We start from the raw sequence: 57,671 nt of genomic DNA on the forward strand, positions 1-57,671 counted from the left end.
GTGCTTGACGCTTTGAAGTCAGCTATGGCAAAGGTAGGGCCTGACGTTCAGGTGATCTTTCACTCTGATAGAGGGTCGCAATACGCTAGCGAAGCCTATCGCTCCTTCTGTTCCTCTAACAGCGTCTTACCAAGTATGTCTCGTCGCGGGAACTGCTATGACAACTCGTATGTAGAATCTTGGTTCGGTGGGTTTAAGAAAGAATGGCTCTATCGTCGTAAATATAGGAATGAAAGTGAGTTGAAAGCGATCGTTTTTGATTATATTGAAGTGTGGTATAACCGGAAGAGAAAACATTCAGCATTAGGCTATCTTAGCCCCATGCAATTTGAAATAAACTGCGCTGTTCAGTAAACATTTGTCCGCATTTTTTGGGGAATTCCACCGTCGATCTCAATACCTAGTGACTTTGAAGCAAAGAAGGGAAGTCCGTACATTGTAGGCATCATCACAGCGAATAGATCGAAAGCTAGCGCGTACACTCTATCTGCAACTGTTGCATGAATTCTATTTTGCATTCATCCTCCACCTGAAAAGTATAATGACATGATATTAAAAAAGAGTAGCTCTCTTTTTGCAATTTTGTTCAACTACATCTTTTAGAATCGAGTATTCTGTACCTTGACTAACTTCTATTGCAGAATATGAAAACTCTCCTCTCAGACCAATCTTGATAACGAGATTTTTTTTGATAACTTTCTCAGATGTTAACTTAGATCTCGGGGAAACCGACTGTTTAGTATATAATTTCGTTTTCTCTATTACATCTGCAGTTGCCTTACTTTGAATCGAGTACCGGTTGGGGTATCCAGGATCATATCTAATTGAGACTATATAGGGCCCAGACAATGAGCAAGTGGTGTCACTGTAGGAATCGTATATCAACTTTGTTCTACCGTTGTGCTTAAGAACTGTCACTTCCATTCCTATAATTTTCTTCACTTCATCAACGATAGTACAACTAGATAAAAATAGTAGAGCAAGAATAGTTCCTAACCTTTCCATTTCGTTTCCTCACATTTGAGATTTGATGGAAGGCCGAAGCCTTCCTTAAACTATTCACTTAGAATCATTCTTGGTAACTGACTTTCAAGTGTATTGTTAAGAAAGCCACTTCCTATTGGGGGTGGCAAGTCTCCTGGACCTGAATTACACTGACCTGGCATGTAGATTATGTATGGGTCATTACAGAAGTCGTACTCAGTAACTACATCACTCAGCTGGCCATCATGATAGCAACTATCAGATGGGGTATAAGAATATGGGTCACAAAGGTCATCAGGCTTTACCGTGATAATTGGTCTTCCTGAGTATGTCTCGCTAGCGAGTGCAGGGTCAACGCATAGACCAACCTCTCCTCCCGGGCATTCGGTAATTACAGATTCGAAGTACTTGCCATTACCACCAAAGTAGTACTGCATAGTGGAGTCATGTTGTTGCATAATGTCCCACATTTCTTCAGAAGTACATCCTTCACCCCCACTACCACCATAGGGGTCACCATATGTGAACCTAGCTATAGGATCTGTCGCCCCACCAGGACCAGATCCGCAGTGTAAGTCAAATGAAACGTTATCCGACTGGTCAGGAACTGAACCACCACAGTGTTCTGGTTGTGGATTCTGGTCACAGCCGTCTGAACTATCTGCATCTTCTTTCTCTTCAGCTTTCCTCCTCTCCTCTTCTTCTTTCCGTTTAGCCTCTTTCTCGGCTTCAGACTTTCTAGCTTCTTCTTTTGCCTTTTCGTATGCAGCATCGCGTCTAGCTTTGTCATTCTCTTCTCGCTTATCACGCTCATTTTCGGCTTCTTCCAACTCTTGCCGCGCCTCATCGCGATCATCAAACCAAGAGCCACCGGTGGGGTGGGGTTTGCCATCATGAATTGCTCTATCAATTTTATCTAACTTGTCCCATGCTCTGTCTACTTCGCTATTGTAGAAATCCCTCGGCTCAGCTTCAGTATTCATACCTTCAGATTCAAATGCAGACTCAAGAATGTCTAAAAATGGAACAGCATTTTTAAACTTCTTCGCAGCATCTCCCAAATAGAAGTCCTTTTCAATGGCATCTGTAGCTTGCTTTTTTGCTTCATCAACCAATGGCTTCCAAGTATCCTTAGACTTATTAAAGTCTCCCTTGAATTCTTCCCAGGTGTTATCGCTGGCAGACTGACAAACTCCTCCGCAAGGTGTTGTGCCACCACTTGAGAAAGGGTCGGTAGGACCTTGTTTAAACATCCAATTATCTAAACTCCAAGTGGCAAACTCGGAAGGACTAATGCCAAACTCAATAGCTAGTGAAGTACCAATATTGCTGTCTACTCTATTTAGGATGGATAAAGAAGCAGTCATAGCACCACGATTGCCATCTTCAAAAGATCTTGCTGTCATGTAGTATAGATTCTTGGCAATAGACCCTAAGCCGTATTCTTGATACATCTTGTTAATTGAAGCAAATGCGTCGAAGTAGTCGTGTCCTAGGTATTCAGCTAGTTTAGCATATTCTGAGAACACTTCGGAAAGTTGAGCTTCAGTAAGTTCTTGATAGCCGTTAGAATCCCGTATCTTCAAGCTCTGATCCCAAAGCTTGTAGTAGTTTTTCTTTAGTACAAGCTTGAGTTTTCCATATAGAACCCCACCTTCTTGTTTTGCAGCGACTCTCACGCTTCTATTGACGAAAACTATGTCTTTATCTCCGTCACCATCGCTATCGGCGATGACCGGATGAAATGATCGCCAATCGCCGGACTGCTCGCTCCATAACCTAACACTATATCCTAAGCCTTCTCGTCGATAAATATAAGTCGAGTTAAGCTTGTCCGAGAGAATAGAAATTGAAACATCAGCTTGACCATCAACATCAAAATCAATACCGGAGAAACGACAGCATCTCTTACCGGGCTCCACGATATCACGGCAGTAAGGTGGCTCTTCTACGAAAGCGATAGGAGGGTTGATGAAGTCTACACTATTCGAAAATCTCATTCCATCTTGCTGGTAAAAGACATTCATGATTCCAGATTTTTCTAGAACTAGATCCATCCTACCGTCTGAATCTACATCAGAAATGGATTGATTCCATAGATTCCATTTTGCACCCACTTCGATGGAATCAAAAAAGACTGGATTACTAGTCAGTGATTTTGCTATCGCTATCTGAAACTTAGTATCAGATGCACAAGTGAAGAGAAACTCGTTAGATCCATCTCCATCTAGGTCCACACTATCTCGATTAACTATACTGTTTGCTTCGCATTGATATCTTTTTTCACAGCTTGCATAGAACTGACCTGAAGGCTCGTAACTCGTTCGTGTTTGATTAATGCACCTTGTACTAATATCAGTTTGCTGGCACTGGGTACCTATCGTTTCTGTGATTCCCGTCGTATAAACCCTAGTGTAAGATAGCTCGCCATGAAGTTCCGTAGAAGAGCAGTTTGCGCCGAACCCATAGACAATATGGTCATTAGTGCCATAAAGGTAGAAGGGATTCGGTTGTGGCGGAGTTGTTGGAAACAAAGTCGGAGATGTCATATAAATATTCTGCGGTGTGCTATCACATGAATCAAATGAGAATTGAGATTCTTTTTCAACTTCAAATTCTCCATCATAACAGTACCTTACTTCAGTATCCGACTCACATATTTCAGCTGAACTGGCTGACGAATCTTTATACTTTAATTCTACTACTTTTCTTCCATGACCGATATGCCCACAGGACTTGGGAGGCAGGTTTTCACAGGAGCTAATATAGTCGGAGCTTGGATCTACCTCAATAGTCCCGTTATTACAGTAACCTATGGTAACCTTTCTGGTGCAGATATCTTTATGAGCAACTACCTTGCTCTCGAATCCATAAAGCTCCACTTCGTCTCCGTGAGGTGTGTCGCCGCAGCTAAGATAGCCAGCTTTGCAGCTGCTTGGTTTAGATGAGCTCCATTCAATGTTTCCACTTTCACATGTACCCACCTCGGTAACTTCAACACATTCACTTCCATAAGGAACCAGCTCACTCTCGAATGCAGTTCGTGTTATCGTTGACTCATGAGGAACTTCTCCACCTCTACAAGCAATCTTCAAAGCTGGTTCTTCAATTAAGTATGGAAAGAAGTCAGTAGAAGCTACCTGTCCCGTCGAGTTTTGTGCCGTCAGGCGAACCATGAAACCTTCTGGAATAGGAAACATGTAAGGCTCACCCACAAAATATCCATTTTCGTTTTTAGAAAGAGGAAACGTCTCTCCAAACTGATTTTCCCCTGTCAAAATTTGGGCTTCGGCACTGATTTCGAATTCGTTTTCGGTAGATGAGATGAAAGATATTTTAGGGTTGTATACGTTGCACTCTTCGGAAAATGATCCTTGGTCCCATAGTATTGTTCCGTTTTCGCAAACTCCGTTCTGTACAACCCTTTCACAGGTATCTCCTTGAGACACAAGCTGAGATGTGAAACCCTCTCGCGACGTAGATTCACCATGACTCAACTCGTCTGAGCAGGATAACATTTCTGGCTCTGTAAAAGGCTCTAAGTCGGGTTTTCTTCCAGATACCGAAAAAATTCTGTTCTTCTTACAATCCCAGTTTCACTGGTTGCGGTAAGTCTCACTAGAAACCCGCTTGGAATAGGGAATATGGGGAGATGATCGCCGGTAAAGTATCCGTCAGGATGTTTGGCTAGCATGAAGCTTTCACCGTATGTGTTCTCCCCAACAAGAGTGCTAGCATCAGCTAGTATCCGAAAAGAGCTTTCAGATGTATGCTCATCAATAAACGTAATATTGGGATCATAAGCTTCGCTTTGCGCAACTAAAGCTGTAGTTGCAACTGTCTGTAGAAAAACAAAGCAGACAACAAATGATAAATCGATATATTTTGCAAAATGGCTTACAAAGCCCATGAAGTATCGTTGCACCTTCATTGGAGTTTTCCCCTTAGATGGTTTGGCTTTATTGATAATGCGATTTTCTTGTTAGGTACAAAGCATATCGGTGAGACTTTTGACGATTCGTGGAGGGTTGATGAGACTTACGTGAAAATTAAAGGTCGATGGAACTATTTATACAGAGCTGTCGACAAGGAAGGCTGCACCATCGACTTTAACCTCTCAGTGCATCGGGATCAGTTGGCGACAGCTAGATTCTTCAAAAAAGCCTTAAGAGCTGATCACAGTGAGGTCCCAAGGGTGATAAACGTTGACAAGAATGCTTCTTACCCACCAGCTATCGAGTCTGCGAAGGAAGCCGGCTACCTGCCTGAGGGAACGGAACTCAGGCAAGTGAAATACTTAAATAATGGCGTCGAATCGGATCACAGGAGGATCAAAAGACTCATTAACCATGGTCTTGGCTTCAAAGGCTTTTGGACAGCCCACAAAACGATTCGTGGGTACGAAACAATGCATATGATTCGCAAGGGGCAGGTAACGGGGCCCCACGGATCTTATATGGAGCAAGTTAGATTTATCGAAGAAGTATTCGGAGTCGCTGCCTAAGCCCACGTTTGACCCAAGCATACTCTCAGCTCATTCGAATTGTTGCACCAGAACCATGTTAAGAACTGCTTATCTTTAAACCAGAGGTTGGGAAGGCGTCTCGCATGGGATTCGCTGAATTGGCCGAATAGCAAAAATCTTTTCCCGGCTGTTGAAGAGCCTCTAAAAATCCATTATCGTATTAGGAATCAATCTTAAAAAATGAATGAGGAGGCATTATGATGAAAACGTCATATCAGTGTCTGTTTCTATTGTCTTCGTCTCTTGGTATCGGGGGACTTGCAGAGGCTGCCACCCGCATTCCCACTGATGGTACCATCACTACGATCAACGCTGAAAAACCTGAATCACCATACCAGGAAGACGATTACTACGTTTATAGTAAAAGCCCTTCATTCACCCGTTGGGTCTATAGTCCTTGGGCTAAGCCAGAATTTAAGGACGACGGTCTTTCTATTCAAAATAGCCCTGAAAATAAGAAGCGAGCCATATTAATTTCTGAACTAACCATTCCTACAGACCAATTCAACACCCGAAAGGACTATGCTCTTTCCCTTCAGCAAGCTTATGAATGTCGCAATCAAATGGAAAGCAGTGAAGCCTGCAAGCTAAAAGTGATACTCCGCTGCTACGGAAAAACCTCGGACGCCCCCTGGGGGATCACCTTCGAGAAAACCCATAGTCAGGCTGCTTCGCCAAGCTCTTTACTGAAAAAAGAAGAAGTTCTTGAGGCAGAACGTTGCCAAAACGGTATTCATTTGTCTCTTGAGGCATCTGTCTTACCTGAATTGGCCAGCTACACATTCAAGTCGGTCAAAATTTCCTTAAAAGAAATCTAGGGGTTTACCCCTTAGGCCCTCCTTCTTGGAGTCTCTCAGTTGCTATTCTTTGCCATGGCTACAAAAAATGCCGTTCTCCTAATTAAGGGAGAACGGCTATTTTAGGAGTCGTAAGGGTTATTCAACCGTTAGCGTAAAGGCTCCTTCCCCGGATGCGGAGTAAACCACCCAGCGGTAATCACCGCTGCTACCACTATATTCGATCGTCTCATCAGAGCTAGCACCTTCGGAACGAGCCACTGTGCGCCATCCCCAGAACCAGCTATACTTTTGAAGCGATAGATCGAAGTCGGCTGATGCTGGGCCTTTTAGCTTCGCTACAAAGCTAGGGCTGCTGTAGTATTCCTCACCAGCGTACATGTAATCATCTGTGCCTGAAAGGCTATCGCTATAAATGTCACATCCTGAGCAGGGATCTGGATCAGGGTTCGGCTCTGGATCTGGGTCAGGCTCTGGATCTGGGGTGTCGCCACCAGAAGGTGATGTGAACAAGAATAGGTTTGGCGAACCTGAGCCAACGCTTGAGATGGCTCCCGACGTTGCCTGTGCAATCATAGTGCGGGTCACCTGTGCTGCAGATGCCTTTGGGTCCGCTTCTAGAATCAAAGCCGCAGCCCCGGCTACGTGAGGTGAAGCCATGGAAGTACCACTTAAAGTGGCTGTAGCATTAGATGATCGCGTCCCTGCGGATGTGATGCTCGATCCTGGAGCAAAAATATCAACACACGATCCATAGTTCGAAAATGATGATCGCCGATCGGAGCTATCTGTTGAACCCACAGTAATCGCATCGGCAACTCTTGCTGGCGAACTACCACAAGCATTTGCTGAGCTATTTCCAGCGGCAACAACGAATGTGATGCCGGCATCGATAGCTTTCTCTACCGCACGATCTAGGGCTGATGATGCGCCACCACCTAGGCTCATATTTGCCACGGCTGGCTTGATTGCATTCTCTGCAACCCACTCAACACCAGCAATCACACCTGAGTTCGAACCACTTCCGTTGCAACCTAAGACACGAACTCCGTGAATGGTAACTTCTTTTGCAACTCCATATGTGGAGCCACCAACGGTACCAGCAACATGGGTGCCATGACCGTTGCAGTCTTCGCTTCCGCGACCATCACTGATCGACGAGTAGCCTTGCCCCATACGGCCTGAAAACTCGTTATGGGATGATAGAACACCCGTGTCGATGATATAGGCGTGAACTCCTCTCCCAGTGTAGTTATAGTTATAAGCACCATCGCGACCTTCCCTAGAGTCGATACGATCGATTCCCCAGGTAGCGCTTTTCTGAGTCGCATTGATAGAAACAATGCGATCCGCTTCCACAAACGCAACTTCGTCATCTGCTGCGATCTCTTCAACATCCCATCGCGAGGCTTTTACAACAAACCCCCCTAGAAGTTTTTGGAACCGTTTTTGAATTCGAACACCAAACATGCCTTGCATCCGCTCTTGCATCGCTTCAAGGCGCTGCATGCGTATTTCCATCCGATCGCGAAGAGAAAATGTGCTCATGGCTTGCTGATCATCCTTCATCACAACGATGTACTGGTCTGGGATACGATCTTTATGATCCAAACCTAGGATTTTCTGACCAACATCGCCAAAGGCTAGGCTGGACAGTAGGCTACTCGCCAAAAGAATTGCCAGCATCCGTGCGGCACCGTTGCAGACCCCTCTATGAAATCTCATAAGGATCTCCTTTCCTTTAAAAATGAAATGTGTTTCTGAACCTGAGGAGAGAGAAGCAACTTCGATGCCATGACTGGCCAGTCAGTCAAATAACTATTGGCCCAGTGACAGAAGCAAACTATGTAGCCGAAGTATCAGGGTTAGCTGCGGTTTCTTATGATTTTCTTAAATACGTTGGTTTAGCATATACCTAAATTTCCTTTAAGATATCGAACATTTCTGTAGCTCAGGTAGGAACATCTTAGAAAATCTCAGCGAAATTCAGCGTCTCTACCCCTAAATTATCATAGCTTATTTTCACTAGGATTGGGCTATTCAACTGGACTTAAAACACCTATCCGGTAGTCTAGAAATCCTGTAATTTAAACCGCTTCTTTTATGTCAGCATGATGATGGGATGGCTGCTTGAAAACTTTAAAGGATATCAACTGGAATCAAGTCTATTGCTTTTACGAAGTGGCTCGCAAGCTCTCCATGAAAGAAGCTAGTCAGATATTGGGCGTCTCAAAACCCACTGTCAGTGAACAAATCAAAAAGCTTGAAGAGCTACTCGATGTCACTCTGTTTGTGAGATATCCCCGCAAAATCAAGCTTACCAACGAAGGGACCTCTCTATTTGCTTGTGCGAAAGAGATGTTTGAAGTTGGTGGGCGATTTTTAGATACCGTCTCACCTGATGCCATTGGTGGCTATTGCGTTCGAGTTGGAATTTTGGAGTCACAGACCGCTTCTGTTGGCCTCGACTTTGTGAGTCAGTACTGGGATATATTCGCCCCATTCGGAACCGTGACTACAATCCGCGAAGTCATGCAAGAATCGTTGATGGAGAAGCTTATCCGTGGTCACTTCGATTGGGGAGTAGCCTTTCGAGATCCGGTATCCCCTAGGCTGGAGTGTCGCGAGATCGCCAAAACACGTCTGGTCTTCTGCTGCTCACCAAGAATTTATGCCAAGTTTAAGCACAAAGAAGACATCCTAAGAAGCATCCCTGTAGCTAAAAGCAGCTGGGATTCTCGACTCAATGAAGTGATCGATGATGCATTCCGTAAAGCGTCCATCTTTCCTGATGAGGTCATTGAAAGCGACCACCCACAGTTCATTATCAACCTCGCCCAGCGCGGTCGCTGCGTGGCCATCTTTCCCAGTGAAACCATCGATACGGCATCCTGGGGTAAGGAGCTTAAGGTTTTCGAGCTTGAACAGCCGGTGGAGATGACACTTTATGCCCTATGGCCTAAGGGCAATGAGCGAAGGGTATCCATCAGAAAACTCATTGAGCTACTCGACATGAACAAGCGCCCCGAACAGATGCAAGACCCTGATCTTCAAATTAAAGTTGGTGATGTCAAAGACTCCATGCTCGAATAGGCGATTGGGCCCCCATCAGGCCGGATTCACAGTACACTAACGAATCACGACCTTTAGTGATTGCCCTGGATGGAGTGTGGTCGACGAAAGATGATTCAAATCAACAATCTCGTGAAGCTGATTACCAAATCGCCGGGCAATCATCGTGAGGTTCTCGCCACTTTTGACACGATATCGTTTGGTACGCTCTCCATCACGGACCCTGCGTACCACATTCCGAACAGCAATCAGGCTGGGGTAGTAGTTCTTTGCAGCAAAGCGAAAAACTCTAGTCTTATGATAGCGGCGAATCTTAGAGTAGTCATAACCATACTTTCGAATCGCACGCCGCATGCCGTTAGTGCCATAGTTGTAGGCCGTGATTGCTAGAGACCACTTTCTGTGCTGACGTTTGAGGTCTTTCAAAAGCCTTAGAGCTGCAATCGTTGATCGATAGGGGTGAGTTCGTTCGTCTCGCCACCGGCTTACTCTGAGTCCCAGGTTGCGCGCGACTTCGGGGATTAATTGCCAAAGACCACGGGCATTGGCTTTCGACCGAATACGGTTATGAAAACCACTTTCTAGGTAAGGCAGATACTTGAGATCCAAAGGCAGACGGTGTCGCTCAAGAGCTTTAATGATCATAGGCAAATACTTTCCAGAGCGCTCCAAGGGCTTTTGAAGGTCCACTCCTAGCTGACACCTCACTCGTCGACTCGCCTTTCGCCAGTATGAAGGCTTCTTTAAGTGACTAGGGGTTGCATCAAAGACCTTCTTTTCAATCCTGGTAGATGGTTTTCCGGTTCTTCCTAAGTTCACCAAGGCACGACTGATCAATCGTCTCTGTCGCCTGATCTTAGCTCGGCGATGGCGACCGCGATGAGGAATATTCCACACAGCAAACACCGCATCGAGATTTTGGGTATCGTGGTAAACACATTGGCTTGGTGAATAAACACTAAAAATCTTCTCCCAAAACCTAATATCTTTAGCAATATCCCGAGGCACATCCAATGGAGATGCGTCACTCGTTGCTGGGGTTAGGACGAAAGCAATACAAAATAGATTCTTAAGAGTTTTGAGACATGCAGATGACACGGGGCTCGAAGCTCACTTGTGATTTGACATGTCTCTATTGTCTCTATACGTCATTTAGGCGTCAAACCCACTAGTAAAAATAGCCAGCCACGCCTAATAGAAACACATTTTGCAGCAAATAAGTTAGGTTTCCCCGTACCTAACTCCGCACTAGATCACTCATGCACCAAGATGATAAGCGAGCAATATGCCTTAAAGAGTGTGCAAAATTATCCATCAACTAAAATGTAAGGGTGTTCCCCTCCCAAATGTAAGGTTTAGTAATTTTTAGTTAGGGTAAACCTAATCGTATTCAAGCAGCTGCCGCAAACAGTATACCCATAGAAGCTCCTTATTGAGCGCCAAAGCAGCCTGTGCTAATAGAGATCAGGCCGAGATCGTCAACTACTGTAAGGAATTCCTGTGGCTCTTCTGCAAATGAATCGAGCGAAGCTGAGGAAAAATTATGAGGTACTGGAATCAAAGTTTGATAAAGCAGGGATAAGTTGGGGTGTCGTCAGCAAGCTACTGTGTGGTGATAAGTTATTTCTCAAAGAAGTACTGTCACTCAAACCCAAGCAAGTATGTGACTCACGGGTAAAAAACCTGAGAGCCATTAAGCAACTTGACCCTGAAATCGAAACGGTTTACATCAAACCTCCTGCCAAGAAAAGCATCCGCAACATCGTACAGTTCGCCGACATCAGTTTCAATACAGAGCTTCGAACCATTCGAATGCTATCTGAAGAGGCGCAACTACAGTGCAAAACCCATAAAGTTGTCATCATGATTGAGTTGGGTGATTTACGAGAAGGGATATTAGGGGAAGACTTAATTGAGTTCTATCAGGAGGTCTTTCGCCTCAAAGGCATTCGAGTCATCGGCATCGGAGCCAACTTAAATTGCTTAAATGGTGTGATGCCGTCTCAGGATAAGTTGATCCAACTTGCTCTCTATAAGAACCTGATCGATGCGAAGTTTGGCCAACAGCTGCAATTGGTATCAGGGGGCTCCACCGTAACGCTACCTTTGCTATCGAAGCATAAGTTTCCAAAGAGCATCAATCACTTTCGCATTGGTGAAGCACTGTACTTTGGCATTAACTTATTTACCGGCAAAACTTTCAAGGGCATGCACGGTGATGTATTTCAGCTCAGAGCAGAAATCATCGAACTAACCGAAAAGCCTTTCGCACCGGTAGGGGTCCTGGGAGCCAACCCCAGTGGCGAAACCCCTGAAATTGAACCAGGAGACTTTCAAAAAACTGGGCTCCGCTGCATTATCGATGTGGGTCTTCTTGATATCGATCCCAAGTTCATGACTCCCTGTGACAAGGGCGTTGAGATTTTGGGAGCAAGCTCTGATATGATCGTTATCGAACTGACGGACGATGCGAAACCTTATCGCGTCGGTGAAACCATTAACTTCAATCTTTCTTATATGGGAGTCCTAGGCCTAATGGCTTCCAAGTATATCGAGAAAGAAGTGATTGAATAGAGCCTTGTTGCCAAGCAAGGTACTCTAACTCTTCACAATCACAAGCTGAGATTTGAACCATTATTAAAGGATTACACATGAATATCTCCACGATCACGACGAAAGATGAATTAGAAAAGCATATTCCCCTGTCTCAATTTATAGAAGAACTTCATGAAATGCTTAAGCCATATGAAGATAGTGTTGAAGAGATCACTGGCGGTATAGGCAAGTGCTTTAGCAGCGGTGGGAAAGTCGTTGTTGCAATGGAAGAAGAAAAGCTCCTTGGAACTGTTGTCATCCTAAAAACTGGAATGTCGGGTTATATCCCAGACAACCTCTTACTCTACGTTGCTGTAAAGCCAGAAACTCGTGGCAAGGGCCTTGGCCGCAAGATTATTGAAACTGCCCTTGATGGACTAGAAGGTAGCGTCAAGCTTCATGTTGAACATGACAACCCTGCCTCAAGGCTCTACGAACGCTTAGGCTTCACAAGTAAATACCGCGAAATGCGCATATCCCTTCCGCTTAAGTCCTAAGTTTCGAGATGGTTGAGCCGATTCTATCGATATCGGCTCAACTTGATCTACAAGTTCAACGATACATGTAAAACGTTATGAGTCTAGATCAAACTAAAATGCCCAACCTAGATGAAACCTCAATGCACTGAGTTGAACATTATCAGAGTTGTCCATAAACTTTTCAATGCTATTGATACTATTCTTGACTGCCTCCGCCTCAGTAGTGAAATCTTGAGTTCCTGCAATCGGCACCAATATACCAACCCAGCTTGTTCCCAGTGTAAAGGCTTCCCACTGCCACTGGTTGCCGATTTGAAACATTGCAGAAAGCTTAGAGTAAGAGCCTAAGTCTGTTTCTGAACGTTCAGAGAGAACTGTTTCATCGATGATAAAGCTACCTTCTACCATTGCATAATCGAGACCACCTTCGATATAGAAGCTATTACCGTAAAACTTCCGCAAGCTCACGCTCAAAGCCGAGCCCTTAACTTCCGTACTAACACCAACATAGACTAAGGTTTCCCCATCCTCATCCTCGCCCGCTTCCTCTTTAATAGTACTATCCATACTACTGTAATTCACAAGAATCTGAGAATTCGGGTCTAGGTAATGCTGATAGGCAATCGTACCTTCGGTAAGACCTTCTGTCCGGCCACCCACACCAAATAGAATGGCTCCTTGCTTTCCAAGCCTGAGTGCCTGGGAGCTATCAGATTCTAAGGGGCTATCGTCGGTGTTACCAGATTCAGTAGACTGAGTTTCTTCTTCGCTATCTATTTCCTGAGCATAGAGTGGCTGAATTACAAGCAAGTTTGTGAGCAAGAGTTTAGAAAGTAGCTTCAACATCGTCTCCGTTTAAGTTTTGATTGGATTTTAGTCCTCAAATATTCGGTATCCAGTTCCAAAAACTTGACTAAGAATCTCATCCTGAAAGTAAGAATTCCAACGACTCTATGGCTACTCCGATATCGAGAATCTGCTCTCATTAATGCGATAGGTTCTACTCTTCTAAAACCTTTTTAAGGATAAGACTTAGAAGCTCTGGATAGATCTCCAATGCCTTGTCGTCAAAATCATAGTGAGGGTCGTGAAGGGAAGGTTTATCTTTGCCTATCCCAAGGCCGAAGTAACTACCCTTAATCTTCTTTGTATAGTGACCAAAGTCTTCTGACCAGTAATACGGATAAGATCGTCGCTGTAGGGTGAGACTGCGCAACTCTTCTGTCGCTTCAGCGACTACCTGGGTCATGACTTCGTCAATTCCCGTGCTAGGAAATGGCTCGATCAATTCGTGTTTATAACTAAGACCATACTCACGACAAAGCTCTTCGCAGGATTCTAGGAGCTGCTCCATATTTTTGTTAAGAAGCTCTTCATCAAAGGCACGTAGTGTAAATGAAAGGCGACCATCACCTGGTGTGATTCCAAAGTTCTCCTCGCCTATACGAACCTGTACTGGGGTTGCCAGGAAAAACGATTCACTGGGGTAGCTCTGCTCTAAGGTTTCAGCAAGACTAAGAAGTTTCGGAATCACCTTCAATGCAGTCTTTGCCATCTCAGGGTGTGCCGCGTGGGAAGTCTGTCCTTCGATCGAAATCCTCAGCCCTGTAGATGCTGATGCAAAGACTTTATCACCCACCACAACTGTACCTAAGTCTTCTCCAGGGATATTGTGAAAGCCAAAAATATGATCTGGCTTCCAGTCAAGGAAAGCCTCGTCAGCCATCACTTCAATCGCCCCCTCTCCCAACTCTTCCGCATGCTGGAAAAGCAATCCAAGCTTACCGTGGGTTAAAACATCCTGCCATCCACCGGCCAAGGAGGAAACGATAGTCATATGCCCATCGTGACCACACATGTGGGACACACCCTCGTTCTTTGAGCCATAGTCTTTGCCTGGCTTTTCCAGAATTGGCAGAGCATCTAAGTCTGCACGGAACACCACATGGGGTCCAGGTTTACCGCTATCAAAAATAGCCATAAATGCCTTACCGTCGCAGAGATCAATGATTGACTCGCAGCTCCTGTTCTTCAAAAAGTCTTTCAGCAATGTCTGAGTTGTAGACTCATGATGGGACAGTTCAGCGTTTTCGTGCAGCTGACGCCTCAATGTGATGAGTTCAGAACTAGGTACTGGCATGGGTCCTCCCTGCAAACGTTGTCGTAGTCACAAAAACAATGACAGCGCAGAGTATACCAAAGAAGTTGCCGTCAAGACCAAAGGGAATCCCTACCTGCAGCAAGCTAAGGCTTACTGTAACCACGCCACCTATGATCATACTCAAACCAGCCGCCAGAGGGTTCGTTTTCTTGAAAAACAATGCCCCCATGAGAGGCACAAGCAGCCCAGAAACCATAAAACTGTATGAGTATAGCATCAGCGAGAGAACATTCTCGAACATACCCGCCAAGAACAGGGCCACGATACCTAAAATCAGGGTTGCCACTTGAGAAAACTTAAGGTGTCCCTTCGTTGAGCTAGGTTTGACGATATCAGAAACAAAACTACCAGATGCAGCCATCAAGCAGCTATCCGCTGTAGATAGGATGGCTGAGAAGTAGGCAGCCAAAACCAAACCAATCAAGCCAGTGGGCAGCACAGTTTTAAGAAGGAGAGGCATTCCCAGCTCGCTATCCAAAGCTGAGCCTGCGGCATAGCCCAGTTCGGCGAAGACTCCCGACTCTAATGCAACTCTTGAGTACATGCCCAAGAGAACCCCCATCAATGCCATGATCGGGAACTCAAGCAGGCCTGCAAAAAACCAAGCTCTCTTAGCTGTTTTGACATCAGCGCAGGCATAGATACGCTGATAAAGAGTCATACCAATAAACCAGATTGGAATAATGGTTATGGCCCAGTTAAAAAACTGCTGCCACGATAGGTTGGTCCAGGAAAGATGTCCCGAGGGTAGATAAGTTTTTAAAGCTTCAAAACCACCTAGGCTAATATGAGCACAAGGGATAGCCACTAGGATCAAGCCAGCCATGAGGATGATCCACTGCACCGTATCTGTATAAATTACAGCCTTGATACCACCGATGGCAGTATAAACCACTGCGATCACTCCCATGGCGATTAAGGCTGCATTGAGAGATAAGCCATCAAACGTTGCCGATGCAAGCTTGGCACCTGCTAGCAACTGTGACGAGGTGAAGCCAATATATCCCAGTGTTGTAATAATGGCTGCAATCAAAGCGACTTTTGGGCCGAAAAAATGGTCGAAGATCTGGGGAAAGGTAAGAAGTTTTTTTTGATTTTCGAGGACCTTGATTTTAGGAATCAGAATGACCGCTGAAATCCAGGCACCCAATAAGCCGGTGAACAGCATCCAGGAGCCAGAGATCCCCATGGCGAAGCCAAGCCCGCCCAGCCCAATAGAAAAGCCGCCTCCCACGTCTGTCGCAACTACTGAGAGGCCGATATGCAAACTGCCCATGGAGCGACCACCGACATAGTAGTCGTCAAGCTCGTCGTTTTTCGTTAAAAAGTAAACTCCAACTGCCAGCATGATCAGCAGATAGATAACCAGAATACCAATGTCTAGTGAACTCATAAGTCTCCAGAATGTGATTCGTTAAACAAACTACACAATGATGCGCGGAATATCTTTGGGGAGGCGGGTCAGTAATTCATAATTGAGCTGACTACTATAGTCACTGAATGAAGACACAGAAATCGCCTGATCTTCTTGAGTTCCAATCAATACCACCTCGTCGCCTATTTCAACTCCGGGGATATCAGTGATATCAACGCTGATGGCATTCATGTTGACGATTCCCGCCACGGGAGCAAGCTTCCCTCGAACAAGAACTCGCCCTTGATTGCTCAAGGATCGGGAGAAACCATCAGCATAGCCCACAGGAACAGTGGCTAGCACCTTGTCCGCCTCAGCCAAAAACGAGGTTCCGTACCCCACATACTGACCCATCGGAACCGCCTTGAGAGACATCACCCGACTCTTCCAGGTGATAATCCGCTGCAATGGACTGACTTTATTCTGACGGTCCATAATGTATTCGATGAAGGTTTCCTGGCTTGGCCAGAAACCATATTGTAGAATGCCGATACGAACCATGTCGTAGCGAGTTTTCTTCAAGCGAATAGCCCCAGCAGAGCATGCAGCGTGAATCTGTTGCGACTCAATACCAAGATTTCGAAGACCTTGCACAGCTCGATCAAACTCTTTCAGCTGTTTCTTCACTCGAACGAAGTTTGTGATACTTTCGGCACCTGCTAGATGGGTACATACACCCATGACCTCGATCTTGTGTTGAAACTCATTGAGCAAATTCGCTAGAAAGTGGAAGTCCCGTGGGTCGATTCCTAAACGGTTCATACCCGTTTCCACTTCTAGATGCACCTTGGCTTTAAAGGGGCTTTTTGGGGCAGTTTCAAGGACTTTTTGCAGAAGTGTTAGGTTATGAACAAAGAATTCGACATTGTTTTCCATTGCCCACTCTAACTGCGGAAAATCTATCTCACCCATTATAATGAGTCGCGAGTCTTTGTTTAGCACACTTAGCACATCGAGCGCTTCGGCTGCATTAAACACCGCAAATGTTGACTCGCCCAGATCCTGAGCGACCTCCATAATCTGACGTGCGCCATGACCGTAGCCATTGCCTTTAATGACGAGGCAAAGTTCGGACTTTGATGCCACAGTTTTTCGTAGAAATTTAAGGTTGCTAGCGTACTTTTTCCGGTCAATCTCAATAGTAGAGGTCTCGAACATGGTGCCCCTTTAATAGACTTAAGCCGAACACAGACGTTCGGTGAACTGAGGGTAATTCCCTCTAGGCGCTCTCTGCCTAGCGACCTTAATGCTTGTTATAAGATAGCAGCGGTCACAGAAATTTCCAGACCCCCACCGACCAGTTAGGCAAAACCTATCCTTAATACGAAAGCTCTTGTAAATCAAAACTAATGTCTTAGACTTTGTTAATGAGTATTTTTACCAGTGCTTTACTCAATTTTTCTCTTAGAGTTCCGATGGAACGATACAGTGTTTATAACCGTTTTTCCAAGGTAAAGCCGACATCATTACGAGGGCCAATTCATGTCCAGAATTTTATTTTTGGTCGCCATCCTAGGGTTGGCAGGCGTTGCAAGAGGGCAGGATAAGGCTGACAAGCAAGAACCTCTGGACATTGACAAACCAATCTTTAAGCCATTCATCGAACGCTACATACTCGACGAATTGAAAAACATCCGAGCTGATCAACAGCACCTCAAAGCTGAAACCTATCAGCTTCTATCGTCTACGGAGCTTAAAGCTTCCGATCGAGCGATTCGATACACTACCGACACAGTGAACAACGTATTTTTTATCATCACCGCAGCTGCATCCCTGGTTGTTCTTCTAGGTTGGCGCTCTATCAAAGATATTCGCGAAAATGTAGCAGATACCGTAGAAAATCGTGTTCTAAAACTCACTCAGGAGTACGAGCAGAGGCTGGACAAACTAGAGCAGAAACTTAAGACGCGCTCAGAGCAGATCATAGCCACTCAACAGGAAGTGGCTAACGCCAATCAGATTCACGCTCTTTGGATGCGGTCTGGCTTAGAAGAAAACCCGCAGCGAAAGATTGATATTTACGATAAAATTTTAGCAATTCACCCAGAAGATGTGGAAGCACTTACCTATAAAGCCGACACACTGCTCGACTTAGGCGAAGTTCGGTGGGCATACTCCCTAACCAATCGTGCTGTGGACCTCGATGACAAATACCCGCTAGCCTACTGGCAACGAGCCTGTGCACATACTGGTTTAAATCGCTACGACGCGGCAATCGATGACATCGATCGAGCCATAGCCCTTTCCCCTGGACTCAAAAAGGATCTCGCGGATGAACAGGCTTTTGAAAAGCTAGCGACTCATCATCGCTTTAAGGAAATCATTGCCTCAATTCCACCTGAAACTACTGAATCCCCAAGGCAAGCTATGACTACATCGTGAGCCTTAGCATGCCTCCTAGGCCCTTACTTCCCAGCTGCTGTAACCGCATCTCTTGAAAGGTTCTCAATTACTTCCCAATTTTCGTTGGCAATAGCGTCTTTTGGGGCAACCCAAGACCCACCAACACAGAGGGTGTTCGGCAGGCTGAGATAGTTTTGATAGTTTTCCCGGTTGATGCCACCAGTTGGGCAGAACCGCACCTGAGAAAACGGCCCAGAGAACGACTTAAGAGCCTTAACTCCACCAGATGCCGCAGCAGGGAAGAACTTGAAGACTTCATAGCCTTCATTCAAACCTGTCATCAATTCTGAAACACTAGTGATTCCAGGCAGATAAGGCATTCCCAGATCACGAGCTTTCTTTAAAAGCTCTGGAGTAATCCCCGGACTCACTGCGAAATGAGCCCCTACAGCTGTCAGCTTCTCAAGGTGTTCGACAGTTGTCACAGTACCACCACCGACAACGGCTTCGGGAACCTCTTCACGAATTTTTTCTATGGCATCATAAGCACAGTCTGTTCGCAGCGTAACCTCAAGAATACTGAGACCACCACGAACCAAAGCTCGCGCTAGAGGGACAGCTTCGTGAATGCTGTTGATGGTTAGTACAGGAATCACAGGACTCTTCTTAAGTAATTCTTCCATTTCCTGAGAGTTCCTCGCGCTAGGGTTCTTCGTCACCTTGCTTCTCCTTCGTTCTCAAAAACCGCCGCAGCCCCAATCAGGCCTGGCTGATCTGCTGACACCACAAATGTCGCTATACCTTCCAGATAACTTCTGTAATCACCCTTAGCTTCAAAGCGTGATCGGAAGTCGCTGTCGTTCAATGCGGACATGTACCTTGGGGCGATCCCCCCGGAAATATAAACGCCACCTAAGGCTCCCGTTTGCATGGCATAATCCCCAGCAACAGAACCTAAGACGGCCCAAAAGATCTGAAATGCTTCGACGGAAACATCTTCTGTTTTATGAATCGCTGCCTCACAGATCTGCGCTGCTGAAACTGGCGACACACCTTTGCCATCCAACTGCGAAAGAGCCCACCGAATATTGATCAAGCCTTGACCGGATAGAAGAGATTCGTTGGACACAAATCCATCCCGTTTTTCAAGCACCTTGGATAGAGCCCACTCACGCTCATTGCTTGCCGCAAACCTTGCGTGACCACCCTCTGTGGCAAGAGGATGATAAACACCATTCTGATCCTCAAGCAAGGCTGCCATCCCTAAGCCTGTTCCAGGCCCTAAGATAGCCTTCGTTTGGCTCGCTTTCACTTGGCCGCCTCCGACTTTCGTCACATCAGCTGCTTTCAAATGGGGTAAGCATCGCGCCATCGCTTCGAAATCATTGATGACCCGAATATCCTGAATATTCAACTGCAAGCGCAGCTCAGCGACCGAAAAACTCCACGGATTATTCGTGAAGGACACTCGCTCATCGTTGATGGGGGCCGCAACGGCAAAACATGCCTTGCTTGGTTTTACATCGAGACGCTGCAAATAAGTGAGGACTGCCTCGTCAAAGGACGCAAAAGATTGAGTAGGCAGGGTTTGCATATGCTCAAGCTTCAGAGAAGCATCTTTGACGAGGGCTAAGCGTGCGTTTGTCCCTCCGATATCACCTACGAGTATCGTCATGACTCTACCTTAAAAAAAACTGAAGCTCCCTGCTCCGCTGAAGACACTTGATCGCGAAATACAGAAAACAGCTCTCGCCCCATACCAAAGTCAGATCTGAACTGACGCTCCGCCTGAGTGCGACGAGCCCATTCGCTTGGCTCAACGAGCACATTCAATTCCCCTGATTTAGCATCAAAGCGAATCATGTCTCCGTTCTGAATTTTACCTATGGGCCCCTGATCAAGGGCTTCTGGCCAAAGGTGGATGGCTGCTGGTACTTTACCGGAAGCTCCAGACATTCGTCCATCGGTGATCAAAGCAACTTTATGACCAAGCGTCTGAAGAACACCAAGTGGTGGGGTCAGTTTATGGAGTTCCGGCATACCATTGGCCTTTGGCCCTTGGAATCTCACCACCACGATACAATCCTTGTGAAGCTCACCGGCTTTAAATGCGTCTTGCATAGCAGCCTGACTTTCGAAGACCACAGCCGGAGCTTCGATCACCAAATGCTCTTCCGCTACTGCAGACGTCTTCACCACAGAGCGCCCTAAATTGCCTTCCATCAGCATGATACCACCATGTTGAGAGAATGGCTCTGCAAGAGGGCTAACAATCTCACGATCTAAGGAAGCCTTCGTTCCTTGGCTCCATTGAACTTTGTTTCCTTCCACCAGCTGAGGCTCCTTTGCATAGTCTTCTAAGCCAGAGCCAAAAACAGTCTCAACATCATTGCAAAGGAGGCCACCATCCAGCAGCTGCCCTATAATGTAGCCTAAGCCACCTGCTGCGTGAAAGTGGTTCACATCAGCGGCACCATTGGGGTAAACCCTCGCCAAAAGGGGGATAATTTCTGATAATTCAGCCATATCATCCCAGTTAACTTCAATGCCAGCAGCTTTCGCAATGGCGATAATATGAAGAGTGTGGTTTGTAGAACCACCAGTTGCTAATAAACCGATAATACCATTGATGATAGCTTCTGCTGTAATAACCTTGTAAAGAGGCTTGTAGTCCTTTCCTAGCTGGGTTTGGCTCGCAATCAGCTGCGCTCCATGATAAGTCAGCGCGTGACGCATCTCGGTGCCCGGATTCACAAACGAGGTTCCAGGAAGATGAAGTCCCATAAACTCCATCAACATTTGATTGCTGTTGGCTGTGCCATAGAAGGTGCACGTGCCCGGACTATGATAAGATTTCGACTCGCATTCAAGTAGCTCATCGCGACCTATTTCACCCTTCGCATAAAGCTCTCGGATACGGGCTTTTTCTTTGTTAGGGAGACCAGACTCCATTGGTCCCGCCGGCAAAAATATCACGGGCAGGTGACCAAAACTCAGTGCTCCCATCAACATCCCAGGAACGATCTTGTCGCAAACCCCTAGACAAACAGCAGCATCGAACATGTTGTGGGAAAGTGCAACTCCCGTCGCCATAGCAATGTTATCACGGCTAAATAAGCTCAACTCCATTCCCGGTTGGCCTTGGGTCACACCATCACACATAGCTGGCACACCACCTGCAAATTGAGCGACACCGCCCGCATCTTGCAAGGCTTCTTTGATCACCTCTGGAAAGCTCTGAAACGGTTGATGGGCAGATAGCATATCATTGTACGCTGACACGATCGCAACATTGACCTTACTCCCTGCCAAGGCAGCCTTGTCTTCCTTACCGCAGGCAGCAAAACCATGGGCTAAGTTCCCACAAGAAAGCACCTTCCGATTTGGTCCGTCTTGGCTTGCAGCTACCATGCGCGCTTCGTATGCTTCACGGGTGGCAGCGCTCCGCTGCTTCACTCGATCTAAAATTTTCTTCAGTGTAGCATTCATCATTAGTCCTTTGGCGCCCAATAAACTTGAAGTGGCACTCGTTTCTGGCGAATAAAATATCGAATTGGCATCTGAGCCTCGTCCCCAGGTTCACATGCAGTCTTATAAACCTCTTTCTTATCGTCACCCGCGATCTGTAGGAATAAGGCCCGACTATTGAGGAGCACAGGCAGGGTCAGCGTCATTCGCTGATAGGGTGCAGTCTTAGGAACAACACCCTGGCAAACCAGATTCGAGCCTTCCACAGCTTTCCCTAACTCTTCTGCGCAAGGAAATAGTGAAGCTGTATGACCGTCCGCCCCCATCCCTAGAAGGGTCACATCGAATGGCTGGCTTGCGATGTCTTGTAACTTTTGATGACAGGCGTTTGCACCATCGAAGGGGTTGTCCGCTGGTGTTTTAAGGCCAATAAAAGTGGCAAAACGCGCCTTGTTTAGGAGAAGGTTGTCATTAACCAAATGCTCGTTGCTATCCTTATGGTCCGGATCAACCCAGCGATCATCAGCCAAGGTAATCCAAACCTTGGCCCAATCTAAGTCGCAATCGGCAAGAATTTGAAACAAACGCTTTGGCGTGCTACCGCCGGAAAGCACTAAGCTAGCTCGCCCTCTGTCACGGATAGCAGACGACAGGTGCTTGGTAATCTCTTTTGCTAGTGCCTGCTGCATCTCTTCATTGGTTTGGAAAAGCTGCTCTGTCATAAATCATCTCCCTAATCATGCCAATTCTGACCATCCCGAACAATCAGCGCAACTGCCGCAGCCGGTCCCCAGCTTCCTGCTGTATACGACTTTGGTCGATCCATAGTCACCCGCCAACCGTGATGAATCTGGTCGATCCATCGCCAAGCGGCTTCAATTTCATCCCGTCGCATAAATAAGGTTTGATTATCGCGGATCACATCCAAGAGCAAGCGTTCGTATGCCGCTGGAGTTCTTGGATTATCAAATGCCTCTGTCAGGCTAAGGTTGAGCGGCACAGCCCTCAGCTTCATTGACTCTTCCAAACCCGGCACCTTGTTCATCATGACAAGCTGGATACTTTCTTCCGGCTGTAATCGAATAATGAGCTTATTCTGTGCGATTGCATTGCCGTCGTCATTAAAAATCGAATGAGGTACAGATTTGAATTGGATAACAATCTCTGAGTAACGAACCGGCATACGCTTGCCGGTTCTGAGGTAAAACGGCACCCCGGCCCACCGCCAATTATCAATCTCTGCCCTGAGTGCAACAAAGGTTTCGGTATTGGAATCCGCTCCATCACCACCTTCATCGATATAGCCCGGCACGGGCTTGCCATTGACTGCTCCAGGTCGGTATTGGCCGCGGACGGTTTTCTGATTGACTTCATCGGATGTGATGGTTCTCAGCGACTTTAGGACCTTCAGTTTCTCATCGCGGACAGCATCGGCGTCCATAGAGCTCGGAGGCTCCATTGCGACAAGACATAGTAGTTGAAGCAGGTGGTTTTGCACCATGTCTCGGAGCGCTCCTGCTCGATCGTAGTAAGACCAACGACCTTCCACTCCAACTGTTTCAGCGACTGTGATCTGAACGTGATCGATGGCATTGGAGTTCCATAGTGGCTCGAACAAAGCGTTAGCAAAGCGAACTGAGAGCAGGTTTTGCACCGTTTCCTTGCCAAGGTAATGGTCGATTCGATAGATCTGACACTCTTCAAAATACTTCGCGACCTCGTCATTGATCACCTGAGAACTAGCAAGATCTTCACCGATCGGCTTTTCTAGCACGACCCGCGAGTGACGATCCACCAAACCAGAGGTGTTGAGGTTCGAACAAATACTGCCGAATAAACTCGGAGACGTTGAAAAGTAGTACATATTTCGCTGAACAGCGCTGTCCTGGGTCATCGCTTTAAGCACGTCGAAGCTACTTCGATCATTTGCATCGACTCTGGCATAGCGTAGCTTTTGCCGAAAACCCTCCCATTTGACAGGATCAAGTTCATCGGTATCCAGATGGATCTGAAGATTCCTATGAACCAGGTCCTCATATTCAGTACGACTCAGTTCAGTTCTTGAAGCGCCAATAATACACCCTTCAAGGGTTAGGTTGTTATAAGAATAAAGGCGATACAACGCGGGAAGTAGCTTCCGCATGGCTAAATCGCCATTGCCGCCGAAAAGAACGATATTGTAGGAGCCTACGTAGCCTTCTGTAAGCATGTCCATCACCTAGCAATTGATGAAACTGTCCCTTAAGCAATTATCCGATTCATCCCTCGGGGTCAATGTAATATTACTAGATAGTTAAGGAGTATTCCCGAGAATGGCGGCATCAATCGGTGAATTTGTAGTTATATTACTTCCTTATTCCCTTTTCTGCTTGAATCAAAGCTAGCTCTATTGAAAGTTCCGAAATCACCCCTTCCATGAGGTCTAGAACTTTCTAGTAAGATTACATCATTGTCGTGAATTAATCCCTTGTGCTAGGGTACGTTTGTTTTATATATAACGGCAAAACGTACAATCGCCAGCCACATGGAGTAGAGCCATTAACATCTTACAGAAAATCAGTAAGGCCAGGACATCCCTAAGCAAGTCTGAACTTAAGGTTGCTGACGTCGTTTTGGCTGATCCAAACACCACGATTAGGTCAAGTATTGCTAGCTTGGCACGCTCTGCCGAGGTTAGCGAACCCACAGTCAACCGCTTTTGCCGTAGCCTTGATTGCACAGGCTTCCCAGACTTCAAACTGAGGGTGGCCCAGAGCCTGGCAAATGGAACACCTTACGTCAATAGCAACGTAGAACCCAATGACACCGTGGAAGACTACGCCAACAAGATTTTCGAGATGACCATGGCGAGCCTAGAAGACGCTCGTAGCAATCTAGACTACCATTTGATTGGTCGCGCGGTGGACGCACTGGCCCAAGCGAAGAAAATTGAATTCTACGGCCTTGGTGCTTCAGCATCAGTAGCCATAGATGCTCAGCATAAATTTTTCCGCCTCAATACTCCTGTCGTAGCCTACACAGACATCATGATGCAACGGATGTCAGCAGCAGCGATAGGCCGTGGCGATGTGGTTGTCGTCGTCAGCTATACTGGCAGAACGATCGCGACAGTCGAAGCCGCAAGGCTTGCTAAAGAAGCAGGCGCAACGGTGATTGGCATCACCACCCCTGGCTCACCGCTAGCGCAACACTGCAGTATTACACTCGGGGTTGAAACAGCCGAAGATACTGACGTATATACTCCAGCGATATCGCGGCTTGTCCACCTTACCATCGTCGATGTACTTGCGACTGGCGTGACACTTCGTCGAGGGCCGGACTTTTTGGATCACCTCAAAAGGGTGAAAGATTCACTGGTCGAAACGCGTTTTTCTCGGGACATACCGCCATCGCTACCTAATTGACATCAGTTGCAGCAGAAGGGTTTTCATGGAAGCACAGCTAAAGATTGACGGACTACAAAAGATTTATGACAACAAGGTTCAAGTCCTTAACGACATTAACCTTGAAATCGAGAAGAATGAGTTTCTGGTGCTGGTAGGCCCTTCGGGCTGCGGAAAGTCTACCCTTCTTCGTACCATTGCAGGCCTAGAGACTGTAACGCAAGGAAAGATCTCTATTGCGGGACGGGAAGTTACCAAGCTAGCCCCAGCGGATCGCAATATTGCAATGGTATTTCAGGACTACGCTCTTTACCCTCATATGTCGGTTCGCGACAACCTCGCGTTTGGCCTGAAGATGCGCAAACGCCCCAAAGATGAAATTGAATCCGAGATCATGAGAGCTGCTAAGATTCTTGATATCGAACACCTTCTGGATCGTAAGCCTTCCCAGCTTTCTGGGGGCCAACGGCAGAGGGTTGCTATCGGTCGGGCCATCGTCCGTCGTGCAAGTTTATTTTTATTTGATGAGCCCCTCTCAAACCTTGATGCTAAACTACGAACCCAGACAAGGATCGAGCTCGCCGATCTTCACCAAAAAATTGGCGCAACATCCGTTTATGTCACCCATGATCAAGTGGAAGCGATGACTCTTGCAGATCGGATCGTAGTCTTAGATGGCGGCGACATTCAGCAAATTGGCTCGCCTATGGAGCTTTACGATCGTCCCGCCAATAAGTTTGTTGCATCCTTTATTGGTAGCCCCAACATGAACTTCTTCGACGGCACCTTGAAAATTAGCGGTAGCCAGAAGGTCTTTGAATTCGAAGGTGGACACTTCGATTTCAGTGATGCTGAAACTCCAATGGAAGAAGGCCGCTTCTGCTTAGGTTTACGACCTGAAGCCATGAAGGTTCTGACTCAAGAAGGCCGTGAGGCTCAAGGCGCAGAAGATTTTAAAATGATTGTGACTCTTCAAGAGCCCCACGGTCATGAAACTCATATGGTCGGACTGATTGGTGAGAAGCAAGTTATTATTCGGAGTGCGAACCCTAAGCGACTGGCTGTCATGAATCGAGCAAAAAAGGGAGATACGCTGACCCTTTCTGTCGATCGCAAAGCCCTCCACTGGTTTGAGGATACGGATTTCGGACGCCGCATCGACGTATAGATTTTTTTTATCTGGCAAGCTCGGATTATTACTAGCTTTACCAGAACAGGCTCCCTGCTCCACCGTTATCGATCGTGGCAATCAACCAAGATTTGCGAAGGAAAGCTAAACCAAGCGTTCCAGGGAGCTGTTCGAGCCCGCCTTACCCAGAAATGTCAGGGTAGGCTATATAGAAACCCTAATCCAAGGAGAGTAGCACCATGCTACAATCATTGTTAGCGAGAGGACGTTTGATGGTTGGCTTCGGTACCAACCTTGATCCTAGCGAAGATCTTTTACATTCTGGAAAACGCGGACATGGATGCCGACCAACGATTTTCTTCGGCCCCAAGCGTGATGCCCTCAGTTTGATTACTCGTCAAGTTCATACAAGCATCATTTTAAAACCAAGACGTCATAAGGACTTCGAAACTAAGGTCTTTGTTCTCGACTTTCCTGCCGGTGACCCAGAGACATCGAAGCAGTGGCGCGAGGCGACCGATGACTTCGGTGGCCAAATTTTCCCTAAAGCTGAATACCTGCCTCTCAAAGAAGCGTCCAGCCAATTGATGCCTGACGCTGACGTCTATCGACAGGCATTTGAAATTCTAGACGCCCACAGCTCATGGCAGAATAAGCTGAAGATCCATATTGAAACCTTCGTTTGGAATGATCAACTTCGTGAACGCCTATCTATCGAAGGTGCACAAGATTTCCAAGCTTGGCTTATTCATTGGCATAAGCCTGAAATCGGCGCTGCAAACCTGCTGCAAAGTACTCATGTCGACGAAGATCAGGGAGCGCTCACATCGTTTCGCCATCAAGTATTTTTCAGCGTGAAAGGCTACCATGGCTCGCAAGCCGCAGATCTAGCTTTTGCAGAATGCGGCTGGAATCAGCAGGGTCACTTTGCAAGAGATCGTTTCAAGGACATCTTAAGCAGTATTTCTCATCGAGACGATGTCCTGGGCTACTACTACGCATCCGAAAGCAAGACTGGAAATAGCAAACTTTCCCTGGAACCGAAGTCCCTAGATGCGATCGGACAAACTGACGGCCTTGCAGTTTGGAGTTGGAACACTAATGAAAGCTTTGAACTGGCATACTCCCTAGACAATAGCCTCGACTCCTTCGCAGAGCGCAGCGCCAAACCATTTGCCAAAGACCTTGAGCTTGCTCTAGATACCGACAGAAAGTGGCTAGCCAGTAAAACAGCTGCTCCTGAATACTTAGACAGCCGGGCGAAGGAAATTTACCAGCGCACCCTCTTAACGTTAAAGCAAATGCAAGACCCCGAAGGTGGGATCATAGCCGCTCCAGAGTTTCACTACCCATTTACCCATTGTGGTGGATATGGCTACTGCTGGGGCCGTGACGCTGGATTTATATCCTACGCGATGGATGTTTGCGGGATGCACGAAGAATCCGCTGAATTCTATCGCTATATGGCAAAGTGCCAAAGCGCGGATGGTAGCTTCCTCCACCGTCACGACATGGATGGCAACCTCGGTGCCAGTTGGGGTCATTTGCAACCTGACGAAACCGGTAGCGTGGTATTTGGGATTTGGCAGCATGTAAAGCTAGCCAACAATAAAGACCTCGCTGAAGAGTTGCGAAGCATGGTGGAAAGAGCAACTAACTGGCTCGTTGAAAGCAAGCATAGCACCGATCCAGAACTACCGATCGAAGGTCACGACCTTTGGGAAGAGCGCATTGGTGTTCACTACTACGCAGTCGGAGCCATGGCCGCGGGAATCAAAGCAGGTATTGACCTTTACAACTTCATGTCGTGGGATGCTCCTCAAACTTGGCAACAAGCCTTTGATAACCTGAAAGCCTTGGCACACTCAGATCGCTTTATTGAGCGGAGAGACCAGCAAGCGTTCTTCGCGCGTACCCTGCTTCGCAAGCTGGACCGCGCTACCAAATCAAATATGGATCAGGTCGGGGCCAAAACTCTTACCCAAACAAACAAGGCAGGGCGAGATGAATACCTTCTAGAGCGAGATTTCGTCACTGATATCTCGCAGCTTGGCGCGGGTTACCCATATGGGGTTTTCGATTACGAAAACAATGGCAGCGAATGGGATCAACTCATCGATGTTACCTTCGAGCAGCTGTGGCGACCAGGTGTTGGAGGCATCGGACGATACGAGGCTGATCATTACCGAGACGGTAATCCTTGGGTTCTCGCCACATTGTGGCTAGCCCTCGCTGCAGACGAGCGTGGCAAAACTGATATGGCCCGTCAATGCTGGCAGTGGGTCTACGAACATGCAAGCCCGGAAGGCTTGCTGGCCGAACAAATCGATCCCAAGACAGGCAAACCCGCATGGGTGATGCCTTTAACTTGGTCCCATGCAATGTATGGATTAGCAGTTCACCAATTGAGGGAAGAGGTGGTCAAATGAAGATTATGAACCGAATGACAGTTCTCTGTTCGCTTTGGCTTGCAGGTAGCAGCGCCATGGCGGAAACCATCAAAATCGACTTATGGGAGCAGGATTCTCCCGAAGCAGCAAAGGAAATGGACAAGTGGATCAGCGTTTTTGCAAAGCGAAATCCCAATATCAAGGTCGTTCGTCAACACTATGAAAATGAGGAGCTTCGAGCAAAGTTCTTGCGCTCATCTGTGACTGGTGATGGCGCTGATCTCGTTTATGGCCCTAATGATCTTGCTGGAGTCTTCAAAACAGCATCGGTCATTCAACCAGTGGATGAGTGGCTGAAAAAAGACCAGTTCAATCCCACAGCACTTGGGGTGATGAGTCTCGAAGGTAAAACATGGGGTGTGCCAGTCAGTGAAGGCAACCACCTCATGCTTTTCTACAACAAAGCAATGGTTAGCCAAGCTCCCGACTCATTTGATGCCTTGATCAAAGAGGGCAAAAAGCACACCAATCCCAAGGAAAATAAGTATGGCCTCGCCATGTTCCAATCGGAACCTTTTTGGTTTATGCCTATCCTAGGTGGGCACGGTGGCTGGCCACTTTCTGAGTCTGGCAACAAGACCAATGTTACAATCAACAATGACAAGACGAAGGCAGCTCTTCAGTTTCTAGTCGACCTTAAAAACAAGCACCAGATCCTCCCCAAAGACTGCGACTACGATTGCGCTAAATCAATGTTCCTCGCAGGAAAGGCTCCTTATCACATCAATGGAGACTGGGAAGTCAAGACTCTACGGGAAAAGCTTGGCAAAAACTTAGGAATCGCTCCGATCCCTAAAATTGCTAGCACCGGCAAGTGGTCAACGCCATTGCTCGGTGGACGCTTTGTCTTCATTAACAAGGCTGCCACTGGCAAGCGTCTGGAAGCAGCGAAGGCCTTCATCAAGTTTATCACCGAAGAGCAAGTTCAGCTCCGTATGGCAACCAAGCTGGATAGAATTCCAGCTACCATTAAAGTTCGAAGCTCTAAGAAAGTTCAATCCCTCGATAGCTTGCAGCCGTTGATCGATGCTGCAGCACACGCGAAGCCGTCTCCTAGCCAAGTCGAAATGCGTGCCGCTTGGGATGGCATGCGCATCATGGTGCAACGAGCCCTTTCTGGCAAGGAAACTGTCGCACAGGCCGTAGCTACGGGTCAGAAAGCTGCTGATGAAGCCTTGGGCGCGATTCGTGAAAAAGGTGAGAAGTCCCACTAAATTGATGACCAGCAGCGGCATCAGGGAGAAGCCGCTGCTTAGATCTAAACTGTGGTTACGCACACTGACTGATTTGTGCTCAGCCTAAGCTGGGCACAAACCCACCGGAACATAGAGGATTGAATGAGCGTCTCCGTATTACCAGCCTTAAGTGAACTGCTATTCCTGCTAGCTATTCTTTTTGGAATTGTAGCCCTGGGTATTAGCTACCTGTGGCTCAATTTTAGAGTTTGGCACTACCCCATGTACCTGCCGTTTAAAATTCTTATTGGCTTAAGCCTAGGAGGTTTTATCTATGCAAGCGGTGGATCTGGGCTAACGAGTAGCTTTTTCGCATCGATACCGATGTTTATCGGGTTGTATTATAAGATGGGTCTTAAGGGTGAGTATCGTTCGCCTCTTTATTTCATGGCCCCCGCCCTATTCGGCATCATATTCTTGTTTCTTTACCCCCTTGTCTATGAGTTCTATCTCTCATTTACAGATCTCAGTTTGAAGACTTTCGCCGACTGGATTCAAACAGGGAGTGTGCCATTCGCTGGCATTCAAAACTATATCGATGTATTCAAAGATAGAGCTACTGGACAATCCTTTGTTTTTGTCCTTTGGCGAACCATGGTGTGGACCTTCGTCAACCTATTCTTCCATCTCAGTATCGGTCTCGCTCTAGCACTGCTCCTCAATGCAAAAGGGCTCAAGGGTGTGGGCGTATACCGCACGATTCTGACATTACCATGGGTGATTCCTCAGGTCATTGCTGTTCTCGTATGGCGCGCTGACTTCAACGAGAGCGTGGGATTCATCAATCAATTTATTAAGGTTATGAATCAACTCGTTTCATTTGAGTGGAATGGTTCTATCATAGCTCCATTGACTTGGTTTGGATTCGAGCCTCAGGCCTGGTTCCTTGATGAAGATGCGCTCTTCGCCGCAGCTTGCATCGTTAACATCTGGCTCGGTATTCCATTCATGATGATCAATTGCTTAGGCGCTTTACAGTCCATTCCAGGCAGCGTGTATGAAGCATCATCGATCGATGGTGCAAGCTGGCTACAAAAATTCAGGCATATCACTTTACCTCTACTTAAACCAGTCATGGTACCTGCAGCGATGCTAGGCGCTATATGGACTTTCAACAACCTCAATGTCATTTATCTGATGACCGACCAAGGGCGATACGAGGGCGCTGATATCCTAGTCACGGATCTTTTCAAACAGAGCTTCACATACTATCGTTATGGTTTCGCAGCAGCCTACTCCTTCGTTATTTTTGCGATTCTATGCGTTTTAACGGTAATCCAAGTGAAGGTTTCTCGAAGCAACGAAGCAAAGGCGGCATGATCAATGTTAGGAATAGGAAACCGAATAAGCAGTATGATTAAAATCGGAAAGACCGGCCCAGCGAGGGTTTTACTAGTCCATCTTGCCTTAAGTTTTGCATGTATCATTGCAACGTTTCCGGTATTTCGCGTGGTAGCAATATCGTTTCGCAACACTGATACTGTAGCAAGCACCGAGACGCTCAAATTCCCTCCTCGTGGAGAGGCTAGCTTTGGAGACTACGTGCAGTTCTTCGGGGATGCAGTCATTCCTTATGAGCTATTTCGATCTCCAGATATTCCAGAGGGAATGGATACTGTCGATGAGGGTGACGCTGCACCGACGGACGAAGACCTCGATGATTTCGAAGATGAGTTTGCCTCCTTGGACGCCGAGGACGAAAAGCCAAAGATCCGCTACTGGTATTCGAACTACGTGGATCTTTTTACGGAATACCTTTTCCTCCAGTGGATCTATAACTCTTTGATCATCGCCTTCTCCGCATCCTTTATCGGGGTATTTTTAGCTGCTACAACAGCCTATGCCTTCGCTCGTTTTAACTTTCCAGGCAAGCAGTTTGCCAACGGCTTTCTCTTCACCACACAGATGATTCCCGCACCGATGATGATCATTCCAGTGTATCTCGTAGTGAAAAGCTTGAACTTAGGCAACACCTATGCCGGCCTTGTGCTCGCAATGTCCGTCACAACGCTACCATTCTCCATCATGGTCCTTCGAGGATATTTTGAAACGATCCCTAAAAGCCTAGAAGATGCCGCTCGGGTCGATGGCTGCAACCCCATATCAACCTTCTTCCGCATCTTACTACCGCTTTCAACTCCGGCCCTCGCGATCGCATTCCTATTCAGCTTCACATCAGCCTGGACCGAATTCCTGCTCGCCTCGACTCTTATCGATGACGTTGAGCTACGACCTTGGACTTTAGGCTTAATGGAATTCAGTGGAAGTTTCGACTCCCGATGGGGTCTTTTTGCGGCAGGTAGTGTTGTGATCGCTATCCCAAGCATGATGCTCTTCCTGTACTCCTCTAAATATGTCGTCAGTGGTCTCACTGTTGGCAGCGTTAAAGGCTAGTGTTTTAACGCCAGCCTTTGCTCTCAGATCTCGGGAGCCTCCCTTCCCTATTTTAGGGAAGGGGATTCACTTTGCACAAAATAATGAAATAAATGGGGGAATTATTTGTTGTCCTGACTAGGGGTTGAGCATGGTTAGGGGGGCAAAAAGCTAGATATGCTGCAAAGTGAAAGCTCCATTAGATCTTTTTAATTGGAACATCCAGATCCCTCTTCGTAGACATAGTTTGCCCAATCAACCTACAAAGTCAACACGAGCAACTCAAATTACTTTCCATGGTGACAGTTGATTTTTCACAGTGGAAAAACCGAGCTCAAACCCCTTTTGTCATCACTAGTTTTAAGAATCCTTAACTTCACTCTTCTAAATTAATTAACCGTACTTGAGTAGTCGTTCTTAAAATTGAGAACGTAACCTGGCTTTCATTATGATTTCTTAACTCCTAAACTAGTTTTTATTGCGTGACAATTCTGCACAATACTGCGTAGAATTTAGGAAACGCTGAAAACAGGAGACACTTGCGATGGCTAATAAGGCCCTCTTAGCGGATCTGCAATCTGCGCTTTCCGAGTATCTGGAAACCCATCGGAATCTAAGCATTCAGTCTGTTTCCAACAAAGCGAATGTCAGTTACTCAACGATTCGACGCATTCTACAAAACGAAGCCAATGATGTGCGGGATGAAACCATTCTCTCATTGATCCAAGTCATCATGTCTAGGCCGCGACGGATTGCGTTTCTTAATAAATTCTATCCAGCGTTAGGGTCGTTAATTATCGATAGTCGCCCCGATGAACCAGATTTCGATCAAGAGAAGCTTAGGCTGTATCGATACAAAGACCCCCACAACTACATTCTGAAAATGGCGCTGACTAACCACGGAACCTGCCGGGCGACCATTCAGAGAATCTTAGGGGACCGCGGAACTGCTGCACTCGATGAGATGATTGAAGATCACTTCTTAGTTGAGGATAGTTCCGGTAGCGTTCAGCACACAGCATCAAGTTCATCTCTGATGAATGCAAGCGATATTCTCCATCAGATAAAGAAAGACTCCGATTACTTCGACAAATCCTTAGTCGGCACCAATCTATCTCGGCTAGCCCATCTATCAGCATCGCTCAACCCAGAAGCCTATATGCGCCTCATTAAATTAGTTAACGATTTTATCAAAGAGGCCGATAGTCTGAAAGAAGCACCAGAGAGCACTGGTCAGATTCCCATGTATATCGACCTTATGGTCAGTACCTATGATCGAGAATCCTTAGAGGGAGTGATCTAACATGCGTCTTTTTTCCATTTTACTTTGGACCCTAGCGTCTGGAACATGCCTTGCCAATGGCGAGACTGGAGTGCTGATCAGTGCTCAATCGGTTCCATCGAACGTACCAGTCCCTTTTCAAGTAGAGGATCATTCTTCTTTTGAAGTCTGTGAGGACGACTATGATCTCGCCTTGGATCTTCTGATCTACAAGGAAAGCAAAGTCTTTCTAGCCCTAGACGAGAAGATCCACCTACCTGTCGATTTGGATGAAGTAGAGCTAACAGCTCACGGTATCGCTATCAGACCCATCACATGCGAACTTCCTTAACCACTTCCTCGCATCGAGGGTAGGCTACCCACGATGCGAGGGTTTTCTGGACGAATCCAAAATCCTCACGCATAATACACCCTAAGTTTCGCAACTTAGTAGGTGTTATCAATGATATCAATCATGCTTTCCGAGCCGTTTGAACTCAGCGGCGATGATACGTTTGCTTACCTACAAGAGGTCTCCCGGTACTCAGAATGGGATGATCATGTACTGGAAAGCCATCAGGTAGATCGCGGCCCTATCCAAATTGGGACAAAGTTCAATGTTACCTACAGAATTTTACGCCAAGAACTGACCCTTTATTTCGTATTGTCAGCCTTAAAGCCTGGCCGAGACGTGCTTTTAGAAGCTCAACATGATCACTTTCAAGTTCAAACTCGCTTCACTATAGACAACCAAGCCAAACGGCTTAGCTGGCAGACTAGTGTTCATTTCGATGGTATTTGGAATAATGCGTCGCCGGTTTTGAAGACCATATTGAAGAGCGAACTTAGTCGTTCATTTCAAAAGCTCGTTCGCGCCCTAAACCCCTCTAAGCAAGTTCCAGACCTTCCAGACCTTAAAACTCAAATTGAAGATCATCTGTTGATACCAGGACTTTTGCGTTTCTCACGACTTGGCTACCAGTGGGAAACAAACTGTCGCTACCCAGTGATTCGCAAGCTAAACAAGCATCATATTGTCATCACCGGAGCCAGCTCTGGAATTGGCGAAGCCGCGGCAAGGCAACTGGCACTTCTAGGTGCTGACATCACCATCATTGCTCGCAACGAGATCAAAGCCAAGGCAAGCGTCAACAGGCTTCGCCAAGAAAGCCATAGCCGCAAGAAGCATCGCTATATCCTTGCAGATCTGAGTCTCGCTCGGGACGTTGATCGAACCATTGGAGAACTCGTCAAGCTTGATCGCCCTATCGATTGCCTGATCAATAATGCCGGCTACCTGTATCAAGAAAGGCAGGAAACGGACGAAGGCATTGAGAAGTCCTTTGCCCTGCTGCTGATGGCACCCTATCGTCTGACACTAGGGGTCAAGAATTTGCTAAAAAGAGCCCCCCTTGCCCAGGTGATCAACGTTTCTTCTGGAGGCATGTATACCCAAAGACTCAAAGCCGATCACCTCACCCAAGGATTAATGCCCTACGATGGCACCCGAACCTATGCCCAGCTGAAACGAGCCCTAGTCATGCTTTCTGAGCTATGGGCTCAGGAATGGGAGCCAGATGGTATTCTAGTTCACGCCATGCACCCTGGCTGGGCCGACACCAAATCCGTTGCCGAGACATTGCCGCGATTTTACCAGATCACAAAAGCTATATTACGCACTCCAGACGAAGGCGCTGATACGATCACCTGGCTCGCCTCCCATCCTGACCTGAGCCGTACCAACGGCCGATTCTGGATGGATCGCCGAGTTCATCCCACAGTACTAATTCCCGGAACGAACCCGCGAAAAACGGACTATCAAATTCTAAAAGAGACCTTGCAAAATTTTGAACCAGAGACCCCACTGCCACAGTGAAACCTTGAGGCATTTGATTTTTACGATGATTGCCCTATGATCGATTCAACATAGGCGCATCAGATTGCTAAACATCATATTGACAGTTTCGGCTTAACACTCACAATAATAGGATTTTTCTATGGAATATCGACGACTCGGTGGCTCAGGCCTTAAGGTAAGCACACTATCTCTCGGTTCTTGGGTCACGTTCAAAAACCAAGTCGACACCAAACAAGCCATCGACATGATGTCGCTTGCCTACGAGCACGGTGTGAACTTTTTCGACAACGCTGAAGTTTATGCAGCAGGTCAATCGGAAGTCATCATGGGTGAGGCTCTCCAAGAACTCAAATGGAGTCGAGACAGCTACACAATATCAAGCAAGGTTTTTTGGGGTGGTGATAAACCAACTCAACGAGGCCTCAGTCGGAAGCATGTTCATGACGCCTGTCATGGAGCACTAAAGCGCCTCCAGGTGGACTATCTCGATTTGTTCTTCTGCCATCGGCCCGATGGTCAAACTCCCATTGAAGAAACCGTTCGGGCTATGGATACCCTGATTCAACAAGGGAAGGTACTCTATTGGGGAACTTCAGAGTGGTCCGCCCAGCAGATTATGGAAGCCTACAGCATAGCTCGCCAGTTTAACCTAACACCCCCTACTATGGAGCAGCCCCAGTACAACATGCTCCACAGAGATCGAGTTGAGGAAGAGTATCGCCGTCTTTATAGCGAAATCGGACTTGGCACCACGATTTGGTCACCACTGGCCTCGGGACTACTAACAGGCAAGTACAATGACGGCATTCCCGAGGGCTCTCGATTCAGTCTCAAAGGCTTTGAGTGGCTCAAGGATATGCACGAATCAGAAGAAGGTCAGAAGAAACTAACCATCGTCAAAAACTTGGCCGATTTCTGCAAAAAGGAAGATATGGCCATGACTCAGCTGGCGATCGCCTGGTGTGCTGCCAACCCCAATGTAAGTACAGTAATTCTTGGAGCATCAAGCACCAAGCAACTCAAAGACAACTTAGAAGCTATCAAGTTGTTGGAGCGCTTGGACGAGTCGATGATGACGAAACTCGATCAATTGCTAGGGAATAAACCTCCTGCACCACCTGAATACTAAATTAACTCCTCATCTAAGAAAACAATGTACACGAATGCGATGATAATATGGCGGAGGTCGAGACTCCGCCGAATTTACAGAACCTGGCCTTCAGGTTACAATGGGAAGAGACACTCACTGCACCGGACGGCTCATGAACTTGACAAGTTTCACTGATGCAAGCCCTCGCGGGATTTTTCTCCTCCATGCCCTGGAAGACCTGACGGCAAATGGTTCCAAGAATCTTTGCCCCCAAAGAATTTCCCGCAAAAGCGGGATCAAGAACTATTTTGAAGACGCTGATGATCTGCGCCTTGCACTGGCCGAAGTTGGCTTCCAAGAGCTTGAAGAGCGAATGCGGGCTGCGACACCACCAACCTTGCCATTTGAAGAACGGCTCTATCAAGCTTGTAAGGCCTATCTTGAGATGGTGATGGAAAGCCCAGCATTGCTCCAGCTCATGTTTGGACTTAAAGAGCAAGCACATACCCGCGCCCCCGAACCTATTCGCGAAGCAGGGGATGCTGCATTTTCTGTATTAGAGCATATGATGAAAGATGCTATCGCCCAAGACTTCCTCAAAACAAATGATAGTCGCTCAGCAGCACTGGCCACCTGGTCTTTCATCCATGGCTTTTCGTTCCTCATGATTCGATCAGGAAAGACCATTGATGATCACCCGGAAGAATTGTTTGAAATGTACCAAAAGCTACATCGACTCTTGAGCAAAGGTTTGATCTCTGCTAAGCCCAACTAATCGAAAATGTTTTTCAAAGGATCGACCATGCTCAAACAAACGATGATCTGCCTATCCCTCGCCTTCCTTCCGGTGATCAGCTGTACTAAGAAAGAGTCAAACAAAGACACAAGCGAAACTGTTGATGAAGGCAAGCTGAAGATAGAGGAAGTGAAAGAAGGTACGGGCACCGAAGCAGTAGCTGGAAAAACGGTCGTTGTTCATTACACAGGAATGTTTCTAGATGGCAAGAAGTTTGACAGTTCACTTGATCGAAACCAGCCTTTCTCTTTTGTTCTTGGCTCAGGCCAAGTTATTAAGGGTTGGGATATGGGCGTCTTAGGCATGAAGGTTGGCGGCAAACGCCAGCTAACGATTCCTGCTGCTCTTGCCTACGGTGAACGAGGTGCCGGTGGAGTGATTCCTCCGAATACTACTCTGAAGTTTGATGTAGAGCTTCTCGAAGTGAAGTGAGTTGGAGTTGTAACTCAAAGCTCCCGGCTCAGTTCTAAAGGGAGCCTGGTCGTTCCTCGTCTATTCCCACAGGCCCGACATCAACATCAGGATCATTAAAAAGATCGATGTCTTGTAAGATACTTCCCATGGGAGACCTAAACGTCAGAGTCTCGTCTCCAATGGGTAGATCAAGACTAATTTCAGTATCCTTCACCAGCTGGTCAACCACTGCCTGAGAGCTACCACGAATCTGATAAAAGACATGCCAGGTAGGGTGATCGACCACTGCCTGCGTAATGAGTTCATTGGGGGTATAAGCCCAGGTTTCGGCGTAGGGCTCTAAATCTAGTTTTTCACCACTCTGCTGATTCAACCGACAACCCATCTCCTGTACTTGCTGGCTTTCCTGCCACTCCTCTCGCACCGCACAGGTGAGAAACGCACCTGTCACATTGGATGGGATATTCACCTTTTCATCTTCGTCACGACCGTCAAAGGACGAGCCGGTATCCGATTGTCCGAGATCTTCCTCAGGTTGCTGGCAAGCGAGTACCTGCAATACAATGAACATTGCGGTGTAGAACCTCATGTTCCACCCCCACTACAAAATTCTCGAATGGCTATGCTCTTAGCCTGTACCGGACAATTGCCCTCATTAAAGGGTACAGCTGTTCCCAATGGATTTTGGCCTAGATAAACCTGTTGTAAAGAGCCTAGGTCCACCAAAGGGGCAATGGACTGAATCTGATTGTTAACTAAATTTAGAGACTGCAGATTGATCAAGTCTTTGATGGGAGTGACATCGCTAATCTGATTGGCTGAAATTGCCAACGTCTCTAGGTTGATAAGCTGGGCGATGGGCCCCAGATCTGCAATGCTATTTGCCTGAGCAAGAAATGTCCGAAGATTACCAAGCCCAGCAACGCAGTTTATATCCGTAACAACATTGCGACTCAGCTCCAGTGTATGAAGGCTTGTAAGACCAGCTACGGGGGAGCAATCTCCAAGTCCAATATTGTTGGCCTTCAAGCTTTGAAGCAAGCTTAATCCAGCGATCGGACTAAGGTCTTGCGCGGGATTTCCACTTAATACCAACTCTTTGAGGCCCAGCATCCCACCAACGACCTGCCAGTCGCTGATACCATTACCAGAAAGGTCGAGAACCTCAAGAGCGAGAGCTTGCAATGGGGATAGATCACTCACTTGGTTAGCTCCAAGATCGAGTCTCTTCAACTGGGCCATATTCGAAAGAGGCGCCACCGAACTTATCTGATTCACATAAAGGTTCAGTTCCTTCATGGCAGTCAGGCCTGCTAGCGGGCTAAGATCTAAAATTCCCATGCCACTTAATGCGAGGGCTTCCAGTTTCGTTAAATTTTGTAGAGGACTCAAATCAGGCACTTGATTCTCTGACAGATCAACAGTCAAGAGATTCACAAGGCTTGTCATAAACCCAATATCGACCAACCCTGTTTGGACCATATTTAAATGCTTCAGGCCTACAAGGGTTGCCAAAGGGCTTGGATCAGTAATGAGATTGAAGTTTAAGTTAAGTGTTTCCAGGGTCGTTAAGCCCGCGAGAAAGCCAAGGTCGCTCACCCCTTGGTTGATCACACGAATGCCCTTGAGCTGAGTCAAAGTTGATAGAACACCGGCATCGAAGTTACCAGCTCCCAGAGACAAGCCGTTATCAATCTCAAACTTTTCCAAGGCAGACAGGCTGCTAATTGGCTGATATGTCAATTCTGGTGACGATGTTATAAAAAGCTCTTTTAATCCCAAAAGGCCTTCGAGAAAATCAAGACTCTGAACTCCTGTTCCTTGGATATCTAAGAACTGTAGATTGCTATATCCAGCCAGGCCTCCAAAGTCGACCAAATCTGGATTGTTCTGAATGGAAAGTAGCTGCAATGAACCAGCAGCGGCCAAAGCAGAGATGTCTTGCAGCTGATTTTGATTTACCCGTAAGACTTCTAGCGAACTCAATAGTTCGATCCCCGCAAGGCTTGCTAAATTATTCTGCGAAATCTGTAGAACCCGCAGGCCCTGGGACGACTGAATCGGCGAAAGGCTGGTGATACGATTCCCTGTAAGACCCAGTTCCTCTATGCTCGCTAGCTTGGCGAGTGGTGAAAGGTCCACAATATTGTTGTTTGTAGCCTGCAGAAATCGAAGAGCCGTGAGGTACTGAATCGGCCCCAAATCTTCTATCTGATTATCGTTCAAATTGAGTGCTATCAATGAACGCGCACTGACAAGAGGACTAAGGTCCTGGATACCGGTACGGGATAAGTCTAATTCAGTAACTCTTGCTAAAGCAAAATCTGCTTCGTCACAATCGCTTAATTGTAGCGTAGTGAGAATGATGTCGACTGTTGCACGTGTTTCTGGAGGTAAATCGGAAGACAGACAAAGATTGCTAAAGTTTCCATTGGCGGCAAGAATTTGATCGCTCCCACCCTCGGTGGGCTTCGACTCTTTTCGACCAGGGAAATATGACCATTGGCTGCAAGCTGATAGCACAAGGCCCAGCAGCACCCAAAGAATCTGAGTTTGACCCATTGCTTCCTCTATAACCTGCTTGTGATGCTTCGGTATCGTATCGTCATGAAGCTTTCCAAACATTACAAATAGCTATTATCTATCTGTAATTATTGCCTTAAATGAGACTAATTTTAAGACTACCAAGCCAGCCTTACCTAACTCTAAGCCTAAACCTAAGCCAAAGGAATGATGTCTCCCCTTGACAATCGCTCAAAAGAAATCACCTTTTTATTGGCAGACGAATTCGTACACGACGGCCCTAATCAAGAACCCAGCATTCCTTACGAAGGGGGAGCAATGTACGCACAACAAGCAGAACAAGTAAAAAACCCACTAGAAGAGTACGGATCGAATCTGGTTGAACGGGTTAAATCTGGCAAACTCGACCCGGTCATTGGTCGCGATCAAGAAATCAATCGTGTGATTCGTATCCTTAGTCGCAAGTCGAAAAATAACCCAGTTCTTATAGGAGAACCTGGGGTTGGTAAAACTGCTATCGCCGAAGGTTTAGCTCACCGGATAGTCAACGGTGACGTTCCTGAAGGTTTAAAAGACAAAACGATTTTTAGCCTCGATATGGGAGCCCTCATCGCTGGGGCCAAATTTAGGGGCGAGTTTGAAGAACGGTTGAAGGCTGTCCTTGATGCGGTGCGAGGCAGCGAAGGCCGCATCTTGCTGTTCATCGATGAGCTGCACACAATCGTCGGAGCCGGCAAAGTCGATGGTGCGCTCGATGCAGGAAACATGCTTAAACCAATGCTGGCTCGGGGCGAGCTTCACTGTATCGGAGCCACGACCCTCGATGAATACCGCAAGTATATCGAAAGCGATGCCGCCTTGGAGAGACGTTTCCAGACAGTGCTTGTGGACCAACCTTCAGTAGAGGACACCATTTCTATCTTGCGAGGATTGAAAGAACGGTTTGAAGTATTCCATGGTATTCGAATCAAGGATAATGCCTTGGTTGCAGCAGCTACCTTATCCCATCGCTATATAACCGATCGATTCCTGCCAGACAAGGCCATCGACTTGGTGGATGAATGCGGAGCCATGATTCGCACTGAGATCGACTCGGTACCGGAAGAATTGGATAAGCAACGCCGCCAGCTGATGCGTTTGCAAATTGAAGAGGCGGCCTTGAAGAAGGAAAAAGATGCCGCTAGCAAAGAGCGACTGTCCGCACTCCAGCAGGAACTTCACGACATCCAAGGCCACGTCAGCGAGCTAGAGCGAGTTTACGCCAAAGAAAAAGATGCGATTCGACACTTGCAATCGATACGCAAAGACATTGAGGCGACCAATCAAAGGATTGTTCAAGCAGAGCGTGACTACGATCTCGAAACAGTCGCCAAGCTTCGCCATGGTGAACTACCTAAGCTAGAGCAAACTCTCAAGGAGGCTGAAGCTAAAGCCGAAGCTGAAGGTTCAAAACAACTTCTGCGGGAGGATGTCACTGAAGAAGAAGTTGCCCAGGTTGTGAGTCGCTGGACCGGAATTCCAGTGCAAAAACTGGTTCAAGGTGAACGAGAAAAACTTCTCGATCTAGAAGAGACCCTTCACCAAAGGGTTGTTGGACAAGACGAGGCGGTGACCTTAGTCAGCGACGCGATCATTCGTGCCCGAGCCGATATCAAGGACCCAAGACGCCCCATTGGCTCTTTCATCTTCCTGGGGCCTACCGGGGTTGGGAAAACAGAGCTGGCTAAAACCCTCGCAGAAGCACTCTTCGACTCGGAAGATAATATGGTACGCATCGACATGTCTGAGTACATGGAGAAACATGCGGTTTCCCGCCTAATCGGTGCACCTCCCGGATATGTAGGCTATGATGAAGGGGGCCAACTGACTGAAGCTGTGCGCAGAAAGCCATACTCAGTACTGCTCTTCGATGAGGTGGAGAAAGCCCATCCCGAAGTTTTTAACCTACTTCTTCAGCTTTTGGATGACGGTCACCTTACCGATAGCCAAGGCAGACAAGTGAGCTTTAAAAACTGTGTCGTGATCATGACCAGCAACATCGGTGCTGCTCATCTCATCGAAGGAATTCAATCGGACGGCAGCATCCCAGACACTGCGAAAGATTCTGTTGAACGAGATCTGCGCGGACACTTTAGGCCAGAGTTCTTAAACCGAGTGGATGACATCGTCTTGTTCAAACCGCTTCAGCGCCAGCAAGTTGAGCAGATCGTTGGACTCATGACCCAGTCCTTAGAAACTCGCTTAAAGCAACAGGAACTTGCCCTTGAAATCAGCAACGAGGCGATTGGAGCCATCGCAACAGCAGCTTATGACCCCCTCTACGGAGCACGTCCCTTGAGTCGCTACATCCAGCGCCATGTGGAGACCCCGATCGCCCGGGCCATTGTTGCTGGTAAGTACCCCCCTAAAAGCACGATCCATGTCAGCTGGGATCAGACCAGCGGCTTAACACTAGGCTAAGCCGAGGCTCAACATCCCATAGGAGGCCCTTGGGGCCTCACCTTTTCCTCTTCAAAATCAGCGAGAAACCAGTTACCTTTAAGTATAGGAGGAGGGACTGGCATGGATAGAATTAGCAAACTTTTCTTGCTCGGCAAGCGGGATTCCTATGACCGATTGCCGGGACCGATTGCCTTACCAATCTTAGGCCTTGCTCCCCAGTTCCGAAGCTATTCGGTTCCATACATCGTACGCCTGTCGCGAACCTATGGAGACTTTGTCAGGTTTCCCATGCCTAGTGTTCGAGGGGTTCTGGTATCCGACCCTAACTTTATCAAGATGGCTCTTGCCCAAACTGAAAGAAATTTTTACAAGGGCAAGCTTTATGAGCGAATGAAACCTTTTGGGGGCAATGGCTTGGTAACAGCCAAAGGCAAGCCGTGGCGATCTCACCGCAAGCTTGCCAATCCCGCGTTTACTGAAAAATCCCTCAAAACTTACGAGCCACTGATCCACCGGGCAACAGAAACCTGCATTGGCAAAATTAATAGTCATCTGGGGGAAGAAGTTGACTCAACCAGCATGATGATGGATCTCACCTTCGATGTTGTTGCTATGTCTTTATTCTCTGAAGAAATAAAGGATCAAGGCCCTCAGTTGGCAGCATGGTTTCGCGAGGGCCAAGACTACTTGGGATGGGCGTTCTGGACTCCCGTTGAGATTCCACTTTGGATTCCATCCCCCCGCAATCGACGTTTTAATAAGGCGAAAGAAGGCCTTGATACCTATATCCGGGAGATGATTCAGGATCGTCGACAAGGTCCGTCAAAAGACGATCTTTTGCAGAAGCTCATCGATGCCAACGACGACGATAACGAAGGTTTTGCCGAGGCACAGATCATCGACGAAGTTGTCACTCTTATGGTCGCTGGCCATGATACCACTGCCTTAACCCTATGTTATGGGCTGCTCCTGCTTGCCAATCACCCGAATGTAGTGAAAAAGCTTAGGCTAGAGATTCAGCAGCAATGCCCGGATCGCCCTGTTTCAATCCAAGATTTATCGAACCTAAAGTACCTTCACTACACCCTTCAGGAAATCATGAGACTTTACCCGGCGGTATATATGGTGAATCGAACCAATCATGAAACCGTCACCTATCAAAATTACGAGTTTAAGGGCGGAACTACGTTTTTTCTGTCTCAATATGCAGTCCATCGCCACCCTCGGTATTGGAAAAAGCCTGACAGCTTTATTCCTGAACGATGGCAGGACCCTGAATCAATCGCACCTGGTAGCTACTTTCCTTTTGGAGGTGGCCCACGAACGTGCATCGGCAATCACCTGGCAAGCTTTGAGGCCAGCCTAGCCCTCCCTGAAATCATCCGTCGATTCGATGTTCAAGATAGCAACAAAAAGTTTCGCTTTGACCCTAATGCAACCATGACTCCAACACCCGGTGTTAAACTTACATTTAGTAAAATCTAAAGGAATAACTTATGGCCAACAAAGGACTCGAAAATACTCATCCCATTATCATCAAGTGTGCTGCGTTTACCACTGGAGTCACGCTGAAGTCATTTCGAGCCAAAGACGTCTTGTTCCATATCGAATTGATCAAAAACATCGTATCACCAGCTCCATCTGCCCATGACTTCGATGTGCAGTACACGCAAGTAATGAGGCTCTTTGAAAAGTACCATGATCGAGGTTGGGTAGAAAAAGACTCCACAGGCTCAGGGAAGCCGCTCTTCTCATTTCACGCCAAGGGACTCTTGGCTCTCATTGATTCTATGGTTCACCTTGACCGTCAGCTTCCTGTTTCGGAAGTTCTGTTCACACAATCATTTTTAGACTCATATAAAGACTATATTATAAATGTTGTCTTCAATGAAGATTCCATTGATCACAACGATCGGCAGTCGATCAATGATATATTTTCCCCATCTTATCTTATCAAGCAGCAAATGAAGATTATTGACCAAGGCATCCAAGATCTTGAGTATCGGATCAAAGAGTCAGATAAGCTTCTGGCCTATATAGATAGTCACAAAGGCAAGACCGCCCAAGATATGGTCGATGCTCTTCCTTCCGAATTCAGCTACCGCATGTCGTACTTGAAGCCATTCCGCGAATGGCTGGGAAACCTCCCAGATCGACTGTTGGAGCATGAGTTTAACACGGGGTTTGAGACCAGAAATAAAGGTTACTATAAGAAAAATCTGAATCATTTGAAAGGTCTCAAGCAGTTTTACGAAGATGCCTGCGAAGCTACGCCCTAAACCCAGCAGGTTTGAAATGAAGCAAAGACTTTCCGCAAAATAAATTAGAAAAAGTATCGACCGAACTGCAGAAAACTGAAGTCTTGATGGTAAGCAGGCTAAACAGTTGTAGGTTCGAGAAGTAATAATCCCCTCTCTTACAAATGCCGTTGTACGGTTGCAGTTTTGGAGGGGACGCCCAGCCGCAATATTCAACCTAGGTCAACTTTGAGGTCGACGTGTATAAAGCTGTCACTATTCAACGACAGCCTTGCCCTGCTTGGCCTAGAAAATACGAGATCGATATAGCGTTTCTCGGTTAACAAAAATTTTTAGATGAACTCCAAATTTTAAATTTACGAACAACTAGATCAAGTGTTAATCGATTGCTAGCTTTTTATGTAAAGGCCTCATGAGAATGCCCCGACTATTAATTCAAAATTAGCGCAGCTGCAATTCAAAACTAGTTGGGAGTCACAAATGGGAATCTTTTTTCGCTATCGCATTCGGTACCTGAAGAATCTTCAGGAGTATTCTGAGTATAATCGCAGATACGTGAACAATGGTGGCGATCAGAGCATAGATATCAGTTGGATGAGATCAAGCAAAGTAATTGGAGTATTCGCAGGTAATGACCTTGTTGCGGGGTTTGTTGAGTCAAGCCCGCCAACCCGTAGCGTAGCAGATATTCCCGATCAGATCCGTCATCAGCTCCTTGAAAGCGAATGCCAAAGTCTCGCAAATGTTCAAGAAAATGCTGCGTTTTGGATATCACGTTCTGTTCAGGGGAAACGATCTCTCCAAGCCTTTGTTTGGGCAGCAATCGTGTTTAGAAGTGTATTTTGTACCCGATGCAAGTACACTCTGGGAGCTTCAAACCGCCTATCTATCACAAAACTCTACCAGTTCTTTTGTGGTAACACCATCTACGAAGCTCCTAGCAAGCTAAATCCTGGAGAGCGCTACCATGTATTTATATGGAGTAAAACTCAACTTCTTACCGTCGGATTTCAAATTGTAAGACGCCTTCTTGAAAGAAGCACGAGTAAGGCTACTGAAACCAATGCCACAACTGAGTTACCCTCAGTTTAGACAAGGAGACCCTATTATGGAACATCAATACACCATTGGATCGATATACCTCATACTTGCAATGATCTCGATCTATTCGTACGATAAGAAGAAGCTAAGTCCTGAAAAGGACCAAAGAGCTAAGCAGAACAAGTCCGTCACGTCATTCAAGTACTTCTACCGATTTTCTCAGCTAGTTTGTCTTAGTACCATCGCCATGTTTTTTATGGCCAGCCCTACACCTTTGCAGGGAACCTGGAGCCAAGAGCCGACGTTTCTATATCTTGGCGCGGCCTTTTCGATCTTGGGAGTTCTTATCTTTGTAGGCGCTAAAATGGAACTCGGGAACGATAATTATAGCCACTGTAGCAATATGTTCCTCCCGAAAGACATCATTCGAACGGGTCTCTATAAATACATCCGGCACCCTATTTACACTGCGAACCTGGTGATGATTCTCGGTCTTTTCATTTCTTCTGGAAATTATCTTGTCTTGGCGACTTGGCTTGTTATGGGCTTGTACTACAATCATTCAGCCCGCATCGAAGAGCAATGCCTGGAGCACGCCTTTACCGAGTACAAGGACTACAAAAAATCTACTGGCCGGTTCCTTCCTTGGCGAGAACTAGCTTAAGAAGGGTCTACAATTCATCAACGATTGTAGCGCCGAAGGCTTTACACCACAGCCTTCGCGCCACCATCGGCTCCAAGTACCTCATTTTTTGCTATGGGGAGTCTTATTGTAAATGTCGTACCGTGGTCTGTAGGGTAGTCGTCGATCGTACGAGTTTCAACCTTTATCGAACCATGAAAGCGATCAAGATAGGCCTTTACCAGCGGCATTCCAAATCCCGTACCCTTTTCTCCTCCAGTTCCCATTCGGTTGGTCGTCTTTGAATCGCTAAACAAATTTCTCAAAATACGATCAGGTATGCCGATACCATGATCAATTACTTGAATCTCAGCCACATCACTTTGTTGGCTCACGATTATTTCGATCACTTGACCAGTAGCGGAAAACTTTAGGGCATTGGTCAGTAAATTCACCAGGACTTGATGGGTTAGATTAGTTTCGTCGGCCATGCAAAAAATATCCTCATCGCCTATTTTTGCGACAATGGTTATATCCTTGGCTTGCGCCCGTTCTTCAATCATGAGCATGGCTTGGTCGATACAACTCCGCACCGAACATCTTGCAATCTGTAGTGGCTTTTTACCTGAACGAACAGCCTCGTAATCCCGCACGTGCTTGATGATGCCATTGATCGACATGGTGGCCTGCTGGATCTTTTTCAATTTCTCGATCAGTTCAGGATTATCGGCAGCAAGCTTGCTTAGCATCATCTCGTTGCCCATGATTACAGTGAGGGGGTTCGAGATATCGTGCATCAGAACCCGAAGCAAGGTTTCTTTATCCTTAAGCGATGTTTCTATGTTCTTTGACTGCTGTTTGATCGTCTCAGCCTGGAGTTTGATCAAGTAGTCTTTCTGAAGTGACTTATAGAATACCCGACGAAAGTAGACGGCTATGACGAAGAAGCTCGCATGGCCGATGTAAATTGAAATAAGGTGTTCCCGCCAAACTTCTGAAAAGAGAAACGGCGGCAGGATAATAATGGCAAAGACTGTGCTGAAAAGTAAGTGGCTGCGGCGAAACCGATGGAGAAAAAAGTGGGTTCCAATGTTTGCAGTGAGACAGGCAACTGTAACCGCTAGGCGGTAACTAGGGTTCATGGTGAGTAAGAAGTAGAGAAATAAACCGTTCATCACCAGAGTTGTTTCAGCCAGAAACCCATGGTAGAGAGCCCTTATTCTAGGGTCCGTCGCCCGTGATTTGATTTGGAATAGAAGAAGCAGGTTTAGCAGAAAAATGCCTATGGCGATAAATCTTGTTCGAATGGTTTCCCAGGCTAGTTCTTCAGGAAAACTCAAAAGATCAGTGGGGGCTATCAGCAACAAGAGCATGATACACATCAAGTTGGCATCGCGAACGAATAGGCGCAGGTGGCTTTCTTCCCAGCGCCTCCGAAGGAACTTGGCTTCACCTAACTTTTCCGCAAATTCGCGCACTTTTACCACTTCATTCAAATGCTTACCTGATCGCTATATTGTTACACGATTCTCTTCGAGGCGCCTATGGACAGTTATTCACAATTCTTGAACCCTGAACGCTTTATCGTCTTAAACCCTGAAAAATTTACAGTAAATATCTACTCTTTGAGCGCGGAGATGCGCAGCATTTGCTGTGTCGGGCTTAATCTGATTGACGAACCCATGGCGATAAAGGCATAAAGGGCAGTCCAGAACACTACTTGGAAGGAGTTCTTCTTGATTTCTCCCATTTTCGAGAGCAGCCAGTGGCGCGAGGTTCCTGGCTTCGAATTTAATGATATCACCTACCATCGGGCAGTGGACCAAGGCACCGTTCGCATTGCGTTCAACCGACCCGAAGTTCGTAACGCCTTTCGTCCGCAGACTGTTGACGAACTTTATACAGCTTTGGAACATGCTCGCATTAGCAGCGACGTTGGAGTTGTTCTCATCACTGGTAATGGCCCTTCACCAAAAGATGGCGGCTGGGCTTTCTGTGCAGGCGGCGATCAACGGATTCGCGGCAAAGACGGTTACCAATATCAAGATGCAGATGGCACGGTGGACAAAGCCAAGCTCGGCCGCTTGCATATTCTTGAAGTACAACGCTTAATTCGCTTTATGCCTAAAATTGTTATGGCCGTGGTTCCGGGTTGGGCAGTTGGCGGTGGTCATAGTCTACATGTAGTCTGCGATATGACTCTCGCGAGCCGTGAACATGCCGTGTTTAAACAAACAGATCCTGATGTGGCCAGCTTCGATGGAGGCTACGGCTCGGCTTATCTTGCCCGGCAAGTGGGCCAGAAGCGTGCTAGAGAAATCTTTTTTCTAGGCGCGAACTACTCTGCTCAGGAGGCATATGAAATGGGAATGGTGAATAAAGTCGTTCCCCATGAAGACTTAGAAAAAGAAGCCCTCGCTTGGGCAAAGGTTATGAACAATAAGTCACCTACAGCAATGAGAATGCTAAAATACTCATTCAATATGATTGACGACGGCTTAGTTGGGCAGCAACTCTTTGCTGGTGAAGCAACGCGCCTCGCTTATAGCACTGACGAAGCAGCAGAAGGTCGCGATGCCTTTGTAGAAAAGCGAGACCAGGACTTTAGCCAATTTCCTTGGCACTATTGAGCACTTATGCTGGGTGAGGTGGATACCACTCGCATTCCTTGCGAAGGGTATGATTCCACCTTCCCGAAATTCTTTCTTTTCAAAACCCCTGCTATTTTCTATTTTATTTCCAACCCTTACTCCCCTTAGGCCTCTCCATCCCAAGAAATGCCGATATGGAAGCATGGAGAAACATAGGGGAATAGATTTTGACAAAGCCATCCAGGTTTAAGGTCTTGCATCGTCTAGACCAAAGCCATAGCGACCATCAAACGCTCCAATCTCTCTTTGATCAACTTCCCAAAGATCAGAAAACAGTTTTGACATTAAAGTTTAAATTTGGACTGAGCTACAAGACCATCAGCCGAGCCACTGGCATTGATCGACAAGATGTCGCACGGCTGATACCAATTGGAATGGATCACTTGCGAGGTGATTCTAGACCAGAGTCATCGACGATCGTGGCCCCTCACCTAATGGTCGCCTATACCATCGATCATTTAACCAAAAATCAAAAATCAAAAATTGAAGCACTGATCAGCAAAGACAAAAGCGCGCGGTATGCTTATCAAGCGACTCTTCAGTGGTCTCGAATCCTGCATGGCGAATTTCAAAGCAAAATTAGGTGCAAGGTTTCCCAATCACTGCTGATGAAGGCACATTCCGAACCGCCTCATCGTCGATGGGCTCCGTATGTACCCCACGGGATTCTATCTATCATGGTCCTTACCTTCCTCATTTTCTTGGGCCGATACTATCAGACCAGATTTGAATCCCAAGACTCAGGGGTGTCAAGCACTTCATCAAGGAAGGGCAGCTCATCCATAGTTCCAGAAGGCGTTCGCGGCAATAGTTTCATCCGTTCCACGACTTTAAACCCACTCATCAAAGTTAATGAGAATTTATCGAAAACCCAAAAGCCTGCTGTAGTCATAGCACCACCCAATATTAATCTTGCCAAAAAAATTCCTAAGCTTCTGGAAGTCAAGTCTCGCTTCAATAAGCTGAGTATCGATGGCTACAATATAAAGGCTGCTCCTTGGAACCGTGATCACAAGCTTTTGAACTTAAGAATTCGTGTTCAAAAACCCAAGACGCAAAAGGTGAGCAAGCCTTCACGTAACCTCGTCTATATATTTGATACATCGGGATCGATGTTTCTCAGCCACAAGCTTCCAGCATTTAAGGCCGATTTTTATCGTATTCTTGAGCATCTCGATGCAAGTGATACGATTAGCTTTCTTCTCTATAGCAGCAGGTCACATATTCTCTTGCCACCTACAGCGGGAGATCAAAAAGACCTGATCAGGAATGTGCTTGAGACACTTCAACCCTTGAAAAGCAAACCAGGAAAAAAAGTGGTGGATCTTCGGCTCGCCCAAGACCTACTAGCCAAGCACCAACAGTCCAGCGATGTTTCTAGAATATTGGTCATCAGTGACGGGGATCTAAGTCTTCCAAACAACGGTTTCTTTGAAGGCCACTCGGTCTCCCTTTTTAACCTGGATCGCCGGAACCACCGAGAGATCCATTCCAGTAGGAGTAATATAGAGCCATATACCATCAATACTTTATTTCGCGTTCACCACATACAGCAAAAAGATTTTTGGCAAGAACCTACTTTGGCAGTAAACATCAACCCAAGCAATATCGATGCTTGGCGGGTCCTGAGATATCAGTTGCTAGACCAGAGCGGTGCTGCCATCAGCTCGAAGGGAACTCCTCTATTCCCTGGAGAATCCATTGACCTATCTTTGGAACTCGTACCTAAATCTAAAGGTGCAGATTTGAAGGTAAACGATGTTCGGTTTCTAGCCTTCGATCAACCCTCTTACGACCACTTTCAAACAAACCCTCAACCACAGGTAACCCTAGCATCCGCTCCCTACGTTCCAAACTCTAGCCGGAATAAATGGCCTGGTTTTCAAAAAATCAAAACGGAATTCAAGCAACATAGAGGCGCCTTTCGTCGCTGCTATGAGCACCTCCTAAAAGAGACGCCACAGGCTAAAGGCTACGTTTCACTACTGATCCAAACCAGCTCTTATAAGTCATCCCAAGTGAAAACCCTTGAATCAGATTTTAGCGATCCAGGCTTCCAAGCCTGTATCAATCGCTCAGCAGGGCACCTTAGGCACCATCAACTGCCCCAGGGCTCAGTTTCCTATATCTTGCCACTAAAATTCTTTAGCAACTAAGTCGTTCCCATTTTGCCCTTTCCCCGAAGGTGACTTAATCAACTTGTGGGTAAAAGTCAGACCTGAAGGAAAGAGGTTTCCTGGAAAGAGCTGATGAATCACGCTGCGATCGCTGCTAATATATTTGCTTAGATCATTCATATTTTCGAGCAGAGGTACGAAGCCGTCCAAGTGGATTCTGTACCCTAAGTTTCTATGACTAGCATATGGAGTCAGGCATGGTTCTTTGGCGAGTGCTGATGAGTTGTTTAGTTTTCAGTCACCTTATTCCGGAGGCCTACGCACAACGCTCCCGAAAAGCCCGCAATCCAGATTTTATTCGTACCATTAATCAAGGACGCAGGCTTGACCCTTACAACCCCAAGGTTAGGCCAAGCACCTTTGTCGGAGGGCTCCAAGTGGGAACCCATGCCGAATATACATTAGATGATCCCGAATTGTTGTTTCTCCGCTACTACCATACTCCGAAAGTAAAGTTCTATCTGAACATCCCGCAGATCGACGCAGACTACCTAGCTCTTGGCGCTGAATATAGGCTCGGACCCATTTTAGGGGACCGGTCTTGGATTGGCGTTGAGCTGAGACCAGAAAACACCGATATCAACATTTACTTTCGAGGAATCAGCAAACAGAGCCGGACAGCCAAGATTCACTATACCGCCTATGGGACAGTGGGTGATGGCCTAACGGTCTTTGGCGCCAACGCTGGCTACTACACAAGGCCATTCCGTCGCTCCAAGAACACCTTTGTCGATAGTAAGTTTGCCTACCAATTGGTCAACACAGATGACGACGTGACAATAAACTCGCTGAACTTGCGCGGTGAAATCGGTCACGGCTGGGCTAACTTTGCAGAGGTGAAAGGGCTCGAACTTTATGGCTCTCTTGGGTTAGAATATGCGTCCATTAACGTGTCGACGAGCGTTGCTGAGCAAGCCGACACCAGCGAAAGCGACGTCGATCTAAGAATTGTGCTAGGCGTACTGTATCATACACCAATCTAACCAAGGATTTGCCCATGAGCCTCAATGCGGCGCAGATTATTAAGAGCCTTGAACTGACTGCCCACCCCGAAGGTGGTTACTTCCGAGAAACCTACCGCTCCTTAGGAGATATCCACAAAGACTCAGTAGAACCGGGAATGACTGGCTCTCGAAGCTATAGCACCGCGATTTATTTCTTGCTCGATCGAAATAGGCCTTCAAAATTTCATCGAATCAAATCCGATGAGATCTGGCACTTCCACCTTGGCTCCGCCATAGATATCGTGGAAATCGACGAATCTGGACAAGCTATCGTCACCACCCTCGGGGCTGGTATCGACCAAGGTCAAACCCTTCAGCACGTAGTTGCGAAAAATCGATGGTTTGGTGCAAGGCTTCACCCAAGTGGCCGCGAAGACTTTGGATTGGTAAGCTGCACCGTAGCTCCAGGTTTTGACTTCGCCGACTTTGCGATGGCTACCAAAGAGGACTTAGGGACTGCCAATGGCTTGAACGATCATCAAGACCTCATCCCATGACCAAATACGAAAAAAAATTGGGTTCACTCCAATGTGGGCCTATGACCTTACGCTATGAAAGTTTTGCCGACTTTGATACTGAGGTGTCCAAAGCCTTGGATCAGATTGAACACGATGACCAAGCGCCTCTCTTTGGCGATTTATGGCCATCAGCAGAAGCCCTTTGTCATTATCTTTTAGAGGAGTCTCTTCAGGCAAAGTCAGTTTTAGAAATTGGCTGCGGCCTTGGCCTGCCAAGCATCCTCGCGAGTAAGCTAGGGGCAAAGGTGATTGCTAGCGACTATCATCCTCATAGCGAGGCCTTCGTGCTACGCAACAGGGAACTAAATGATGCCAAAGTTGAATTCAAGCAGATTGACTGGCGCTCCCCGAGCGAGCTTCCTCCTCAAGACATGATAATAGCCAGCGATATTCTCTACGAACCACAGACCTACCCTGACTTGGCTCTATTCATCCAGCTGCATTGCCACAAACGGACCAAAGTGCTCATTGCCGACCCCGAGCGAGTCTTCTCAAGCCAGTTTGAAGCTGTCATGGAAAATTGTGGCCTGAAATTACTACGGAAATGGCACGATGGTAACATCATTTTGAAGGTGTGGGAACTCGCTTGAGGGTTCTCTTTTACAAATTCAGATTTGAGATGATTTAGAAAAGAAATGGCATCTCCAGCGGGATTTGAACCCGCGTCGCCGCCGTGAAAGGGCGGTGTCCTAGGCCAGGCTAGACGATGGAGACATATTGTAGCTAAAAAGAGAGTGGCATCTCCAGCGGGATTTGAACCCGCGTCGCCGCCGTGAAAGGGCGGTGTCCTAGGCCAGGCTAGACGATGGAGACACATAGTGAGCCCTGATGGATTCGAACCATCGACCCGCACATTAAAAGTGTGCTGCTCTACCAGCTGAGCTAAGAGCCCACATGATCCTCGTTTCCGAGGTGAGGATTCTTTTACGCAAGTACCTCCCTAAGGTCAAGAAAAAATTAATCGAAAATACTCAAGAGATGAATTTTTTTGTAATTCGCTTGCATTAAGCCATATTTACACCCTAGCTGTACAACATAGGTGTTATCATGCAACACAACCCATTAGCTTTCGTAAATCGACCAAGTTTCCTTAGGGATCGCCAGATTTTTTGGCATAGCCAACGGCAGGGTATATAATAGAACCATGTCTATACGGAGGTTGGTGTGTTGAGGCTATTCCTTCTCATTTTCGCAATAATCCCCATTCGCCCGACATGGGCCAATGTTACCGGAAGCGACCTACAAAATTTTAATGCCATTACCAGTGGTCTTGATTTTGTCACAGTTCACTCGTCTGAGACTCTGATTCCAGGCATAGCAAACTTTGGCTTCTTCGCTAATTATGCGGTCAACACACTACCCCGCTATAGTAACGAAGTGGACGCCGCAGCCAGAACCAACGAGATTAACGACTCTATTTTGGCAACTGACTTCAACTTTGGCTTAGGAATAACCAAAACTCTAGACATTGGCTTCAGCCTGCCATTTGTGGTCTCCCAAGAGGTGAACTTGGAAGGGGCGCGAGGAGAGTTTGAAAGCACAGGCCTTACCGAAATCAGAGGCAACCTAAAGTACCGCCTGATCGGAGGCGCCAGCGGCGGTATCGCCACGATCGTCTCGTTCAATCAAAACCTGACGGAAAACAACCCTTTCACCGGCACCGACCCGGGACCGATCCTAAACTTCGAACTGGCCTTTGATACCACGCTCTACACCACTGCAATGGCGCTTAATATTGGTTATCGTATGAGAAACTCTGGCGATGCCGTGCCTGGATTCCCCATCGAGCCTCTGGAAGACCAGTTCATCGCCTCAGCAGCAGTTAGCCAGTTGTTTTCGTCTATTGATACGAAGATCATTTTAGAGGTCTTTACAGCGACTCCTGTCTCTGAGTCGGACACCACCGCCAACCGATCTGTTTCAGCATCCGAAGCCTTGCTAGGATTTAAGTTTGACTGGAACCGCAACACCGCAATCCACCTAGGTGCTTCGACCGAGCTAGATAACGGCACAGCATCTCCAGATTGGCGAGCGTACACGGGGATTAACTATGTGACAGGCAACTATAAAAACAAGAAGGTCAAACTTGTTTCTAAGAAAAAGAAGAAGAAAAAGAAGAAGCCGAAGAAAACAGGGCAGCAACCCATCCCGATTCCGGAGCCAGAACCCCCACAGCTTCCAACCAACTTGAGTATGGGTGGCGATGACTACCCGCCGGAGCTACCAGGCATAGGGGATGATGTATTTGTCTTGCGAGATGTCAACTTCGCCTTTGACTCGGCCTACAAGGTGCTCGCCGGAGCGAAAACGGCAATCTCTAGCCTGGCTCAGCACTTAAGAGCGCGGGGTTACCGCAAGATTATTATCGAAGGCCATACAGACTCGATCGGCAGCGAAGATTACAACATCAAGCTCGGCAGGAGGCGCTCTGAAACCATCAAACGCTATATGGTAGAGGTGGAGAAGATCGACCCATCGAAAATTAAGGTACTCACCTACGGCGAGTATCGGCCTGTGGCTGACAACGGCAACTACCAGGGTCGTCAGTTGAATCGTCGGGTGGTGTTCAGGATTCTATATCCCAAGTAGGAAGCTTTTTGGAGAGCAAGATCAAGCCCCCTTTATGAAAAAGACAAGATCTCTGACGATGGATTCACTCATACGATGGGAGGCAGTACATGGCACTGACTGCCATCCATTGCCTTCAAATAGATCCACAACAGCATCTTTCCTAGTAATCGACTGATTAAAAGCCAAAGACAAAGCCGCACCCTCATTTGCCAATTGCCCCCAGGCTGAGGCAGACGCTTCTAAGGCCCCTAAAGGGTTTCTGGTTTTCTGGCCAGAAAAGTGCTGCACTCCATAAGGTAAGTCAGCCAAGATCACATCGAACTTTTCCCCTTGCAGCAGGTGGTTCGCTTGCTGGGAATCACCAATCACCATTTTGAGCCGGGTCTCGTCATGAGTCACCTCAAAAAATCGACCCTGACCTTGCTTGGATTTCTTTCCTACCGAGCCATTTCGAAACTTAAGACCGGTGTCATGGACCGTATTCCATTTCTTTACGATCTGCTGCACATCACCAAGCGCCTTGCTATCTTGTTCAACCCCACGACATTCTAAGCCATAAGCCATCGCCCAGAGCAGGCTGGTACCACGACCGCACATGGGATCGAGTACCTTAGGCTTTGGTTTTTTAACAAGGGCGAGCGCTACGTTGAGCATCATTTGGGTTAGCCGTTCATTAGTCTTGCCCTTAAATTTGGAACCAAAAATATAATCTCTAGGAATCGCTAACGACAGCGACTCTGCTAGGGGGAGCCAACCTTGTGGACCAATACGAAATACAGCTTGGCAAAATGATAGCCGAACTAGCTCCGAAGCCATCTCTTCAGAGGCATTCACAATGAGAACATCAAGCCCTCCGTAAGCCCGGTGTTCTCCATCCAGATCAGGGTGAATCAAGCGAAGCTCTTCCCGCGCGACCTTGATAAAGCTGTGAAAGTAGGCCCCACGAGCTTCAGGGCTAATGATTATAGCTAGTTGCTGCGTCATAAGTTCGTCCAATAGAAAAACATCCGGTCAATTCCGGCGCTCATCAGTAACACAGAAAAGGACCAGGGTCGAGACGATCCGTGCGAGGGTCATCCCTCCTCTACAGTCCCTGTCAGAATTAAAAAGTATCGAAATTCCCCCTGATTTATCTAAATATAATAGCTAGCTACAAGAACTAGTCATTTCGACCTCATTACGCACCGATGAAAAACATATGAGGGGAATTGGGGCTATTAGAGGCAGTCCCAAGGATAGAAAGAATCTGAGGGGACTAGCTATGCACGTCATTTCACACGTGATTGCGGTAGCATTTATCATTTTCGCTGCCGAAGGATTTTCAGCCACCATCGCTAAAATAACCACGGGGCCACAACCACGACTCGAACTACTCATGAGTCGCTCCGAAGCCCGGGATTTCAAGCCCGGAGACAAAGCCAAACTCATCATCGATAAACAAGAGTTTTCAGGAACTGTGAAAACGGTTCGTCGCCAAAAAGTGATGATCGCCATCACCAGTGGTAAGAACAAGGTCGCTAGGCTTCGCAAAGGCGTTCTTGCAAGAGTCACCAACAAGGAGAGCAAGCCTGATCGCCGAAAGACGGTGGCTAGAGCTAGCCGCAAAAAATCTAAAAAGAACCCTTACAAACTTAGCTACACAGCCCGCGGCAGCGAGAGGGAGCGACTGGATAACTCAATTTCTTTGGACCTTGAAGGGGGCTTAGCTGGTGGTCCATCACAGATCGTGCCAGCAACTGGAGTCACTTTAGGTGCATTCGTATCTCACAATACCGTAATGGAATTTAACTACATCCGTGGTGGCGCGAATGTGGGTGAGGATGAGACCATCCCTGGGCAACTGGAATTGCAAAAGTTAGTCGACACCGAGGCTGCTTCCCTTCGATTCAAGAACTTCTTTGGTAACAGCTTCTACACCAACACAGGGATTGGCGCCAGGCGCACAACACTCACGGCATACCCTCTAGGGGTTGCTGAAACTGTGGTGATTGAAGATGGCCCCGTCTACTCTAAAACGCAGGCTGATGCTGTGTTCGA

General features: G+C 47.0%; 50 protein-coding genes and 3 tRNA genes (1 of these 53 running past the window's edge). 32 read left to right on the forward strand and 21 right to left on the reverse strand.

Annotation, left to right across the window (positions count from 1 at the left end; all coding sequences use genetic code 11):
• A partial coding sequence (locus B9N89_RS07800) for an integrase core domain-containing protein (RefSeq protein ID WP_143478141.1) occupies positions 1-354 on the forward strand: 354 nt, incomplete at its 5' end.
• Here B9N89_RS07800 and B9N89_RS31285 read toward each other — a convergent pair.
• From B9N89_RS31285 to B9N89_RS07810, 3 genes are all read right to left on the reverse strand, one after another.
• Positions 348-518 (reverse strand): hypothetical protein, encoded by a 171-nt coding sequence (locus B9N89_RS31285; protein WP_159455225.1) that lies wholly within the window; start codon positions 516-518, stop codon positions 348-350. The genes B9N89_RS07800 and B9N89_RS31285 overlap by 7 nt on opposite strands.
• Before the next feature lie 537 nt (positions 519-1,055).
• Entirely contained in the window at positions 1,056-4,502 is a 3,447-nt protein-coding gene (locus B9N89_RS07805; protein ID WP_132317658.1) for an FG-GAP repeat domain-containing protein, read from the reverse strand.
• Positions 4,503-4,522: 20 nt separating this feature from the next.
• Positions 4,523-4,915, reverse strand: a complete 393-nt coding sequence (locus B9N89_RS07810; protein WP_132317656.1) for a hypothetical protein — start codon at positions 4,913-4,915, stop codon at positions 4,523-4,525.
• Here B9N89_RS07810 and B9N89_RS07815 point away from each other — a divergent pair.
• Complete coding sequence (locus tag B9N89_RS07815; protein ID WP_132317654.1) at positions 4,877-5,488, forward strand: IS6 family transposase; 612 nt, start codon at positions 4,877-4,879, stop codon at positions 5,486-5,488. The genes B9N89_RS07810 and B9N89_RS07815 overlap by 39 nt on opposite strands.
• A gap of 218 nt (positions 5,489-5,706) precedes the next feature.
• Entirely contained in the window at positions 5,707-6,327 is a 621-nt protein-coding gene (locus tag B9N89_RS07820) for a hypothetical protein (protein WP_132317652.1), read from the forward strand.
• 117 nt (positions 6,328-6,444) lie between these two features.
• On the opposite strand, the gene B9N89_RS07825 is transcribed toward B9N89_RS07820, so the two are convergent.
• On the reverse strand, positions 6,445-8,031 hold the full coding sequence (locus B9N89_RS07825; RefSeq protein ID WP_200820681.1) for a S8 family peptidase: 1,587 nt from the start codon (positions 8,029-8,031) through the stop codon (positions 6,445-6,447).
• A 405-nt stretch (positions 8,032-8,436) separates the two neighbouring features.
• On the opposite strand from B9N89_RS07825, the gene B9N89_RS07830 reads away from it, so the two are divergent.
• A complete protein-coding gene (locus B9N89_RS07830; protein ID WP_132317650.1) occupies positions 8,437-9,399 on the forward strand; it encodes a LysR family transcriptional regulator in 963 nt (320 codons plus the stop codon).
• 36 nt (positions 9,400-9,435) lie between these two features.
• Here the strand turns inward: B9N89_RS07830 and B9N89_RS07835 are convergent, their stop codons facing one another.
• Positions 9,436-10,476, reverse strand: a complete 1,041-nt coding sequence (locus B9N89_RS07835) for a transglycosylase SLT domain-containing protein (protein ID WP_132317648.1) — start codon at positions 10,474-10,476, stop codon at positions 9,436-9,438.
• Between the two features lie 402 nt (positions 10,477-10,878).
• Here B9N89_RS07835 and B9N89_RS07840 point away from each other — a divergent pair, with 402 nt between their 5' ends.
• Together B9N89_RS07840 and B9N89_RS07845 are read left to right on the forward strand one after the other, a co-directional pair.
• Entirely contained in the window at positions 10,879-11,952 is a 1,074-nt protein-coding gene (locus B9N89_RS07840) for an alanine racemase (RefSeq protein ID WP_132317646.1), read from the forward strand.
• A gap of 77 nt (positions 11,953-12,029) precedes the next feature.
• Positions 12,030-12,470 (forward strand): GNAT family N-acetyltransferase, encoded by a 441-nt coding sequence (locus B9N89_RS07845; RefSeq protein ID WP_132317644.1) that lies wholly within the window; start codon positions 12,030-12,032, stop codon positions 12,468-12,470.
• Positions 12,471-12,563: 93 nt separating this feature from the next.
• On the opposite strand, the gene B9N89_RS07850 is transcribed toward B9N89_RS07845, so the two are convergent.
• From B9N89_RS07850 to alr, 4 genes are all read right to left on the reverse strand, one after another.
• Positions 12,564-13,298 carry a hypothetical protein gene (locus tag B9N89_RS07850; RefSeq protein WP_143478142.1) on the reverse strand — a complete coding sequence of 245 codons (735 nt, stop codon included), beginning with the start codon at positions 13,296-13,298 and terminating at the stop codon, positions 12,564-12,566.
• 154 nt (positions 13,299-13,452) lie between these two features.
• Positions 13,453-14,592 carry an amidohydrolase gene (locus B9N89_RS07855; RefSeq protein WP_132317640.1) on the reverse strand — a complete coding sequence of 380 codons (1,140 nt, stop codon included), beginning with the start codon at positions 14,590-14,592 and terminating at the stop codon, positions 13,453-13,455.
• On the reverse strand, positions 14,579-16,006 hold the full coding sequence (locus B9N89_RS07860; protein ID WP_132317638.1) for a sodium:solute symporter family protein: 1,428 nt from the start codon (positions 16,004-16,006) through the stop codon (positions 14,579-14,581). Before B9N89_RS07860 ends, B9N89_RS07855 begins: the two co-directional genes overlap by 14 nt.
• Positions 16,007-16,036: 30 nt before the next feature.
• Positions 16,037-17,185: an alanine racemase gene (gene alr / locus B9N89_RS07865; protein ID WP_132317636.1), complete on the reverse strand. Its 1,149-nt coding sequence runs from the start codon at positions 17,183-17,185 to the stop codon at positions 16,037-16,039.
• A gap of 324 nt (positions 17,186-17,509) precedes the next feature.
• On the opposite strand from alr, the gene B9N89_RS07870 reads away from it, so the two are divergent.
• The gene (locus tag B9N89_RS07870; RefSeq protein ID WP_132317634.1) at positions 17,510-18,409 is read left to right on the forward strand and encodes a tetratricopeptide repeat protein; all 900 of its coding nucleotides are present in this window, start codon (positions 17,510-17,512) and stop codon (positions 18,407-18,409) included.
• Between the two features lie 23 nt (positions 18,410-18,432).
• On the opposite strand, the gene B9N89_RS07875 is transcribed toward B9N89_RS07870, so the two are convergent.
• The 5 genes from B9N89_RS07875 to zwf are packed head-to-tail and all read right to left on the reverse strand — an operon-like array spanning position 18,433 to position 24,047.
• Positions 18,433-19,053: a bifunctional 4-hydroxy-2-oxoglutarate aldolase/2-dehydro-3-deoxy-phosphogluconate aldolase gene (locus tag B9N89_RS07875; RefSeq protein WP_132317670.1), complete on the reverse strand. Its 621-nt coding sequence runs from the start codon at positions 19,051-19,053 to the stop codon at positions 18,433-18,435.
• Positions 19,054-19,085: 32 nt separating this feature from the next.
• Positions 19,086-20,045: a glucokinase gene (glk, locus tag B9N89_RS07880; protein ID WP_132317632.1), complete on the reverse strand. Its 960-nt coding sequence runs from the start codon at positions 20,043-20,045 to the stop codon at positions 19,086-19,088.
• A complete protein-coding gene (gene edd, locus B9N89_RS07885; protein WP_132317630.1) occupies positions 20,042-21,859 on the reverse strand; it encodes a phosphogluconate dehydratase in 1,818 nt (605 codons plus the stop codon). Before edd ends, glk begins: the two co-directional genes overlap by 4 nt.
• Before the next feature lie 2 nt (positions 21,860-21,861).
• The gene (gene pgl / locus B9N89_RS07890; RefSeq protein ID WP_132317628.1) at positions 21,862-22,560 is read right to left on the reverse strand and encodes a 6-phosphogluconolactonase; all 699 of its coding nucleotides are present in this window, start codon (positions 22,558-22,560) and stop codon (positions 21,862-21,864) included.
• A gap of 11 nt (positions 22,561-22,571) precedes the next feature.
• Positions 22,572-24,047 carry a glucose-6-phosphate dehydrogenase gene (gene zwf / locus B9N89_RS07895; protein WP_132317626.1) on the reverse strand — a complete coding sequence of 492 codons (1,476 nt, stop codon included), beginning with the start codon at positions 24,045-24,047 and terminating at the stop codon, positions 22,572-22,574.
• 328 nt (positions 24,048-24,375) lie between these two features.
• Here zwf and hexR point away from each other — a divergent pair, with 328 nt between their 5' ends.
• The 12 genes from hexR to B9N89_RS07950 all read left to right on the forward strand — a co-directional run bounded on the left by hexR (position 24,376) and on the right by B9N89_RS07950 (position 37,845).
• Positions 24,376-25,242, forward strand: a complete 867-nt coding sequence (gene hexR, locus B9N89_RS07900; RefSeq protein ID WP_132317624.1) for a transcriptional regulator HexR — start codon at positions 24,376-24,378, stop codon at positions 25,240-25,242.
• 25 nt (positions 25,243-25,267) lie between these two features.
• Positions 25,268-26,389 carry an ABC transporter ATP-binding protein gene (locus B9N89_RS07905; protein WP_132317622.1) on the forward strand — a complete coding sequence of 374 codons (1,122 nt, stop codon included), beginning with the start codon at positions 25,268-25,270 and terminating at the stop codon, positions 26,387-26,389.
• Positions 26,390-26,589: 200 nt separating this feature from the next.
• Entirely contained in the window at positions 26,590-28,779 is a 2,190-nt protein-coding gene (locus B9N89_RS31290) for a glycoside hydrolase family 15 protein (RefSeq protein ID WP_159455227.1), read from the forward strand.
• Positions 28,776-30,014 (forward strand): extracellular solute-binding protein, encoded by a 1,239-nt coding sequence (locus tag B9N89_RS07910; protein WP_159455228.1) that lies wholly within the window; start codon positions 28,776-28,778, stop codon positions 30,012-30,014. Before B9N89_RS31290 ends, B9N89_RS07910 begins: the two co-directional genes overlap by 4 nt.
• 123 nt (positions 30,015-30,137) lie before the next feature.
• A complete protein-coding gene (locus B9N89_RS07915; RefSeq protein ID WP_132317618.1) occupies positions 30,138-31,355 on the forward strand; it encodes a carbohydrate ABC transporter permease in 1,218 nt (405 codons plus the stop codon).
• A 33-nt stretch (positions 31,356-31,388) separates the two neighbouring features.
• Positions 31,389-32,429 (forward strand): sugar ABC transporter permease, encoded by a 1,041-nt coding sequence (locus tag B9N89_RS07920; protein WP_159455229.1) that lies wholly within the window; start codon positions 31,389-31,391, stop codon positions 32,427-32,429.
• 523 nt (positions 32,430-32,952) lie between these two features.
• Positions 32,953-33,711, forward strand: coding sequence for a hypothetical protein (locus B9N89_RS07925; RefSeq protein WP_132317614.1), 759 nt, complete (start codon positions 32,953-32,955; stop codon positions 33,709-33,711).
• Between the two features lies 1 nt (position 33,712).
• Positions 33,713-34,021, forward strand: coding sequence for a hypothetical protein (locus tag B9N89_RS07930; RefSeq protein WP_132317612.1), 309 nt, complete (start codon positions 33,713-33,715; stop codon positions 34,019-34,021).
• Between the two features lie 111 nt (positions 34,022-34,132).
• Positions 34,133-35,545, forward strand: coding sequence for an SDR family NAD(P)-dependent oxidoreductase (locus tag B9N89_RS07935; protein ID WP_132317610.1), 1,413 nt, complete (start codon positions 34,133-34,135; stop codon positions 35,543-35,545).
• A 121-nt stretch (positions 35,546-35,666) separates the two neighbouring features.
• Complete coding sequence (locus B9N89_RS07940; protein WP_132317609.1) at positions 35,667-36,656, forward strand: potassium channel beta subunit family protein; 990 nt, start codon at positions 35,667-35,669, stop codon at positions 36,654-36,656.
• A gap of 133 nt (positions 36,657-36,789) precedes the next feature.
• Complete coding sequence (locus B9N89_RS07945; protein ID WP_159455230.1) at positions 36,790-37,392, forward strand: TetR-like C-terminal domain-containing protein; 603 nt, start codon at positions 36,790-36,792, stop codon at positions 37,390-37,392.
• 27 nt (positions 37,393-37,419) lie between these two features.
• Positions 37,420-37,845, forward strand: coding sequence for an FKBP-type peptidyl-prolyl cis-trans isomerase (locus B9N89_RS07950; protein ID WP_234996078.1), 426 nt, complete (start codon positions 37,420-37,422; stop codon positions 37,843-37,845).
• A 34-nt stretch (positions 37,846-37,879) separates the two neighbouring features.
• On the opposite strand, the gene B9N89_RS07955 is transcribed toward B9N89_RS07950, so the two are convergent.
• Both B9N89_RS07955 and B9N89_RS07960 read right to left on the reverse strand, forming a co-directional pair.
• Positions 37,880-38,416 carry a hypothetical protein gene (locus B9N89_RS07955; RefSeq protein ID WP_132317605.1) on the reverse strand — a complete coding sequence of 179 codons (537 nt, stop codon included), beginning with the start codon at positions 38,414-38,416 and terminating at the stop codon, positions 37,880-37,882.
• On the reverse strand, positions 38,413-40,452 hold the full coding sequence (locus B9N89_RS07960) for a leucine-rich repeat domain-containing protein (protein ID WP_132317603.1): 2,040 nt from the start codon (positions 40,450-40,452) through the stop codon (positions 38,413-38,415). The genes B9N89_RS07955 and B9N89_RS07960 overlap by 4 nt, the downstream gene beginning before the upstream one ends.
• A gap of 216 nt (positions 40,453-40,668) precedes the next feature.
• Between B9N89_RS07960 and B9N89_RS32135 the strand changes: the two genes are divergently transcribed.
• From B9N89_RS32135 to B9N89_RS07985, 5 genes are all read left to right on the forward strand, one after another.
• Complete coding sequence (locus tag B9N89_RS32135) at positions 40,669-42,810, forward strand: ATP-dependent Clp protease ATP-binding subunit (protein WP_268808705.1); 2,142 nt, start codon at positions 40,669-40,671, stop codon at positions 42,808-42,810.
• Between the two features lie 102 nt (positions 42,811-42,912).
• Positions 42,913-44,277: a cytochrome P450 gene (locus tag B9N89_RS07970; RefSeq protein ID WP_132317599.1), complete on the forward strand. Its 1,365-nt coding sequence runs from the start codon at positions 42,913-42,915 to the stop codon at positions 44,275-44,277.
• 11 nt (positions 44,278-44,288) lie between these two features.
• Positions 44,289-45,071, forward strand: coding sequence for a hypothetical protein (locus B9N89_RS07975; RefSeq protein WP_132317597.1), 783 nt, complete (start codon positions 44,289-44,291; stop codon positions 45,069-45,071).
• 459 nt (positions 45,072-45,530) lie between these two features.
• Positions 45,531-46,142, forward strand: coding sequence for a hypothetical protein (locus B9N89_RS07980; RefSeq protein WP_132317595.1), 612 nt, complete (start codon positions 45,531-45,533; stop codon positions 46,140-46,142).
• Between the two features lie 16 nt (positions 46,143-46,158).
• On the forward strand, positions 46,159-46,755 hold the full coding sequence (locus B9N89_RS07985; protein WP_159455231.1) for a methyltransferase family protein: 597 nt from the start codon (positions 46,159-46,161) through the stop codon (positions 46,753-46,755).
• 41 nt (positions 46,756-46,796) lie between these two features.
• Here B9N89_RS07985 and B9N89_RS07990 read toward each other — a convergent pair whose 3' ends face one another.
• Positions 46,797-48,191, reverse strand: a complete 1,395-nt coding sequence (locus B9N89_RS07990; protein WP_132317591.1) for a sensor histidine kinase — start codon at positions 48,189-48,191, stop codon at positions 46,797-46,799.
• Positions 48,192-48,257: 66 nt separating this feature from the next.
• Between B9N89_RS07990 and B9N89_RS31295 the strand changes: the two genes are divergently transcribed.
• From B9N89_RS31295 to B9N89_RS08015, 6 genes are all read left to right on the forward strand, one after another.
• Positions 48,258-48,413 carry a hypothetical protein gene (locus B9N89_RS31295; RefSeq protein WP_159455232.1) on the forward strand — a complete coding sequence of 52 codons (156 nt, stop codon included), beginning with the start codon at positions 48,258-48,260 and terminating at the stop codon, positions 48,411-48,413.
• A 36-nt stretch (positions 48,414-48,449) separates the two neighbouring features.
• Positions 48,450-49,343: a 1,4-dihydroxy-2-naphthoyl-CoA synthase gene (locus B9N89_RS07995; protein WP_132317589.1), complete on the forward strand. Its 894-nt coding sequence runs from the start codon at positions 48,450-48,452 to the stop codon at positions 49,341-49,343.
• Between the two features lie 188 nt (positions 49,344-49,531).
• The gene (locus tag B9N89_RS08000) at positions 49,532-51,520 is read left to right on the forward strand and encodes a sigma factor-like helix-turn-helix DNA-binding protein (RefSeq protein ID WP_132317587.1); all 1,989 of its coding nucleotides are present in this window, start codon (positions 49,532-49,534) and stop codon (positions 51,518-51,520) included.
• Positions 51,521-51,738: 218 nt separating this feature from the next.
• Positions 51,739-52,524, forward strand: a complete 786-nt coding sequence (locus B9N89_RS08005) for a hypothetical protein (RefSeq protein ID WP_132317585.1) — start codon at positions 51,739-51,741, stop codon at positions 52,522-52,524.
• A gap of 14 nt (positions 52,525-52,538) precedes the next feature.
• Entirely contained in the window at positions 52,539-53,042 is a 504-nt protein-coding gene (locus tag B9N89_RS08010) for a cupin domain-containing protein (protein WP_132317583.1), read from the forward strand.
• Positions 53,043-53,083: 41 nt separating this feature from the next.
• Positions 53,084-53,653 (forward strand): class I SAM-dependent methyltransferase, encoded by a 570-nt coding sequence (locus B9N89_RS08015; RefSeq protein WP_159455233.1) that lies wholly within the window; start codon positions 53,084-53,086, stop codon positions 53,651-53,653.
• 46 nt (positions 53,654-53,699) lie between these two features.
• Here B9N89_RS08015 and B9N89_RS08020 read toward each other — a convergent pair.
• From B9N89_RS08020 to B9N89_RS08030, 3 genes are all read right to left on the reverse strand, one after another.
• Positions 53,700-53,777, reverse strand: a tRNA-Glu gene (locus B9N89_RS08020).
• A gap of 21 nt (positions 53,778-53,798) precedes the next feature.
• Positions 53,799-53,876 (reverse strand) — tRNA-Glu (locus B9N89_RS08025).
• A gap of 6 nt (positions 53,877-53,882) precedes the next feature.
• Positions 53,883-53,955, reverse strand: a tRNA-Lys gene (locus B9N89_RS08030).
• Positions 53,956-54,227: 272 nt separating this feature from the next.
• Here B9N89_RS08030 and B9N89_RS08035 point away from each other — a divergent pair.
• Positions 54,228-55,652, forward strand: a complete 1,425-nt coding sequence (locus B9N89_RS08035; RefSeq protein ID WP_132317579.1) for an OmpA family protein — start codon at positions 54,228-54,230, stop codon at positions 55,650-55,652.
• Between the two features lie 21 nt (positions 55,653-55,673).
• On the opposite strand, the gene B9N89_RS08040 is transcribed toward B9N89_RS08035, so the two are convergent.
• The gene (locus tag B9N89_RS08040; RefSeq protein ID WP_132317577.1) at positions 55,674-56,618 is read right to left on the reverse strand and encodes a TRM11 family methyltransferase; all 945 of its coding nucleotides are present in this window, start codon (positions 56,616-56,618) and stop codon (positions 55,674-55,676) included.
• A gap of 277 nt (positions 56,619-56,895) precedes the next feature.
• Between B9N89_RS08040 and B9N89_RS08045 the strand changes: the two genes are divergently transcribed.
• Positions 56,896-57,671, forward strand: the 5' portion of a protein-coding gene (locus B9N89_RS08045) for a hypothetical protein (protein ID WP_132317575.1). It continues 253 nt past the right edge of the window; the window shows 776 of its 1,029 coding nt (coding positions 1-776); the start codon lies at positions 56,896-56,898; its stop codon lies off the right edge, out of view.

It is taken from the genome of Pseudobacteriovorax antillogorgiicola (genome assembly GCF_900177345.1).
Lineage (GTDB): Bacteria > Bdellovibrionota_B > Oligoflexia > Oligoflexales > Oligoflexaceae > Pseudobacteriovorax > Pseudobacteriovorax antillogorgiicola.

Bases quoted from the DNA above. Each gene is read 5' to 3' on its own strand.
- pgl (WP_132317628.1), bottom strand. From the start codon at position 22,560: ATGACAGAGCAGCTTTTCCAAACCAATGAAGAGATGCAGCAGGCACTA.
- edd (WP_132317630.1), bottom strand. From the start codon at position 21,859: ATGAATGCTACACTGAAGAAAATTTTAGATCGAGTGAAGCAGCGGAGC.
- B9N89_RS31290 (WP_159455227.1), top strand. From the start codon at position 26,590: ATGCTACAATCATTGTTAGCGAGAGGACGTTTGATGGTTGGCTTCGGT.
- B9N89_RS07925 (WP_132317614.1), top strand. From the start codon at position 32,953: ATGGCTAATAAGGCCCTCTTAGCGGATCTGCAATCTGCGCTTTCCGAG.
- B9N89_RS07810 (WP_132317656.1), bottom strand. From the start codon at position 4,915: ATGAAGGTGCAACGATACTTCATGGGCTTTGTAAGCCATTTTGCAAAA.
- B9N89_RS07910 (WP_159455228.1), top strand. From the start codon at position 28,776: ATGAAGATTATGAACCGAATGACAGTTCTCTGTTCGCTTTGGCTTGCA.
- B9N89_RS31285 (WP_159455225.1), bottom strand. From the start codon at position 518: ATGCAAAATAGAATTCATGCAACAGTTGCAGATAGAGTGTACGCGCTA.
- B9N89_RS32135 (WP_268808705.1), top strand. From the start codon at position 40,669: ATGTACGCACAACAAGCAGAACAAGTAAAAAACCCACTAGAAGAGTAC.
- B9N89_RS07960 (WP_132317603.1), bottom strand. From the start codon at position 40,452: ATGTTTGGAAAGCTTCATGACGATACGATACCGAAGCATCACAAGCAG.
- B9N89_RS07875 (WP_132317670.1), bottom strand. From the start codon at position 19,053: ATGGAAGAATTACTTAAGAAGAGTCCTGTGATTCCTGTACTAACCATC.
- B9N89_RS07975 (WP_132317597.1), top strand. From the start codon at position 44,289: ATGGCCAACAAAGGACTCGAAAATACTCATCCCATTATCATCAAGTGT.
- B9N89_RS07905 (WP_132317622.1), top strand. From the start codon at position 25,268: ATGGAAGCACAGCTAAAGATTGACGGACTACAAAAGATTTATGACAAC.
- B9N89_RS07920 (WP_159455229.1), top strand. From the start codon at position 31,389: ATGATTAAAATCGGAAAGACCGGCCCAGCGAGGGTTTTACTAGTCCAT.
- B9N89_RS07820 (WP_132317652.1), top strand. From the start codon at position 5,707: ATGATGAAAACGTCATATCAGTGTCTGTTTCTATTGTCTTCGTCTCTT.
- B9N89_RS07955 (WP_132317605.1), bottom strand. From the start codon at position 38,416: ATGAGGTTCTACACCGCAATGTTCATTGTATTGCAGGTACTCGCTTGC.
- B9N89_RS07950 (WP_234996078.1), top strand. From the start codon at position 37,420: ATGCTCAAACAAACGATGATCTGCCTATCCCTCGCCTTCCTTCCGGTG.
- B9N89_RS07935 (WP_132317610.1), top strand. From the start codon at position 34,133: ATGATATCAATCATGCTTTCCGAGCCGTTTGAACTCAGCGGCGATGAT.
- B9N89_RS08005 (WP_132317585.1), top strand. From the start codon at position 51,739: ATGGTTCTTTGGCGAGTGCTGATGAGTTGTTTAGTTTTCAGTCACCTT.
- B9N89_RS07980 (WP_132317595.1), top strand. From the start codon at position 45,531: ATGGGAATCTTTTTTCGCTATCGCATTCGGTACCTGAAGAATCTTCAG.
- B9N89_RS07870 (WP_132317634.1), top strand. From the start codon at position 17,510: ATGTCCAGAATTTTATTTTTGGTCGCCATCCTAGGGTTGGCAGGCGTT.
- B9N89_RS07845 (WP_132317644.1), top strand. From the start codon at position 12,030: ATGAATATCTCCACGATCACGACGAAAGATGAATTAGAAAAGCATATT.
- B9N89_RS07930 (WP_132317612.1), top strand. From the start codon at position 33,713: ATGCGTCTTTTTTCCATTTTACTTTGGACCCTAGCGTCTGGAACATGC.
- glk (WP_132317632.1), bottom strand. From the start codon at position 20,045: ATGACGATACTCGTAGGTGATATCGGAGGGACAAACGCACGCTTAGCC.
- B9N89_RS07940 (WP_132317609.1), top strand. From the start codon at position 35,667: ATGGAATATCGACGACTCGGTGGCTCAGGCCTTAAGGTAAGCACACTA.
- B9N89_RS08040 (WP_132317577.1), bottom strand. From the start codon at position 56,618: ATGACGCAGCAACTAGCTATAATCATTAGCCCTGAAGCTCGTGGGGCC.
- B9N89_RS07815 (WP_132317654.1), top strand. From the start codon at position 4,877: ATGGCTTACAAAGCCCATGAAGTATCGTTGCACCTTCATTGGAGTTTT.
- B9N89_RS31295 (WP_159455232.1), top strand. From the start codon at position 48,258: ATGGACAGTTATTCACAATTCTTGAACCCTGAACGCTTTATCGTCTTA.
- B9N89_RS07970 (WP_132317599.1), top strand. From the start codon at position 42,913: ATGGATAGAATTAGCAAACTTTTCTTGCTCGGCAAGCGGGATTCCTAT.
- B9N89_RS07915 (WP_132317618.1), top strand. From the start codon at position 30,138: ATGAGCGTCTCCGTATTACCAGCCTTAAGTGAACTGCTATTCCTGCTA.
- B9N89_RS08010 (WP_132317583.1), top strand. From the start codon at position 52,539: ATGAGCCTCAATGCGGCGCAGATTATTAAGAGCCTTGAACTGACTGCC.
- alr (WP_132317636.1), bottom strand. From the start codon at position 17,185: ATGTTCGAGACCTCTACTATTGAGATTGACCGGAAAAAGTACGCTAGC.
- B9N89_RS07855 (WP_132317640.1), bottom strand. From the start codon at position 14,592: ATGCCAGTACCTAGTTCTGAACTCATCACATTGAGGCGTCAGCTGCAC.
- B9N89_RS07860 (WP_132317638.1), bottom strand. From the start codon at position 16,006: ATGAGTTCACTAGACATTGGTATTCTGGTTATCTATCTGCTGATCATG.
- B9N89_RS07850 (WP_143478142.1), bottom strand. From the start codon at position 13,298: ATGTTGAAGCTACTTTCTAAACTCTTGCTCACAAACTTGCTTGTAATT.
- B9N89_RS07805 (WP_132317658.1), bottom strand. From the start codon at position 4,502: ATGTTATCCTGCTCAGACGAGTTGAGTCATGGTGAATCTACGTCGCGA.
- B9N89_RS07985 (WP_159455231.1), top strand. From the start codon at position 46,159: ATGGAACATCAATACACCATTGGATCGATATACCTCATACTTGCAATG.
- B9N89_RS07825 (WP_200820681.1), bottom strand. From the start codon at position 8,031: ATGAGATTTCATAGAGGGGTCTGCAACGGTGCCGCACGGATGCTGGCA.
- B9N89_RS07945 (WP_159455230.1), top strand. From the start codon at position 36,790: ATGAACTTGACAAGTTTCACTGATGCAAGCCCTCGCGGGATTTTTCTC.
- B9N89_RS08015 (WP_159455233.1), top strand. From the start codon at position 53,084: ATGACCTTACGCTATGAAAGTTTTGCCGACTTTGATACTGAGGTGTCC.
- zwf (WP_132317626.1), bottom strand. From the start codon at position 24,047: ATGCTTACAGAAGGCTACGTAGGCTCCTACAATATCGTTCTTTTCGGC.